The sequence below is a fragment of the Streptomyces sp. NPDC001970 genome (assembly GCF_053594115.1).
Window position 1 is genome coordinate 1 of the sequence record NZ_JBSFDW010000040.1, and the last position, 48641, is coordinate 48641.

Genomic DNA, 48641 nt, shown 5'->3' on the forward strand with positions numbered 1-48641 from the left:
TACTCACCCTCTCGGGCTTTCCTCCGGGCGCTTCCCTTCGGTGTTTCCAGCTTAGCAGATCCGATTTCCGTTTCCGCCACCCGCTGGAGCGGGCTCCGAATTGAGTTTTCGCTTTCGCGTTTCCCCTTCGGCCTTTCCGACCCTACCAGCCTTTTTCCGAGCTCCTGACCACCCGCCCTGCGGGCATGCAGAGGTGTAGACCAGTTAGGATGTTGGCTTGAGTAGGTGCTGCCGACCCCACGACTCAGAGTCGCGTCGTGGCCAGGCAGATGTACGAGAGTACATGTCACCGGCAGACGAGGCAAATCGTTTCCGGTGCGCTCCAGGTCCGCCAACTAGCAGCTCTCACGCGGAACCTGGACTTCCTATGACATACGCTTCTGAACAGTGCGTCGTCGGGGACAAGCACTGACGGCGACACATGAATCTCCACCCCTGGGAGGCCCCCATGACATCCGTGACGTCGCCGCTGGCCGGCCGTGCGATCGGACTCGCCGCTGTGCCTGATCCGGTGTTCTCCGGTGCGATGGTCGGTCCGGGTACCGCGATCGACCCGGTACGTGAGCCATCGGAGGCCGTCTCTCCCGTGGATGGCGTCGTTGTCTCCTTGCACCCGCATGCCTTCGTCGTCGTGGACGCCGAAGGGCACGGTGTGCTCATCCATCTCGGCATCGACACGGTGCAGCTCAATGGTGAGGGCTTCGAGCTCCTCATCAACAAGGGCGACACCGTGACGCGCGGCCAGGCGATCGTGCGCTGGAACCCCGTGGCCGTCGAAGCGGCCGGCAAGTCCGCGATCTGCCCCGTCGTGGCGCTGGAGGCCTCGGCCGACTCGCTCGCAGGCGTCCGTGAGGACGGCGACGTGAAGGCGGGCGACGAGCTGTTCACCTGGCGGTGACGTCGTCGCCGTCGTCGTGACGGTCCAGTTGTAGATCCATCGCGGTGGCTGGGACCGCCGCACAATCGGAGACGGGTGAAATGGAGACAACGCTGCGAGGCGTCGGCGTGAGCCACGGTGTGGCGATCGGCGAGGTTCGGCACATGGGGACGGCGGTGCTCGAGCCGCCGGCCAAGCAGATTCCGGCGGAGGATGCGGAGCGCGAACAGGGGCGTGCTCGCCAGGCCGTCGATGCTGTGGCTGCCGACCTGATCGCGCGAGGCAATCTGGCGGGCGGCGAGGCGCAGCACGTGCTCGAGGCGCAGGCCATGATGGCGCAGGACCCGGAGCTCATGGCCGATGTCGAGCGACGGATCGCAGTGGGCAGCACGGCCGAGCGGGCTGTGTACGACGCGTTCGCCGCGTACCGGGCGCTGCTGGCGGGTGCCGGGGAGTATCTGGCCGGGCGTGTGGCCGACCTCGACGACGTGCGGAACCGGATCGTGGCGCGGCTGCTGGGTGTGCCGATGCCGGGTGTGCCGGACAGCGACGAGCCGTATGTGCTGATCGCCCGGGATCTTGCTCCCGCTGACACAGCGCTGCTCGACCCGGCGCTGGTGCTCGGTTTTGTGACCGAGGAGGGCGGACCGACGAGTCACAGCGCGATTCTGGCGCGGGCCCTCGGGGTCCCTGCGGTGGTGGCGCTGCCGGGCGCGTGTGAGCTGGCCGAGGGTGCGGTCGTCGCTGTCGACGGCAGCACCGGCGAGGTGTTCGTGGAGCCGAGCGTGGAGAAGCAGGCGCAGTTGGCCGAGGCGGCCGCGGCGCGGAAGGCCGCGCTTGCCGCGTCGTCCGGGCCAGGTGCCACGTCGGACGGGCACAAGGTGCCGCTTCTGGCCAATGTGGGCGGTCCTGCGGATGTGCCGGCGGCTGTCGCGGCCGGGGCCGAGGGCGTCGGTCTGTTCCGTACGGAGTTCCTGTTCCTGGACGACAGCAAGCAGGCGCCGTCGGAGGCCAAGCAGGTCGAGGCGTACCGGAAGGTGCTGGAGGCGTTTCCCGAGGGCCGTGTGGTCGTGCGGGTGCTGGACGCGGGTGCGGACAAGCCTCTGGACTTCCTCACTCCGGGCGATGAGCCGAACCCGGCGCTGGGCGTGCGGGGTCTGCGTACCCTGCTGGACCATCCGGACGTGCTGCGGACGCAGCTGACCGCGCTGGCGAAGGCGGCCGAGGGTCTTCCCGTGTACCTGGAGGTCATGGCTCCGATGGTGGCGGACCGTACGGACGCGAAGGCGTTCGCGGACGCGTGCCGTGCGGCGGGGCTGAAGGCGAAGTTCGGCGCGATGGTCGAGATTCCGTCCGCTGCTCTGCGGGCGCGTTCGGTGCTGCAGGAGGTGGAGTTCCTGTCGCTGGGCACGAACGACCTGGCGCAGTACACCTTCGCGGCCGACCGGCAGGTGGGTGCGGTGTCCCGGCTGCAGGATCCGTGGCAGCCCGCGCTGCTCGATCTGGTGGCACTGGCTGCGGACGCGGCCAAGGCCGAGGGCAAGAGCTGTGGTGTGTGTGGTGAGGCCGCGTCGGATCCGCTGCTCGCCTGTGTGCTGACGGGTCTGGGTGTCACCTCTCTCTCGATGGGTGCGGCGTCGATTCCTTATGTGCGGGCGACGTTGGCGAAGTACACGCTGGCGCAGTGCGAGCGCGCGGCTGCTGCGGCGCGTGCTGCGGACACCGCCGAGGAGGCGCGGGTGGCCGCGCAGGCGGTGCTGTCCGGCGAGTGACCGGGCGGTCCGCCGGGTGAGTCGGTGTGAGGGGGCTTCCCGCCTGTGGCGGGAAGCCCCTTCTGCGTCTGTTGTGTCTGCTTCGGTCAGTGGTGTGGGGTTGCGCCGGGTGGATCGCCGAGGTCGAAGCCTGCGCGGTATTCCACGCCCGGCTCCGGGGAGAGGGGCTCCCCCGTGTCGGCGTCCGTGCAGTACGCGCTGAAGACCTCGCCCTCGGTGAGCGGGACGAGCCGTCCGCTGTGGAGGCGCCAGCCGCGGAGTTGGTCGGGGGCGTCGTCCGTGGTGGTGCGCAGTACCACTCCCCCGGGTCCTTCGAGCGCGATGCCGACGGCGAGGACGGTTGCGAACTCCGCGCCTTCGCCGGAGTCGAGCACGACGGGTGTGTCGGTGCGGCAGACGGCGTGCAGGACCGCGAGGAGCTGTTCGTCGTCGGCGGGGACGCTGCAGACGAGGTGGTGCGTGCCGGGGCCGGCGGTTTCGAGGAGGGTCAGGAGCAGTTGCGAGGCGCGGTCGAAGGCCGCGCTGCCGATGTCCTCGCCGCAGTCCGCGCACGCGCCGAGGTCGCCGAGCAGCCAGGTCGCGTACTCCCAGGTGGCCTGGCGGACCGATCTGTTGATGAGCAGGGGCACGAGGTGGTCGATGGGCTGGCCCGTGTACGCGACGGTGGGGCCTGCGGCCGCGACCTCCGCGGTGTACCGGCTGCGGCTGGTGGAGCTGTCGGGGTCGAGTCCGGTCTCCGTGCAGTAGCGGGCGAAGTCCTCCGGGTCGAAGAGGGCGACGGTGGTGTGGCCGCCCTGTGCGGAGAGTGCTCTGAGGAGGCCTTCGACCTGGTGGAGGTACGCGGGGTGGTCGGTGAAGGTGAAGGTGCGGTACCGGCGCATTTCCGCGAAGTCCTGCTCGTCGACGAGCAGGCCGACGGTGGCCGGGACGTCGCGGCGCAGGGCGCGCCGCATGGAGTGCTGCTGGTTCTTGGTGTGCGCCATGAATCCCCCTGGTTCCCCCTGGGCGCTGTTGATCAGTGCTCACTCACCGTAACCGTGAGCACTGACAACGCGTCCTGGCGGCTGAGGGTCAGGCGCGCTTGCGCGCGAGCTCCTCGTAGAAGCGCAGCAGGTCGAGGTTGTCGACCGAGCCCGGGTTGACCGCCTTGGCGAGGGCTGTGCCCTGGAGGAGTCGCTTGACCGGGACCTCGATGCGCTTGCCGGTGAGGGTGTGGGGGACGCCCGGGACTTCGATGATGTCGTCGGGGACGTGGCGCGGGGAGAGCTGTTCGCGGATGGTGCGCTTGATCCGCTCGCGCAGGTCGTCGTCGAGTGCGGCGCCGGGGGCGAGGTGGACGAAGAGGGGCATCCAGTAGCCGCCGTCGGGTTCTTCGAGGCCGATGACGAGGGATTCGCGGATTTCCGGGAGGCGTTCGACGGCTTCGTAGATGTCGGCCGAGCCCATGCGTACGCCCTGGCGGTTGAGCGTGGAGTCGGAGCGGCCGTGGATGACGACCGAGCCGTGGTCGGTGATGGTGATCCAGTCGCCGTGGCGCCAGACGCCGGGGAACATCTCGAAGTAGCTGTCGCGGTAGCGGCTGCCGTCGGGGTCGTTCCAGAAGTGGATGGGCATGGAGGGCATGGGGTTGGTGACGACGAGTTCGCCGACCTCGCCGATGAGGGGTTTGCCCTGCGGGTCCCAGGCCTGGAGGTCGGTGCCCAGGCAGGGTGCCTGGAGTTCGCCGATGTGGACGGGGAGGGTGGGGACGGCGCCGGCGAAGCAGCTGCAGACGTCCGTGCCGCCGCTGACGGATGCGATCCACAGGTCGTCGCGGACCTCGTCGTGGAGCCAGCGGAAGCCGTCGGGCGGGAGCGGGGAGCCGGTGGTGGCGACGCACTGGACGCGTGAGAGGTCGTAGTCGCGTCCGGGGTGCACGTCGGCCTTGCGGCAGGCCATGACGTATGCGGCGGAGGTGCCGAAGAGGGTGGCTCCGGTGCGTTCGGCGATGGCCCACTGGGCGCCGGTTTGGGGGTGGCCGGGGCTGCCGTCGTAGAGGATGACGGTGGTGCCGGTGAGGAGGCCGGAGACGAGGAAGTTCCACATCATCCAGCCGGTGGAGGTGTACCAGAAGAAGCGGTCTCCGGGGCCGAGGTCGCAGTGCAGGCCGAGCTGCTTGAAGTGTTCGAGGAGGATGCCGCCCTGGGACTGGACGATCGCCTTGGGGAGGCCGGTGGTGCCGGAGGAGTAGAGGACCCACAGCGGGTGGTCGAAGGGGACCTGTTCGAAGACGGGCTCGGTGTCCGCCGAGGTCAGTTCGGACCAGGTCACGGCGCCTTCGGGGGCAGGGGTGCCGAGCAGCGGGATGTGGACGACGGCGCGCAGGGTGGGCAGCTCGCGGCGGAGTTCGGCGACGGTGTCGCGGCGGTCGTGTTCCTTGCCGCCGTAGCGGTAGCCGTCGACGGTGAAGAGGACGACGGGTTCGACCTGCTGGAAGCGGTCGAGGACGCTGCGGGCGCCGAAGTCGGGGGCGCAGGAGGTCCAGACGGCACCGACCGCGGCGGTGGCGAGGAGGGCGGTGACGGCCTGCGGGATGTTGGGCAGGTATCCGCTGACGCGGTCGCCGGGGCGTACGCCGAGGGCGCGGAGTTCGGCTGCGAGGGATCCGACCTGGCGGCGGAGGTCGGACCAGCTGATGGGTGCCGCTTCGTGTGTCTCGTCCACATGAATGAGTGCAGGTTCATGGGCGCGTGCGGGGTCTTCGGCGGTGCGCAGGGCGTGCTCGGCGTAGTTGAGGGTGGCGCCGGTGAACCATTGGGCTCCGGGCATGGTGGGGTCGCCCAGTACCTGCTCGTACGGTGTGGAGAACCGTACGTCGAACCAGTCGGCGACGGCCCGCCAGAAGGTGTCCAGCTCGTCGACGGACCAGCGGTGCAGCGCCTGATAGCCGCCGTCGGCCGGGGCGCCGTAGCGTTCCGCCGCCCAGGCCTGGAAGCGGGTGATGCGGGCGGCGGCGATGCGGGCGGCGTCCGGCTGCCAGAGGGGGGCAGGGTTCACGCTTGAGGTCATGGGGCGGCTCCCGGGCGGCTGTGTGCTGTACGCGTGGTCGGCGTGTCCCGCGCACGGGCGTGGGTGTGCGCGTGACGCGGCTGGCGCTGACAGGGACGATGCCATGTGATCGTCTTATGCACCAGGGTTCCCCGCCCATGGTCGGGTGGCTGTTTGTGTGCTCGCACCACGGGTGAACGGGAGTTGAACGGACCCCGCCAAACCCCTGGTGGATGGCAGGGTGAGCGGCATGAACGGTCGTGGGCTGGTGCGCTCGGTGAAGGTGTTCGGCACGGTGCAGGGGCTGCGTGCGGTGCGTGCGGCATGGCGTCGGAGACGTACGGATGCATGGGGTCTGCCGCCGCGGGGGCCGGAGCGCGCGCGGGTGCCGGGGGCCGTCGTGGGTGCCGAGCCGTTGCCGGGTGGTGGAGTCGTGCGTTTCGCCCGTTCGGAGCTCCAGGTGCGGGTGGCGGTGGGCGGGAGTGTTTTCTGGGGCTGGGACGGTGCCGGGCCCGAGCCGTCGTATGCGCTGGCGGGTTCCCCGCCCGCGGCCGATCCCCGCGCTGTGCTGGAGCCGGACAAGGACGGCGGCTGGCGGGTCGTGTCGGAGCGGGTGACGGTGGTGGTGTCGCGGCACGGCGCGGTCGAGATACGGACTCCGGGCGGGGTCGTGTTGCGGCGGGATCTGCCGCCTCGCTGGTGGGAGCCGGTGGGCGGGGGGCAGGCGCGCTGGCTGCAGCGCTCCGAAGTCCCGGCCGACGCGCGGTTCTTCGGGCTGGGTGGGCGGCCGTCGGGGCCTCGGCTGCGGGACGGTTCGTACCGGCTGTGGAACACCGATCCGCGGGGCGGCTTCGGTCCGGGCGAGGATCCGCTGTACATCACGATGCCGGTGCAGCTCGTGGTGTCGGACGCGGGGACGCATCTGGTGTTCCTGGACAATTCATGGGATGGCCGCGTCACGCTGCGGGAGGGCGAGGAGGGCGCGGGCTCGGGGCACGACAGGCCGGGCACGAGTGAGGTGCGGACGGCCGGCGGTCCGTTGCGCTGCTGGGTGATCGTGGGCACCCCGGCGCGCGTGCTGCGCGGCTGGACGGCGCTCACGGGTGCGCCCGCGCTCCCCCCGTCGTGGGCGCTCGGGCCGCAGCACGCGCGTTGGGGCTTCGGCAGCGAGCGTGAGGTCAGGCGGGTGGTGGCCGGCTACCGGGAGCGGGGGCTTCCGCTGTCGGCGCTGCATCTCGACATCGACCACTATGACCGCCATCAGGTGTTCACGGTCGACCGCACGCGCTTTCCCGATCTGCCGGGGCTGGCGAAGGAGCTGCGCGCGGACGGGGTGCGGCTGGTGTCGATCGTCGATCCGGCGGTGAAGGCGGAGCCGGGCAGTGCCGTGTACGACAGCGGCTCGGCGGCAGGGGCTTTTGTGCGGGACGCGCGCGGGCGGGAGGTGCGCGGTGTGGTGTGGCCGGGTGAGTGCGTGTATCCCGACTTCACCGATCCGCGGGTGCGCGAGTGGTGGGGCGGGCTGTACGAGGAGCGTCTCGCGCAGGGTTTCGCCGGGGTGTGGCACGACATGAACGAGCCGGTGGCGTTCACCCCGTTCGGCGACATGACGCTGCCGCGCTCGGCCCGGCATGTGCTGGAGGGGCGCGGGGGCGATCATCGCGAGGCCCACAATGTGTACGCGCTGGGGATGGCGCGGGCCGGGTACGAGGGACTGCGGCGGCTGCGGCCGCGGGAGCGGCCGTTTCTGTTCTCGCGCTCCGGCTGGGCGGGGATGCAGCGGTACGGCGGGACCTGGTCCGGTGATGTGTCGACGGGCTGGCCGGGGCTGCGGGCGTCGCTCTCGCTCGTGCTGGGGCTGGGGCTGTGCGGGGTGCCCTACTCGGGCCCGGACGTGGGTGGTTTCGACGGCAGTCCGTCACCGGAGCTGTATCTGCGCTGGTTCCAGCTCGGCGCGTATCTGCCGCTGTTCCGTACGCATGCGGCGATCGACGCGGGGCGCAGGGAGCCGTGGGAGTTCGGTCCTCAGGTTCTCGGTCATGCGAAGGCGGCGATGCTCGAACGGGAGCGGCTGCGCCCGTACTTCGTCACGCTCGCGCACCTCGCCCGTCTCACCGGGGCGCCCTATGTGCGGCCGGTGTGGTGGGGTGCGCCGGACGACCGGGCGCTGCGCAGCTGCGAGGACGCGTTTCTGCTGGGCGATGCGCTGCTGGTCGTGCCGGTGCTGGAGCGGGGCACGGACCGGCGTGCGGTGCGGCTGCCGCGCGGGCGCTGGTACGACACGGTGACCGGTGCGGCCTACGACGGGCCGGGGCAGGTGCTCCTGGACGCACCGCTGTCGCGGATTCCGGTGCTGGCGCGGGCGGGTGCGGTGATTCCGGTGCGGGGCGAGGACGGCGGGACGGAGCTGGAGGTGTGGGCGCCTGCGGCGGGGCGCACCGGCGGCGGGCTGGTGGTCGAGGACCCCGGGAACGGCGCGGAGGGTGATGTGTCGGCGCAGCCCGAGCTGGAGCGGTATGCGTCCAGGCTGGTGGACGGTCGGGTCGTCGTGGAGCGGGTGACGGAGGACGGTGCCGCGAAGGTGTCGCGGCCGGTACGGGTGCGGGGTCTGGCGTAGCGGGCGTTACGCGTAGGCGCCGGCGAACCAGCGTCGTACGACCGTTGTGTGCAGCGCGAACGCCAGCTCGGCCGGCTCGTGGAGGAGATGCCAGCCCTCGGTCTCATCGGTCGGGGCGGTGAGCGGGAGGGCTGCCGCCGGGCGCTCGGGGAGCAGGCCGAAGAGGAGCAGGTGGCCGCCGGGTGAGCTGAGCGCGTCGGCCAGTCGGACGTCCCGGTGGGCGGCGTCGATGCCGGTCTCCTCGCGGAGTTCCCGGACGACCGCGTGCTGCCAGTCCTCGGAGTGGTCGATGAATCCGCCGGGCAGCGCGATGCCGCCGCGCTGCGGCTCGGTGGTCCGGGTGATGACGACCAGTCCGGTGCCGCGCGGCGTGGTGGCCGGGAGGAGGGCGACGGCGACGGGGAGGGGATTGCGGTAGGCCGTCTCGCGGCAGACGGCGCAGGTGCGGGGCCAGCCGGTGGAGCTGTCCGGGTAGCGGGCCCCGCAGCTGGAGCAGTGGGAGTCCTTGACGGGGGCGGCGCCACGGGCGTTGGGCTCGGTCACACGCGGACTCTACGCCATGGCCCGGACCTGTCCGGTCGGGATGCCGCGGCCCGCCCCCGTCAGGACGTCACGGGCGGATCAGTGATCTCCAGGCGACCGGGAAGTCGAAGTAGGTGGCGGGGAACAGCTCCGGCTTGTGCGTGAAGTGCCACCATTCCTCGGGCAGATTGACGAATCCGACCTCGGCAAGGGTGTTCTTGAGGAGCTGGCGGTTGGCGCGCTGCGGGCCCTGGATGCGTGGGTCGTCCGTGTGCGACAGGGTGTCGAAGCAGTCGAATCCGGTGCCCATGTCGAGGGAGCTGTCCGGGAATCGCTCGCTCTGCGGGGCATAGCAGGGGATCAGTGTCTCGCCGGGAACGTACGGGTGGGTCTTCCTGGCGGGGAGCTTGACGAGGGTGAGGTCGACGGTGCTGCCGCGGCTGTGGCCGGACTTCTCCGCGATGTAGCCGTCCTCGAAGAGCCTCGACTTGTCGACTTGGGGATAGAACTCCTCCTTCATGCGCTCGTCGCCGAGATCCTTGGCCCAGCGCACGAAGTGGTCGACGGCGCGTTGCGGGCGGTAGCAGTCGTAGACCTTGAGCGAGTAGCCCTGGCGCAGCAGTTGGCGCTGGGCCCGGTGGAGGGCCCGGGCCGCGGGACGGGTGAGGATGCAGACGGGCTGCCGGTAGCCGTCGATGGGTTCGCCGATGAAGTTGTGCGCGGTGGTGTAGCGCATCTCCTGGATGATCGTCGGGTCGACGGTGCGCAGCGCCACGAACGCGTCCGGGGCCTTGGGCTCGGGAGTCGCCCGGGCGGCCGGGGATGTGGCGGCGACGGTGAGCAGTGCGGCGGCGGTGAGCGTCAGGGCGCGGAATGCGGAAGCAAGTCCTTTCATGCGCACGGTTGTCTATCAGGATCGGGTGACCGGGACCACCCCTGTCCACGCGCTTCCGCCCATGGCACACTTCTGACGTTCCGTCAGATGGGAGGGACTCCTCGTGGTGCGCACGCGTACACCCGTCGTGGCCGGATGGTTCACCGACGGCGACGAAGAACGGGAGTTCCGGCTGCTCGGCACCCGCTGTTCCGCGTGCTCGGCGGTGTTCTTCCCGCGCGAGGACGCGTACTGCCGCAATCCCGGCTGCCCCGGCACCGGCGAGCCGACGGAGGTGGCGCTGTCGAAGCGCGGCCGCGTCTGGTCGTACACGGACGGGAGGTACCGCCCGCCGGCGCCCTACGTGTCCGACCCGGACGCGGAGTGGGAGCCGTACACGCTGGTCGCGGTCGAGCTCGAGGAGGAGCGCATGGTGGTCCTCGGGCAGGCGGCTCCGGGGGTCACCGTCGCGGATCTCGCGGTCGGCATGGAGGTCGAGGTGGTGCCGGGGGTCCTCTACGAGGACGCGGGAACCGTCTGGACGACCTGGCACTGGCGTCCGGTGCGTCCGGTGGATTCCGTGGAGGTGACCCGATGAGCGATGTCGCCGTCCTCGGTGCAGGGATGCACCCATGGGGCAAGTGGGGGCGGAGTTTCGTCGAGTACGGGAGGGCAGCGGCCGGCGCCGCGCTGGCCGACGCCGGTATCGGCTGGCAGGACGTCCGGTCGGTCGTCGGGGCGGACACGGTGCGCGGCGGCTATCCGGGGTACGTGGCCGGGGCGACGTTCGCGCGGGCGCTGGGCTGGCAGGGCGCCCGGGTCGCGAGCGTGTACGCCGCGTGCGCCTCCGGGGCGCAGGCCGTCGCAACCGCGCGGGCCCAGATCCTGGCGGGCCTGGCGGACGTCGTGCTGGTGGTGGGCGCCGATGCCGCGCCGAAGGGGTTCTTCGCGCCCGCGGGCGGCGACCGGCCCGACGATCCGGACTGGCTGCGCTTCCGGGTGCTGGGGGCCACGAATCCCGCGTACTTCGCGCTGTACGCGCGCCGCCGGATGGCTGTGCACGGCGACACTCCCGACGACTTCGCACAGGTCAAGGTGAAGAACGCGGCGGCCGGTGCGCTCAATCCGTATGCCCGCTACCGCAAGGCCGTCACGGCCGAACAGGTCGCCGCGTCCGCCGTCGTCGCCGATCCCCTGCGGCTTCTCGACATCTGTGCCACATCGGACGGCGGCGCGGCGCTGGTGCTGTCGAGCATGGAGTACGCGCGCCGGCACGGAGTGGCCGATCCTGTCCGTATCCGCGCCGTCTCCACGGTCACCCCGACCTACCCCAGGACGGTTCTCGATCTCCCCGACATCGCGACGGACTCGGCGGCCGCGGTCGAGCCGTCCGCGGTCGGCTTCCGTGCGTCGATCGCGCGTGCCGCGTACGAGGAGGCCGGGCTCGGGCCCGAGGATCTGTCGCTCGCCGAGGTGTACGACCTGTCCACGGCGCTGGAGCTGGAGTGGTACGAGGACCTCGGGCTGTGCGCGGCCGGGGAGGGCGCGAAGCTGCTCCGGGAGGGCGCGACGGCCCTCGGCGGGCGCGTACCGGTCAATGCGAGCGGAGGGCTTGCGTCGTTCGGCGAGGCGGTGCCGGCGCAGGCGATCGCCCAGGTGTGCGAGCTGACCTGGCAGCTGCGCGGTACGGCGGGCGAGCGGCAGGTCGCCGGTGCCCGGGCCGGGATCACCGCGAACCAGGGGCTGTTCGGCCATGGATCGGCGGTCGTGGCGGTGCGCTGAGCGAGCCGGGCGGGCGGTGTTCCGGGGTGACGTGTCGAACACCCCCCGTGAACTGGGGTTGCTGTCCGCAACCTTGACGGTGCGGTAGCCGCGGAGAAAACTGCCTCTTCGTCGGGGCGGCCGTCGGCATCGCCGCAGTGCGACACGCATGCACACGCACCTACACGCACGCTCGCCACGCTCGTCACGGACGCCGTGCGGGGCATGGGACACCCCTGCGCCACGACGCGCTGCTGCCCTCGGCTCCGTAGCCATGGGAACCACCCTGCCCAGGAGCCGCCATGAGCCACGCACCGAAGCACGTCGCCGCGATCGACCAGGGCACCACGTCGAGCCGGTGCATCATCTTCGACGAGGACGGCGCGATCGTCGCCGTCGACCAGCGGGAGCACCGTCAGATCTTCCCCAAGCCCGGCTGGGTGGAGCACGACGCCACCGAGATCTGGTCCAAGGTCCAGGCCGTCGTCGCAGGAGCGCTGGCCAAGGCGGGGCTGCGCGCCGATCAGCTCAGCGCGCTCGGGATCACCAACCAGCGCGAGACGACGGTGCTGTGGGACCGCTCGACGGGCAAGCCCGTGCACAACGCGATCGTCTGGCAGGACACCCGGACCGCGGCTCTGTGCGCCGAACTCGGGGGCGCGGACGGGCAGGACCGCTTCCGGGACGCGACCGGCCTGCCGCTCGCCAGCTACTTCTCCGGCCCCAAGGCGGCCTGGCTGCTGGACAACGTGCCCGGACTGCGCGCCAGGGCCGAGCGAGGTGAGATCGCGTTCGGCACGATCGACTCGTGGCTGATCTGGAATCTGACCGGCGGCACCGACGGCGGCATCCATGTCACGGACGTCACCAACGCCTCGCGCACCATGCTGATGAACCTGGAGACCCTCCGGTGGGACTCCTCGATCCTCGCGGCGATGAACGTGCCGGAGGCGGTGCTCCCGGAGATCAGGTCGTCGGCGGAGGTGTACGGGACGGCCGTGGGCCAGCTCGCAGGGGTGCCGGTCGCATCCGCGCTCGGCGACCAGCAGGCAGCGATTTTCGGCCAGGCCTGCTATGACACGGGCACGGCGAAGAACACCTACGGGACGGGGAGTTTCCTCCTCCTCAACACGGGAGACCGGCCTGTGCCGTCCAAGAGCGGGCTGATCACCACCCTCGGCTACCGGATCGGCGACTCCGCGCCCGTCTACTGCCTGGAGGGGTCGATCGCGATCACCGGCGCGCTCGTGCAGTGGTTCCGGGACCAGCTCGGGATCATTCGCAGCGCCGATGAGATCGAGACACTCGCGGCGAGCGTGGACGACAACGGAGGGGCGTACATCGTGCCCGCGTTCTCCGGCCTGTACGCACCGTACTGGCGGGCCGACGCGCGCGGGGTCATCACCGGGCTGACCAGGTACGTCACCAAGGCGCATCTGGCACGGGCGGTGCTGGAGGCGACGAGCTGGCAGACACGTGAGGTCGTCGACGCGATGTACCAGGACTCGGGCGTGCCGATCACGACGCTCAAGGTCGACGGCGGGATGACCGCCAACCAGCTGCTGATGCAGCATCAGGCGGACGTGCTGGGCGTGCCCGTGATCCGTCCGAAGGTGTCCGAGACGACGTGTCTGGGCGCCGCGTACGCGGCCGGACTCGCCACCGGCGTCTGGGGCGGGCTGGACGAGCTGAAGGCGCACTGGCAGCGCGATGTGGAGTGGTCACCGCGGATGGCCGGGGACGTGCGGGAGCGGGAGTACGACAACTGGCGCAAAGCGGTGGAGCGGAGCTTCGGCTGGGAGCGCACCGCCTAGGGCCCGCCCGACCCGGAGGACACGTTCCGGAGCCTCACGAGCCACGGCCCGTACCCCTGTCGGTGGGGGTACGGGCCGTGTTGTGCACGGCGGGTCAGGTGGTCGCGGGCTCGCGCTGCTGGGTCGAGCGGACCAGGGCGTGCTCGACCACCGACACGAGCACCGCCTTCACCGACTCGCGGTCGCGCGCGTCGCACATCATCAGCGGCACTTCCGGGTCCAGGTCGAGCGCGGCGCGTACCGTCTCGTCCGGGAAACGGTCGGCGCCCTCGAAACAGTTCACGCCGATGGTGAACGGGATCCCGCGGCGTTCGAAGTAGTCGATGGCCGCGAACGAGTCCTCCAGGCGACGTGTGTCGGCGAGGACGACCGCGCCGAGCGCCCCCTGGGCGAGCTCGTCCCAGAGGAACCAGAAGCGGTCCTGGCCGGGCGTGCCGAAGAGGTAGAGCACCAGATCGTCGCGGAGGGTGATCCGGCCGAAGTCCATGGCGACGGTGGTGGTGCTTTTCGACTCGACGCCCTCGAGGTCGTCGACGGGCCGGCCGGCCTCGGTCAGGGTCTCCTCGGTGCGCAGCGGTCTGATCTCGCTGACCGCGCCGACGAGAGTCGTCTTGCCGACCCCGAAGCCGCCCGCCACCAGGATCTTCAGCGTCACCGGTTCGACCGGCGGCGGCGAGCCCGTGCGGCTAGAGCGCCCGAAGACCATTGATCACCTCGCGGAGAATGCTCACGTCCGGCAGTTCGGCCGGCGGAACGGGACGGGTTACGTGGACCAGTTCGTCCTCGACGAGATCGCCCACCAGGACCCGGACCACCCCGACGGGGAGGTCGAGTCCGGCGGCGAGCTCGGCGATCGACTGGGGGATGGTGCTGCAGCGTTCGACGATCTCGACGTGTTCGGGCGAGAGCGTCTGGTCCCTGCCCGGGTCGTCGGCCGCCGGTTCGGGGACGACGAGCGCGATCAGGTCGAGCCGGTGCCGGCTCGCACTGCTGGTACGGCCGCGGGTCATCGCGTACGGGCGCACCACCGGTCCCGCTTCGTCGTCGAACCAGTGGTGCGCCTGCTCGGCCTGCTGGGCTTCCTCGGCCCGTTGAGCGTGCTGTCCGGGGTCGTTCATGCCATTCCACTCACCCTCCGGCGGTCAGCCCGGTCCGTGGTGCCGTGGCGAGGTGGGCGCCCACCCGCTTGACCATCAGCGTCATCTCGTACGCGACCTGGCCGACGTCGGAGTCGGCGTCGGACAGTACGGCAAGGCAGCTGCCGTCGCCCGCCGCGGTGACGAACAGGAAGGCGTCGTCGAGCTCGACCACGGTCTGCCGCACTCGCCCCACGTCGAAGTGGCGGCCCACGCCCTTGGCGAGGCTGTGGAACCCGGAGGCGACGGCGGCGAGATGCTCGCCGTCCTCCCGGGTGAGGTCCTTGGACGAGCCGGTCGCGAGGCCGTCGCTGGAGAGCACAAGTGCCTTGCGGATGGAGCCGACCCGCTCGACCAGCTCGTCGAGAAGCCAGTTGAGCTCGCCGCTCGTGGTGGCGTCGTCTGCTGCGGCGTTCGGTGCGGTCATCGACCGTTCTCCTCCGGTGTCGATCCTGTTGCCGTTTCGCCGGGGCCGGCGTCCTCGGCGTTCTCCAGGCGTCCGCGCTGCCAGCCGCGTTGCAGCGAGGCCATGCGGTCGCGTACTTCTTCCGCGTCACGTTCGATGTCCGGCTCGTCGGCCGGTGCCCCGGGGGTGCCGGCGGCGCGGGCGCCGGGCGCGTTCCCGCGAAGCTGTGGGGCGAGGCTGGCCTGGCGCACGCGGCGGGGCAGGCCGCCGGGCGCGGGCGGGGCGGAGCTTGCGGCGTCCGGGGCCGTGCTCGGGGCCGAAGCCGCTCCCGTGCTCGGGTCCGTGCCGGTGCCCGGGGCCGGGCCCAGTGCGCGGTCCGTGGGCGGTGCCGGGCGCAGGCCCGGACGGTCCGTGGACCGCGCCCCGGCGGATGCCGTGTCCGTTTTCGCCTCCGTGGTCCGTCCCGACGAGGGGTGGGAGCGGCCACCCGGCTCCTCCACCCGGCGGCCGCGGTCGCTGACCAGTGTCGGCGGCTTGCGCCGCGGCAGCGGGATGGGCCCCACGGGGCGCCGGGTGTCGCGGGGGTGCTCCGGCGCCTGGTCCGACGCCTGCTGGTGCTGTTCGTCGGCGGGCGCGCGCAGGAAGTCTCGGGCGCGGAACACACCGCCGCGCTCGCTCTCGGTGTCCTCGATGTCGGCGGTGGTGTCGATCAGGCCGAGGGACTCGATCGTGTCGATGGCGCCGATGGCCGGACGGTCGTCGAAGCCCGGTGTGCCGACCGGGGGCTCCAGTTCGACAGGTCCGTCGAGCACTGTGGGACCGCCGTGTCCCGCGGGCACCTGGGACACCGCGGCGAGCCTGCCGCCGTCGGAGCGGCGCCGGCCGCGATCCCTGTCGCCTCGGCCGCTCTTCCGGTCGAGCCGGAAGCCGGCGCCCTCCGTCTCGGGGGCATCGGTGAGCAGCGTGGCCGGGATGAAGACGACCGCGGTGGTCCCTCCGTACGGAGACGGCTGCAGCGAGACCCGGACGTTCTGCCGCTGGGCGAGCCGGCTGACGACGAACAGGCCGAGCCGGTCGGTGTCGGAGAGCTCGAACTCGGGGGTCTCGGCGAGCCGGAGGTTCGCGTCGAGGAGTGCCTCGGGCGCCATGCCGAGGCCCCGGTCGTGGATCTCCAGGGTGAAGCCGTTGGCCACCCGCTCGCCGTGGACCTGGACGGCGGTGTGCGGGGGCGAGAAGACGGTGGCGTTCTCCAGCAGCTCCGCGATGAGGTGGGTGAGGTCGGCGACGGCGGGTCCGCCCACGCCGATGCGGGGCAGCCGGCGGACCTCGACGCGCTCGTAGTCCTCGACCTCGGCGACCGCAGCCCGTACGACGTCCATCAGCTGGATCGGCTTGCGCCACTGGCGGGACGGGGCGGCGCCGGAGAGGATCACCAGGCCCTCGGCGTGCCGCCGCATGCGAGTCGTCAGGTGGTCGAGCCGGAACAGGTCCGCGAGCTCATCGGTGTCCTCCGTGCGCCGCTCCATCGTGTCGAGGAGCGTGAGCTGGCGGTGGAGCAGCACCTGATTGCGGCGCGCGAGGTTGACGAAGACCTCGGAGACCCCGCGGCGTACGTCGGCCTGTCTCACGGCGGCCTCGACCGCGGCGCGCTGGAGGGTGTTGAGGGCCTGGCCGACCTGGCCGATCTCGTCCTTCTCGTACTCGAGGTGCGGTGCCTCGGTCTCGACGTCGACGGTCTCGCCGGCCGCGAGTCTGCGCATGACGCTGGGCAGGCGTACGCCCGAGACCTCGTGGGCCTCCTTGCGCAGCCGGGACAGCGAGCGGGCCACGTCACGGCCGATACGCACGGAGACCACGAGCGAGCCCAGCAGGGCGAGGAAGCCGAGGACGCCGGCGACTCCGGCCCTGACGAGGACGTCGTACGCGGCGGGCTCGACGCGGTCCTGGTAGCGGTTGCCTGCCTCGGTGCCCTGGCGGGCGAGGTCGTCCAGGACCGGTGTGGCCAGTTCCTCCCAGCGCGCGGCGTCGACCGCTCGCGGGTTCTTCCCGGGGCCCGCGGTGATCAGTTCCTCCTCGGCCTCGCGCAGAGGCTGGGTGTCCGGGCTGCGCCAGTACCTCTCCAGGCTGTCGCGCTCGAAGGAGGGCAGGGCCTCGAGGCTGGTCTCGTACAGGAGCTTGCGGTTGGCGGCGAGGTCGGAGACCGCGCGGATCTCCTCGGCGGTGATCCTGCGCGTGATCAGCGTGGACGTCACGAGCGCGTCCTCGCGGGAGAGCAGTTCCCGGGCTCGTGCGACACCGACGAGGGAGCGGCCCTGCTTCTCGAGCTCCACGTCCTCCAGGGCGTGGAGGGAGGTGAGGAAGCCGTAGCAGGGGTCGACGAGCCGGTTGTAGAACTCGAGGGCCTGGGCGCGGGTGATGGCGCTCTGCTCGACGTTGCGGCGCAGCGAGCCGAGTCCGTCGAGGGCGTCGAGGAGCGAGTCGAGCCGCTGGGAGACGTCCGGGCGTATGGAGTCGCGTACACCGGAGTCCTCGGCGTTACTGCGGATTTCGGCCACGGCGGCGTCGGTGGCCGCGCGGTGGCGGCGCAGTGTCGTGAGGGCGTCGGACGCGCGCGGGTCGGCGAGATAGACCATGGTCTGGCGGCGTTCCTTCTGGACGACACGGACCGTGTCCTCCAGGGGGTGGGCGACGCGGTCGATGATGTATCCGACGTCCAGGAGCTGCTTGGCCTCCTGGCCGGTGATCGCGGTCGCGAAACCCCACAGCGCGGTGAGGGACACCAGCGGCACGAGCAGCAACGCCACGATCTTCCTGCGGATGGACTTCCCGCGAAAGCGCATGGCCTCCCCCTGATCAGTACCCGCGGTCGGCAGGCGGTGATTCCGCTTGTGTTCTCCGTCAACAAACGGCGCGAGCCTACTACTGACACGGCGACAACTCGAAGGCGTGTCCGGATGCTTTTCGGCCGCGCGAAGTTGTGTTGATCATGAGTTGTCCTGGTATTCGGGGAGTTGGACCACCGGGGTGTGGCCCAGGACACCTGGCAGAGGACAGCGTTCCGTTGCTGAACGGATGGCTGGAATTCTTCCTTCCGCGGGAATCTTCGGTGGGTGTCGTTCGTCTTCCCGTGCGGGGAAGGGGAGTTGGGGAGCAGGAGCTGCCGGGGGTTGCGGGTTTCCGGGGGCCTTCGGGGGCCTTCAAGGTCCTTCGAGGGACCCAGTACGCGGCACGTTCGGCGTGGGCGTCGGCGTAAACGGGCCGAATCCGGGCAGTCACCCAACAGTCGGACAGCGGTGGGGAGTGCGGACCATGGGTACGGCGGATGAGACGGGTGTGCCGGGGCGGCTCTGGGTGGAGGAGCCGGCGATTCGGCGGCCGATGCCCGATCCGGTGCGCACGGCGGCCGTGCGCGCGGTGATCGTGACGGCGGTGACGCTCATTCAGGCGATGACGGCGTTCCTGTTCAGCCTCACGGGCTCGTGGCTGGCGTTCCCGATGGTGCTGAGCAGCGTCGGCAGCACGGTCGTGGCGACGTGGGCGGTGCTGGACGTCTGGGTGACCCGGCAGGTGTGGAACCAGCGGCACGGCGTCGTCTCGGTGCCGAGCAGTACGGCGAGGCAGCTGCGGCGCGAGCGGCGGCGGGCCCGGCGCACGGCCCGGGCGGCGGCGCGGGAAGCCGCGCGCGTACGGAGGCGGGGCACGGGCGGCAGGCTGTCGGAGGCCTGAAGTCCCGTGCCCTACGGGCCTATGGAGTCGCCGCCGACGGGTCGGGGGCGTGCTCCGGTGGCGTCGGCCGGTCCGAGGCGTGCTCCGGTGGCGTCGGCCGGTCCGAGGCGTGCTCCGGTGGCGTCGGCCGGTCCGAGGCGTGCTCCGGTGGCGTCGGCCGGTCGGGGCCCCGCCTGAACATGCGCGTTGCCGTGATCTCTCCGTGCACGGTCTCGCCGTCGGTGCGCTGCTGCGGCAGCCCGGGGCGCAGATGCTCCTCGACGCTGATGTACTTGAGGCCCGCCCGCAGGTCTGCGTCGTTGCGCAGCCTGATGACCAGCGGGAACTCGGCAAGGGCGGTCGTGTCGAACAGCCCCGTGGTGTAGAGCAGCTGGACGCCGAGCGCGTCCGAGACGGCGCGCTGCAGCTCCAGCAGATACGTGGCGTTGGCCCGCCCGATGGGGTTGTCCAGGAATAGCGTGCCGGCGTGGCGGTGTTTGTCGCGGCCGCGGTCGTTGCTGCGCAGGGCCGCCATGGTGCAGTAGAGGGCGATCGCGGCGGTGAGGAGCTGGCCGCCGGAGAAGACGTCGCCCATCTGCCCGACCGGGACGCGCTCGGCGCGCAGCACCGCGTCCGGCTTGAGGATCTCGACGGCGACGCCCTTGGGCTGGAGTGCCGCCTGGACGCCGCGCAGCAGCAGGGACATACCGTCCCTGCGCAGATCGGAGTTCTTCCTGACGGCGGCGCGGGTGGCCTCGTCGATGACCTCGCCGAGCCGCTCGGCGAGGCTCGCCTGGTCCGGTTCCTCGAAGCGGATGCGCAGGAACTCCTGGCCCGACCACTCCCCCAGGCCCTCGGGCAGCCGGGAGAGCCGCTGCGCCGAGCGGAGCGTGGTGAGCGCCGACTCCACCAGTCCGCGGAGCCGGTCCACGATGGAGTCGCGATTGCGCTCCAGCTGGGCGAGTTCGTCGGTGAGGACGCGCAGCCTGGGTGCGAACGCCTCGGCCCACTTGGCGGCGTGCTCGGGCAGGGCGGCCGCGGGAAGTTCGCGGATCTGCTGACGGGCGGGAGTGCGGACCGCCTCGTAGCGGGTGGAGTTGGCGTGACGTACGAGCACGTCGCTCGCCTCGCGGACGGCGGCTTCGGCGGTGGACAGGTCGGACGCGCAGCCTCGCAGTGAGCGGCGGGCCTCGGCCGCCGAGTGCCGGGCCTCCTCCAGGCTGCCCGGAAACGGCTCCGGGACCTCCAGCTCCTCCTCCGCATGGTCCCTGAGCAGATCGCGCAGCAGCGCAGCGGTCTCGTCGAAGCCGCCTGCCGCGTCCTCGGCGGCACGGTGGGCACGGAGCAGCTCGGCGTGGGTGGCGCGGGCGGTGTCCAACGCCTCGGTGCGGGCGGCCAGTTCGGTCATGGCCGTCCGCAGCAGGGTCTGGGCGTGCTCGGCGTCGGTGGGGACCAGCTCCTCGGGAAGCTCGGTGTGGGCGTCGCCGTCGACGGGCGCGAGCCGCTCGGCCTCGCCGCGGAGCCGGCCGAGCTTCTCGCTCGCCTCGGAGGCGCGGGACTCCAGCAGCTGCACCAGTGACTCGGCGCGGGCGGCGGCGGCCTGGCGGGACGGGCCGTCGGCGCCGTCGGTGCCCTCCAGGAGCTGGGCCGCCCGGGTGCGGACCTTGTTGGTGAGCCGGTCCAGCTCGCCGAGCGCGGCGCTCTCGTCGCTCTCGGCGCGGGCCTGTTCGGCGCGCAGGTCGGCGCCGACGCCGACCTTCTCGTACAGCTGGGACGCGGCCCGGTAGGCCTCGCGCAGGGCCGGAAGCGAGGCGCGAGGCGCGTCGGGTGCCTCGCGATCGGGCTCCGGCAGCTGCTCCGGGGCCCCGGCGATGTCGGCCCGCTCGGCACGGAGCGCGCGGGCGGTGCGGCGGGCGTCGTCGGCGGCGCGCTGCGCGGCCCGGCGGTCCTCGTCCGCGGCCCGCGCCCGCTCCAGGCAGGTCGCCGCCCGGGCCTCGGACTCGGCCGCGTCGTCGGCGAGTTCACGCAGTTTCGCCTGCCAGCCGGCCCGCTCCCGAAGGCGGAACGCGAGCCCCGCGAGCGCGTCGGCAGCGCGGCGGGCGCGCTGCGCTGCATCCTGCCGCTCGTCGCGCACGCGGGCGGTGTCGGCGGCGGCCTCGTCCGCCTCGGCCCGTACGGCACGGGCCTCGGCGAGCGCCACCTCGGCCGCCTCGGCCGCCTCCTTGGCGGCGCGCGCGGCCTGAGCGAGCTCGGCGAGCATGCCCTGCGGGCAGTCGGCGCGCCAGGAGACGATGCGGGCGGCGAGGGCGCGGTCGCCCGCCAGCCGGGCCGCGAGGACCCTGATCTCCTCGTCGCGGGCTGCCGCTCGGGCCCGCAGCGTCTGCCGCTCCTCGTCCGCGGCGTGTTCGTCGTGCATCGCCGGGTTCGGTGGCACGAGGAACACGTCCTCGGCGCCCCCGGTGCCCGGCCCCGGCACGGGCGCGAGCAGCGCGGCGGCCGTGCCGACGGCGACCGTGGAACGCGGCAGCAGCGCTGCCCCCGCCAGCACCTCGCGGGCACGGGCGTAGGAGACGGGGTCGGTGATGACGACGCCGTCCACCAGCTCCGGCCGCGCGGCGAGGACGGCCGCGTGATCGGCGGGATCGACGGCCTGGGCGAGATAGCGCCAGCCGGGAAGTGCGGGGATGCCGTGCTCACCCAGGTACTCGACGGTCGCGAGCACATCGGGCCCCGGCGGCAGCAGCCCGCCGTCACCGAGCGCGCCGAGGATGCGGGCGTCGTCGGCAGCGGCCGTCCTGAGCTCGAAGAGCTGCCGCTCGGCGGCGGCAACGCCCTGTTCGAGCAGCTCGCGCAACTCGTCGGCGTACCCGTCGATTTCCTCGGCGGTGAGGGGGCCGTCGACGGCGCGGGCAGGCTGGGCGCCGGGGGTGGGGATCGCGTGCCCGGGGGTCGCATGCCCGGCGGGCATGGTGTCTCCGGCTGGGGTCTGCGGGGCTGCAGCGACGCCGTCGGGGGCGCCGTCCGCAGCCGAAGCGGGGACGCCCGCCGCGCCGGGGCCGGACGCTCCCGTACCGGCAGGAGAACCGTCGGGCCCGGCAGAGCCGGCGGCATCCGTGGTCACCGCGTCCCCAGCGCCGGCAGGGGCACCCGGGGACACGCCGACAGAATCGGCAGCGGCAGCATCCGCGGCCGAAGCGGGGACGCCCGCAGCCGCCGGGTCCGGCGCTTCGGCGGAACCACCCGCCGCGCCGGGGCCGGACGCTCCCGTACCGGCAGGAGAACCGTCGGGCCCGGCAGAGCCGGCGGCATCCGTGGTCACCGCGTCCGCAGCGCCGGCAGGGGCACCCGGGGACACGCCGACAGAGTCGGCAGCGGCAGCATCCGCGGCCGAAGCGGCACCGCCCGCACCCACCGCACCCGAACCTCCCGCGGAACCACCCGCCACGCCTGGGCGGGAGGGCCCCGTACCAGCCGGCGAGTCCTCGGACCCGGCGGAGCCGCGAACGTCGTTCGGGGCCGCGTCGCCGGCTGTTGCGGGGCCCGGTACCGAGACGTGGACGGCACCGCGCTGCGCGGAGGTCGCCGGGGACGCGGTGCCGCGGCGCGGGCCCGGGACGGTCGGCGCGCCGGCAGCCGGAACCGAGGGAAGGCTCAGCAGTTCCGCGAGCCGTTCCGACTCGGCGATGGAGGCCGCCGCACGGCGCTCCGCCTCGTAGGCCTGGTCCGCGGCCCGGGCGGCGTCCGCGGCGCGGGCCGCGGCCAGTTCGGCACGGGTCTCCGCGGCAGCCGACTCGCGGGCGCGGTCCGCGGCCGTGCGGGCGGCGTCGCGGGCTGTGTCCCAGGCGGCGACCGCGGTCTTCTCCGCGTCGCTCGCCGCAAGCGCGGCGCGCGCCGGGTCGGCGTCGGGCGCGGTGTCGTCGAGCCAGCCCGCACGGACGGCCTCCGCGGTCTCCTGTTCGACCTCCTCGAGGCGCTGACGCAGATGCCCGGCCTCGCTCCGCGCGCGCTGGGCCTCGGTCGCGGCGGCGGTGGCCTCGCGGTGGGCGGATTCGCCGGCCTCCTGGAGCGCGGCGGAGCGCTCCTCCTCCTCGTTGGCGACGCGCTCGCCGCCCTCGGCGGCGGAGTGCAGCGCCCGCACCAGGTCGGCCGCTGCCTTCGCGCGGGCCGCGAGCGCGGGCGCGGCGTCCCGCTCGGCCTCCCGGATGGCGGCGGCGACGCGCGCCGCACGGTCGGCGGCCGCGCGATGCCGGAGCACCGCCTCGGCGGCCTGCCATGCGGCGTGCAGGGTGCGCGCGTCGCTCAGCTCGCGACGCTGCGCGGCCGCGCCCTTCTCGGCGACGGTGAGCGCCAGCGATGCGTGCCGGTAGGCGAGTTCGGCGGCGATGCGCGAGCTGCGGCTGCGGACCTGTTCGGCCTCGGTCACGGTGTGGGCCGCGGCGGTCACCTGTTGCGCGAGGTCCGCGGTGCGGCGGCGTTCCTCGCCCGCGCGGGCGGAGAGCCTGCGGGCGAGCGTGCGCGTGCGGCGCTCGGCGCCCGCGTGGATGTCGCGCGCCCGCGCCCGTGCCTCGGCCGTTTCCACGATGCGTCCGAGCAGGTCCACGGAGCCCGCGGTGAAGTCCCGCTCCGCGGTGAGCTCGGCGCGGCGGCCCAGCTTGTTGCCGAAGCCGCCGACGAGGTCGGCGAGACCGTCCGTGTCCCGGGTGTCGGTGACGGCGCGCAGGAGCAGATCGGTGAAGTCGGAGTCCTTCTTGACGGCGAAGAGGCCCGCGGCCTCGCCCTCGTCGGCGTTCATCTCGCGCTGGTAGCGGAAGAGTTCGGGATCGAGTCCCAGGTCGCCGAGGTGCTCGTTCCAGCGGTCGTGGATCTCCTCCCAGTACACCTCGAGATGCGGGTAGGCCTTGCCCGCCTCGGTGATCGCGTCCCGGAAGCCCTTCATGGTGCGGCGGCGGCCCTGCGCACCCGACGCGCCCTCGACGGGCGGGCGTACGGCGGTGGACTCGGCGACCGGCAGCGAGTCGAGGCTCAGGCCCGGCCCCGGCCGGAAGGAGTACCAGGCCTCGGCGAACTTCCGGGGGTCGTTGGAGACCTGCCGGCCACGCCACTCGCTGACCTTTCCGACGACGACGAGCTCACCGGTGAGGGTGTGCTGCCACTCCAGCGCGACGTGGCCGCAGTCGTCGGCAAGGAGGAACTTGCGCAGGACGCCGGAGCTGGCGCCGCCCAGCGTGTTGCGGTGACCGGGCAGCATCACCGAGAAGATCAGCTTGAGCAGGACGGACTTGCCGCCGCCGTTCTCCAGGAAGAGCACGCCCGCGGGAGCGGGCCGGCGCGGCGGGCCGACCGGCTCCTCCTCGAAGAACTCGGCCTGCATGGGGGCCGGGTGGGGCACGGGCTCGCCGACTCCGCGCAGGTCCAGCACGGTGTCGGCGTAGCGCGCACCGGCAGGCCCGATGGAGTAGAGGCGGACCCGGGACAGCTCGTACATGGCGGCGGACTCTCGTCGTTCTCGGCGGGATTCAGCAGGTCAGGCGTGGAAGGGGAGGCCGGCGTCGGCGGCCAGCTCCAGGTCGTCGGCGTCGGGCGCGGGCACGAGCGTGGCGGTGCCGTCGGTGACGGGGACGACGCCGAGCTCCAGGAGCTCGGCCATGGCAGCACTGCCCGCCATGTCGCGGACCTGCAGCTGGTAGCGGGCGGTCGTGCGGTACGCGCCTCCCGCGTCGTCGCCTGTGCGCTGCAGGAACCCGGAGTCGGTGAGGAAGGCGACGGCCTTGCCGACGATGCCGGTGGTGGAGCCGGCGAGCCTTCGGGCGTCCTTCGTCGCGCCCGTGGCGCTGCGGCGCGCATAGATCCGCCAGGCGGCCTCGAGTCCGGGGGCGTCCGAGGCGGGGTCGGTGTTCTCCCCCTGTTCCTCGGCGCGCTCCTCCAGGCGGCGGCAGGCCTGGCGTACGAAGACGTCGACTCCGTTGACCGTGATCCGGCCGATGTAGCCGTCGTCGGCGAGGTCCTCGGGGCGCGGGAACGCCATGGCGGCGACGGCGAGATGAGCGAGGCCGTGCAGGAACCGGTCGGCGGAGTCGGCGGAGGCGCGACGGGCGTAGTCGCCCATGCGTACGGCGAAGACCGAGTCCTCGCCGGCGGTCACGGCCATGCCCGCGCGCGGGGAGACTTCGAGGACGACGAGTCCGAGTCCGGTGGCCACGGCGTCGGCGAGCCGCGCGAAGGCGGGCTCCTCCCGGTACCGCCGAAGCATGTCGGCGTACTCGGCGTCCCGCGCGGGGAGCAGCTTGGGCTGCAGCCCGAAGGAGACGAGCCGTGCGGCGTCGGCGGCGTCCGCTGGCGTGACACCGGCGGACGCGGACATCGGCCCGGCCGGCGGCCCCTGCGGCGCGCCCGGCTCGCTCCACGCCTCGGCGTGCTCTGCGTGCTGGTCGCTCACGGCTGCGGCTCCTTGCGGTGGTTCTCTGCGGATACGAGTGCGGGTGCGGATACGAGTGCGGGTGCGTCGGCGGGCACCGTGACGCGGCCGGGTTGCGTGCCTCCGGTCGCCGGCGCGGGGACGGACGGCTGTGCCGGCAGGGCGCCGTAGGCCGGCTTCGGTCGTCGGCCGGAGGCGCTCCGGGGGACCGTCCCTCGGTCAGCCGACCAGGCTCTCGGCCGCCCGTTGGCCACGGGGGAGAGTGGGAACCGCCCTGTGTGTCGGAGCGCCGGCACGATGCGGTCGCCGGTGGCGCCGGGGACCGGGCGCGCGCTCACGCCGCCTCCGTCCGGCCCGCCGCCATGCCCGCAGCGTCCAGCAGGGCCGTGCCGACGATCAGGTCCGCGCCGCCGAATTCGGGGTCGTCCAGCTCGGTGCCGTCGTCGACGGCGAAGAGCAGGCGCTGCTCACCCTGACGGTAGGCCGTGCCGACCGGGGGGCTCGCCGCGTGGACGGCGAGGAGGGCGACCAGGTAGGGGAGGTCCGGGTCGCGGCGGCGGGCCTCGGCCAGCAGGCCGGAGAGACGGCGGGGCGCGTCGTGCTCGAGGTCGAGCAGCTCCATCGCGCTCGCGAGCTGCTCCTCGCTGAAGCGGCTGTCGTCGGGGGTGGCGATCAGGTCGGGCTCGGGCATTTCGGCGCCCAGGTGCTCGCGCTCGACCGGCGGGGTCAGCAGCATGTCGACGAGGTCGCCGACGCGCACGGCCGCGGGGGTGCGCAGTCCGGTGCCGCGGGCGAAGAAGGCGTCCGTGACCCGGATGGCCTGTCCGACGGGGAGCGGCAGCAGGGGGGCGACGAGGTGCCCGTACAGATCGATCCCTGAGCGGGGGGCGGGCGCGGCGAAGGCCTGCCGGTCCTGCTCGGCGCGGAAGAGGGGGCCCGCTTCGAGGAGGCGGGACTGGAGCTGCGTGTGGCGGCGGATGCAGTCCTTGACTATGTCGACGAGCTCGGCGGCGCGCCGTTTGTGCTCGGGGTCCTCGGCCTCGTCGCGCGCCTTGCGGATGTTCGTCAGGATCGCGTTCTCGTGGCGGTAGCGGTCGGCGACGTGGTCGAGCGCCTCGGCGATCATGTCGGGCACGGCGTCGAGCCAGTCGACGGCGCGGACGTTGCGCCGGGTGGCTTCGAGAGTCCTGCGGAGTGTCTCCGCGTACTGCACGGTCCGATAGCGGGCCTGCTCGGCGGCGAGCTGGGCGTCGGCGAGCCGGCCGCGGCTGATCAGGACCTCCAGCTTCACCTCGGCCGCGATCTGTGCGCTGGTGACGTCCGTGTCGAGGGCGCCGACGAGGACGTTGACCGCTTCGTCCGTCGTACGGAGATAGACACTGCCGGCGTGACCCGGCACTTCCTCGATGAGCTTGAAGTCGTAGTCCCGCCGGACATACACCCCGTCGGGTCCGAAAGTGCCGTAAACCGCACGGAACCCGCGGTCGACGCTGCCCACATTGATCAGGTTCTCGAGCACCCAGCGCGCGACGCGCTCATGCTCCGCGACCGGTCGTCGCGGGGCCTGCGCCGCGATGCGCGGGAGCAGCCTCGCCACTATCTGCTCGTGGTCGGCACCGGTGTCGAAGTCCATGTTGAGCGTGACGAGATCGATGGCGGCGAGGGCGACTTCGGCCATCGCGTAGATCGAGTACTCCCCGGCCAGATTCGCCTTGCGGGTGTCCAGATCGTGCAGCGGCGCGGTGCACGCGAGCGCACGGAGCCGCCGCGCCAGCCCTTCGTCGGCGGCCGGGCCCTGAGCGGGGCGCGGCCCCGCGCTGAGCTGGGGCGGAACGGATTCCGTCGAGGCAGGCGAAGTCACGGTGCACAGACTAGGTCCTCGCACTGACAACGGTCGAAACGGCGCAGAAACCCCTCGTCCCGCCGCGGCACCGACCGCACTCCGCGGCTGCGCCCCACCTCAGCGCTCCGCCGCGTCCCCGTCCTGCACGAGCACCGCGTACACCTGCACGAGCCCGTTGCGCGAGTCGTCCAGGTACTCGGCGAGCAGCCCCGCCGCCCTGTCCCGCTCTCCTGCCTTGAGCGCTTCCAGAATCTCCCGGTTTCGCACGAGATAGGGTTCGTGGAGTCCGCGGGGATCGTCCACGACGTGGAAGGCGAGACGGAGTTCGGCGAGGACGCCGCGCATCAGCTCGTCGGTGCGGACGCTGTGCGCGAGCGCGACGAGTTCCCGGTGGAAATGGATGTTGGCGGTGGAGACACCCTTCCAGTTCCCCTCGCGCGCCGCCTGCTCTCCGCCGATGACGGCGTCGCGGAGTCCCTCGAGCGCGAACGGCGGCTTGCCGAGGCCGCTGACGACAGCACATTCGACCAGCCGGCGGGTGCGGTAGATGTCCTCGACGTCCTCGACGGCCAGGACCCGGACGAACACGCCGCGGTTGAGCTGATGGACCAGCAGCCGCTCGTGGGTCAGCAGGCGGAACGCCTCGCGCAGCGTGTTGCGCGAGACCCCCAGCGCATTGCCGATGCTGTCCTCCGAGAGCCGGGCGCCCGGCAGGAAGAAACCCTCGGCGATCCGGGTCCGCAGGATGTCCGCGACCCGTTCGGCCGTGCTCGTGCGGCCCAGCAGCAGGCGGTCGTCCGCCAGTTGGCCCGGCTCGGACCCCGTCGTCCCCACAGCGCCCTCTCTTCGGCCTCCATGGCCGCCGTCCCACCGGCGGCGTCCGGATTCAATCGTAGAAGCAGGAACGAGACCATATGACTCTTGTCGGATCGTTCAACAATCCTCTACTCTCGGTGTGGTCGGCGTCACAGCACGGCACGCATGCCGCGCGACCGGCGCACGACTGACGCACGCCCTCCCCACGACCTTCCGCATGACCGCGGCATGTCTTCCGCCTGTCTCAGCAGCACCCTCCCCTCCTGCGAGGTGCAGATGAGTACGACCCAGTCACAGCCGAAGAGGGCGAACTGTCCGAGGACACCGGCGCGTTCGCCTTTCTTCGGGCCCTCGGCCCGCGCGGCCGCCGCGCCTTCACCGGCGCGTTCGGTGGCTACGCCCTGGACTCCTACGACTTCTTCACGCTGCCGCTCAGCATGGTGGCGATCGCCGCGTTCTTCAGTCTCGACAGCGGTCAGACCGGACTCCTGACGACAGTCACCCTGGTCGTCTCGGCCGTCGGCGGCGCGCTCGCCGGAATACTCGCGGACCGCATCGGCCGCGTCCGGGCGCTGCTGATCACGGTGATCACGTACGCGCTGTTCACCGTCCTGTGCGGCTTCGCGCCCAACTACGAGACCTTGCTGGTCTTCCGCGCTCTCCAGGGCCTCGGCTTCGGCGGGGAGTGGGCGGTCGGCGCGATTCTGGTCGCCGAGTACGCAACGGCCAGGCACCGCGGCCGCACGCTCGGCGCGATCCAGAGCGCGTGGGCCGCGGGCTGGGCACTCGCTGTCGTCGTCTACACGCTGGTGTTCCAGTTGCTCGACGCGGACACCGCGTGGCGGGTCATGTTCTGGACCGGCGCGTTGCCCGCCCTGCTCGTCATCTATGTCCGGCGGAATGTGAAGGACGCGCCGGAGGCGGCCGAGCGGCGCCGCGCGAGCAGGGCGCTGCTCGGGCTGCCGGAGACGCGTGGCCGCGAGCTCGTGTGACCCGGTCACCCCTGTGAAAGGACCAACCACCATGACCTGGGCTTCGATCGACCTGAACGCCGATCTCGGCGAGGGCTTCGGCCGCTGGCGGCTGACCGACGACGAGCAACTGCTGTCCGTCGTCACCAGCGCCAATGTGGCCTGTGGCTTCCACGCCGGGGACGCTGCGACCATGCGGCGGGTCTGCGACATGGCGGCCGAGCGCAAGGTGCGGATCGGAGCCCAGGTCTCGTACCGCGATCTGGCCGGCTTCGGCCGTCGCTCCATGGACGTCCCGGCCGACGAGCTGGCCGCCGAGGTCGCCTACCAGATAGGTGCGCTGGAGGTGTTCGCCCGGGCAGCGGGTACGCGCGTCTCGTACGTCAAGCCGCACGGGGCGCTGTACAACCGCGTCGTCCGGGACGAGGAGCAGGCGGAGGCCGTCGTCGAGGGCGTCATGCTCACCGGCGAGCGGCTGCCGGTGCTGGGGCTGCCCGGTTCCCGGCTGCACACGATGGCGGAGAAGGCCGGACTCCCGGTCGTCACCGAGGCGTTCGCGGACCGGGCCTACACGGCGGACGGCACCCTCGTGCCACGGGGGCAGGGGGGCGCCGTCGTCACGGACCCCGGGACAGTGGTGGAACGGTCGGTGTCGATGGCCAGGTTCGGGGTCGTCACCTCACTGTGCGGCCAGGTGGTCGGCGTCCGTGCCCGCTCGCTCTGTCTGCACGGCGACACCCCGGGCGCGGTCGGTCTGGCGCGCAGGGTCCGCGCGCAGTTGGAGGCGTCCGGGGTCCGTGTGGAGGCTTTCGTATGAGGCTTCTGCCCGTCGGTGAGCGGGCGCTCCTCGTGGAGCTGGACAGCGGCGAGCAGGTGGAGTCGCTCCACGCCGAGCTGCTGCGGCGCCGCGCCGCGGGTTCGCTGACCCAGGTCCGGGAGATCGTGCCCGCCGCCCGCACGGTCCTCCTCGACGGGGTGGAGGAGCCGGGGCGGCTGGCCGCCGAGCTGCCCGGCTGGGACATACCGCCACGCGCGGCGGACACGGGAAGGGCGATCGAGATACCCGTGCGGTACGACGGTCCCGATCTGGCGGAGGTCGCGGCGCTCTGGGCAGTCGGGATGGACGAGATCGCGGGGATCCACTCGGCGGCCGAATTCCGCGTCGCCTTCTGCGGGTTCGCCCCCGGTTTCGGGTATCTGACGGGGCTCGGTGAGCAGTTCGCGGTCCCACGCAGGGCCACGCCCCGGACGTCCGTGCCGGCGGGCTCGGTCGGGCTGGCGGGGCCGTACACGGGCGTGTACCCCCGCTCCTCCCCCGGCGGCTGGCAGCTCATCGGCACGACGGACGTGATCCTCTGGGATCCGGCGCGCGAGCCCGCCGCCCTGCTGTCCCCGGGTGCCCGGGTGCGCTTCGTGCCCGTTGCGTTCGTGCCCGATGCCGCCACGCCCGGTGCGGGAGAGCGTGGATGACCGACCGGGCCCTCGCGGTCGTACGGGCCGGCGCGCTGACCACCGTCCAGGACCTGGGACGGCCAAGGCACGCGCACCTCGGGGTACCGCGATCCGGAGCACTGGACCCGGGTGCGTTGCGGCTGGTCAACCGGCTCGTCGGCAATCCGGAACGGGCGGCGGTGCTGGAGACCACACTCACCGGGTGCGCGGTGCGGCCGCGCTGTGCGGTGACCGTGGCCGTCGGTGGGGCGCCGTGTGCGGTGCGCGTCGACGGGCGCCCGGCGGCCTGGGGGGCACCGGTGCGGGTCACGGCGGGGGCGGTGCTGGAGGTGGGCGCGGCGGTGCGCGGTGTCCGGAGCTATGTGGCGTTCGCGGGGGGTGTGGCGTCCGAGCCGGTGCTGGGCAGCCGCTCGACGGATCTGCTCTCCGGGCTGGGGCCTGCGCCGCTGGTCGACGGCGCGGTGGTGCCGCTCGGCGTGCCCGCCGGGCCGCCCGGGCGAGTGGACAGTCCGCCACCATGGCCGGGCCCGCCGTCGGAGCTGGTGCTGCGGGTGCGGTTCGGACCGCGCGAGGACTGGTTCACGGAGTCGGCGCTGCGGACGTTCGTCAGCGGTGACCACCGGGTGTCGGCGGCGAGCAACCGCATCGGTCTGCGCACCGACGGCACCCCCCTGGAGCGGGCCGTCCTGGCCGAGCTGCCCAGCGAGGGGATGGTCCTGGGCGCGGTGCAGGTCCCGCCGGACGGACTGCCCGTGGTGTTCCTCGCCGATCACCCGACGACGGGCGGATATCCGGTGGTCGCGGTCGTCCGGGAGGCGGATCTCGCGGCGGCGGCGCAGGCGGTGCCGGGTACGCCGGTGCGGTTCGTGCCGGTGGGCGGGCCCGGTGCGACGCGCGCCCGGCGCGGCTGAGCGGCACGCCGCCCAGGTCACGGCGCCTGGTGCGTCCGTCCGCGAACGCCGGACGGGCCGGACCTGGGCGCTGCTCCGTCCGGGGCAGGCCTCCGGGTCCCCCGGACGGACTGGAACTGCGCACTGTCCCCGGGCCGGGGTCAGGCCTCCGGGTCCCCCGGACGGACTGGAACTGCGCACTGTCCCCGGGCCGGGGTCAGGCCCCCGGCTCCCCGTACCCGCCGCCGCCCGGGGTCCGTACGACCAGGACGTCACCGGACCGGACCTCCACCGAGTCCACGCCCCGGAGGTCCTCGACGGTGCCGTCCGCCCGCTCCACCGCGTTCGCGCCCAACGCGCCCGGCTCGCCGCCGGCCATCCCGTACGGGCGCACGCGACGGTGGCCGGTGAGCAGGGCCACGGTCATCGGCTCCAGGAAGCGGATCCGCCGCACCACGCCGTTCCCGCCCCGCCAGGTGCCCGCGCCCCCGCTGCCGTCGCGTACCGAAAAGGCGTCCACCCGCACCGGGTAGCGCCACTCCAGCACCTCGGGGTCGGTCAGCCGCGAGTTGGTCATATGGGTCTGTACGGCATCGGCCCCGTCGAAGCCGTCGCCCGCGCCTGAGCCGCTCGCCACGGTCTCGTAGTACTGCACACGGTCGTTGCCGAAGGTGACGTTGTTCATCGTGCCGGAGCCCTCGGCCTGGACGCCGAGCGCCGCATAGAGCGCGCCGGTGACGGCCTGCGAGGTCTCCACATTGCCGGCCACGGTCGCGGCCGGGTACGTCGGCGCGAGCATCGACCCCTCGGGTACGCGCACCTCCAGCGGTTCCAGGCAGCCGCTGTTCAGGGGGATGTCGTCGGCGACGAGCGTCCGGAAGACGTACAGGACGGCTGCCATCACCACCGACTTGGGGGCGTTGAAGTTGCCGGGCTGCTGTGGGGACGTACCGGTGAAGTCGAGGACCGCGCTCCTGGCCTCCCTGTCCACGCTGAGCGCGACCTCGATGCTCGCGCCACCGTCGGTCTCGTAGCGGTACGAGCCGTCGCTCAGGTCGGCGAGGATGCGGCGTACGGACTCCTCTGCGTTGTTCCGTACGTGGCGCATATAGGCCCGGACGACGTCGAGACCGAACTCGTCCACCATGCGGGCGAGTTCGCTGATGCCCTTCTCATTGGCGGCGATCTGTGCGCGCAGGTCGGCGAGATTGGTGTCGGGATCCCGGGACGGGTGGGGAGCGCCCGTGAGGAGCTCCCTCGTCTCGGCCTCGCGCAGCCGGCCGTCCCGGACGAGCAGCCAGTTGTCGAAGAGGACGCCTTCCTCGTGGATCGTCCGGCTGAAGGCCGGCATCGAGCCGGGGGTGATACCGCCGATCTCGGCATGATGGCCGCGCGAGGCCACCAGGAACCGCAGTTCGGCCCCGTCCTCGTCGAAGACGGGCGTCACGACGGTCACATCGGGCAGATGCGTACCGCCGTGGTACGGGTCGTTGATGGCGTACACATCGCCCGGCCGCAGATCGCCTGCGTTGCGGCGCAGCACCTCCTTGATGGACTCCCCCATCGAGCCCAGATGCACGGGGATGTGCGGTGCGTTGGCGATGAGATTGCCCTCGGCGTCGAAGAGGGCACAGGAGAAGTCCAGCCGCTCCTTGATGTTGACGGAGTGGGCGGTGTTCTCCAGGCGTACGCCCATCTGCTCGGCGATGGCCATGAAGAGGTTGTTGAAGACCTCGAGCAGGACGGGGTCGACGTCCGTACCGGCGGCGGCACGCCCGGGCCGTGGCCGTACGCGTGTGAGCAGCAGATGCCCGCCCTCCCCCACGGCCGCCCGCCAGCCCGGGTCGACGACGGTCGTCGCGTCGGCCTCGGCGATGATCGCCGGGCCTTCGACGGTGTCGCCCGGGGACAGGTCCTCCCGCCGGTAGAGCGGTGTGTCCGTCCGGCCGCCGTCCACGAACATCGGCACGGTCGCCCGCACCCGGGGCCCGACGCCCTCAGCCGCCTCCTCGACGACGACCGCCCCGTGCGGTCCCGCCGCCCCCACCGCCTCGACCGACACCGCCTCCACGACCAGCGGCTTGTCCATCGTGAACGCGTACCGCGCCCGGTGCACGGACTCGAATTCCTCCCGCATCCCGTCGAGCGTGCCCAGGGGCACGGGCAGTGCCGTGTCCGTTCCGGCGTAGCGGATGAGCACGCGCGCCCGGGTGGTGATCGCGTCGTCGGGGACGGCGTCGGCGCGGAGCTCGGCGCGGGTGCGTTCGGCCAGTTCACCGCACAGGTCCTGAACGCGGTGCAGGGTGCTGTCGCTCAGCTCTGCCTCGACCGACTGCTCGCGCATGGCGGTCGCGTCGGCGAGCCCGATGCCGTAGGCGGAGAGGACCCCGGCGAGCGGCGGCGCGATGACGGTGTCGATGCCAAGGGCGTCGGCCACGGCGCAGGCGTGCTGGCCGCCCGCGCCGCCGAAGCTGGTCAGGGCGTAGCGGGTGACGTCGTGGCCGCGCTGGACGGAGATCTTCTTGACGGCGTTGGCCATGTTGAGGACGGCGATCTCCAGGAAGCCGGCGGCGACTTCCTCGGGGCCGCGTACGGTGCCGGTGGCCTTCCGGATCTCCTCGGCGAGCTCCGTGAAGCGTTCCCTCACGACATCGGCGTCGAGCGGCTGGTCGCCGTCGGGCCCGAAGACGGCGGGAAAGTGGGTGGGCTGGACGCGGCCGAGCATCACATTGGCGTCGGTGACGGTGAGCGGGCCACCGCGCCGGTAGCAGGCGGGGCCGGGCACGGCGCCGGCCGAGTCGGGTCCTACGCGGTAGCGCTGGCCGTCGAAGTGGAGGATCGAGCCGCCGCCGGCCGCGACGGTGTGGATGTTCATCATCGGCGCACGCATCCGTACACCGGCGACCTGTGTGCCGAGCTCGCGCTCGAACTCGCCCGCGTAATGCGACACATCGGTGGACGTGCCGCCCATGTCGAAGCCGATGACGCGATCGAACCCCGCCTGTTCGGAGGTGCGGGCCATGCCGACGACACCGCCGGCCGGGCCGGACAGGACGGCGTCCTTGCCCCGGAAGTGGGCGGCTTCCCGCAGACCGCCGTTGGACTGCATGAACATCAGACGGATGGAGCGGAGTTCCTCGGCCACCTCGTCGACGTAGCGCCGCAGGATCGGCGAGAGGTACGCGTCCACGACGGTGGTGTCCCCGCGCGGTACGAGCTTGATGAGCGGGCTGACCTCGTGGGAGCAACTGACCTGGGTGAAGCCGAGGTCGCGGGCCGCGTCGGCGACGGCCGACTCGTGGGCGGGGTGGCGGTAGCCGTGCAACAGGACGACGGCGACGCTGGAGAAGCCGTCGCGGCGGGCGGCTTCGAGCTGCCGGGCGACCGTGTCCAGCGCGAGGGGCTGAACGATCTCGCCGTGGGCGTCGACGCGCTCGGGGACTTCGACGACCCGGTCGTACACGGCCTCGGGGAGGACGATGCGGCGGTCGAAGAGGCGGGGGCGGTTCTGGTACGCGATGCGCAGCGCGTCCCGGAAGCCCTGGGTGATGACGAGGACGGTCGGCTCGCCGTGCCGCTCCAGGAGCGCGTTGGTGGCGACGGTCGTGCCCATTTTGACGACGGCGATGCGGTCCGCAGGCACGGTGTCCTCGGGCCCGAGCCCGAGGAGCAGCCTGATGCCGGCCACGGCCGCGTCGCGGTAGTGCTCGGGGTTGTGGGAGAGCAGTTTGCGGGTGACGAGATGTCCGTCGGGGCGTCGCCCGACAATGTCGGTGAACGTCCCGCCACGGTCGATCCAGAATTCCCAGCGCCCGCTCATTCCCCCATTCTGGCAAGGGGAGCGTCGAGGGACAGTGAGGCGAGCGCGGCGGAGAGGGCGTTTTCGGCGACGTGGTCGAGGCGGGCGCTGGTGCCGCGCGACCAGTGGCGCACCTCGGCGGCCGCGAGACCCACCAGCTGGGGCAGGAGATCGGTACACCTGCGAGCCACCCAGGCGGTGCCGGCGGTGGCCAGCCACAGCGCCTTGGCGACACGGCTCGGCGCGGGCTGCTCGGGTTCGGTGCCGGGTGCCGTTCCGAGGGCGAGGCCCTCAGCGGCGAGCAGTTCGTGGAAGCGACGGGCGATCGTGCGGTGTCCGCGCTCGCCGGGGTGGAGCCGGTCCGCGCTCCACATGGTGCGGTCCTCGACCCAGGTCGCGTCGGCGATGTGGAGGTGGATGGCCCCGTAGCGCTCGGAGAGCGCGTGGACGACGGCGTTGACGGCCCGCTGCCGGCGGGCGAGGGGGCGGGCGAGCGGTGCGGGCAGCGCGAGCATCGCACCCGGGTCGGGCAGACAGGCGGTGAGGATCCTGGTGCCCTGTTCGCTGAGCGCGGCGCAGACCCGGTCGAGCCGGAAGGCGAGGTCGTGGATGTCGAAGGTGTGCCGCAGTGTGTCGTTCACGCCGACGACGACGGAGGCGACGTCGGGTGCGTACGCGAGGACTTCGGGCGCCTGGGTCTCGTGCACGTCGCGCGTGAGCGCCCCGCTCACGGCGAAGTTCCGGAACTCCGCGGGCCTCTCGGGCTCGCCCAGGCCCTGCGCGAGCAGCGAGGCCCAGCCGCGCCACATTCCGTCGACCCGGTCACCGACACCCTCGGTGAGGGAGTCACCGAGCGCGGCGAAGCGCGGGGGGCGTGGGGGGCGTGGGGGTGCGGTGGCGGGCGCGGGTCCGGTCCCGGGCGCGGGCCCGGTCCCGGGCGCGGGCCCGGTCCCGTTCCCGGCGAGGCCGGCCCCCGTGCCCCCGTGCCCTCCGGGACCCGCGCCCTCGGCTCTCCGCGAGGGCATGGCCGTGCGCGGCACCGGGCCGGGCGTCGGCACCGCGGGGGCGGTGGCCGGGACTTCGGTCACGGTTGCGAGCCCGGTGAGGCCGGCCGCAGTCGGCGCACCCGCCGTACCGGACGCGGCGCCGGCGCACGACGGGCCGGTGGAGCCCGCCGGGCCGACCGGCACGGCCCCCCGGCCACCGGACGCGGTCCGCACCAGGTCGTCCAGCGCCGTGGACGGCAAGGCGGCCCCGGACGCGGGGCCGACCAGTTCGGCCACCGCCCCGGGCACGACCCCCGCCCCAGGTAGGGGGACCGCCCCAGGCACAGGGACCGGCGGGCTCAGGTCCGTGGTCATGCTGCGACCTCCGGGTGGCCGGGTACGCGGGTGGGGGCGTCGTGGGCGGAGAGGAAGGCGGAGACCGCGCGGTCCCAGCCGAAGAGTTCCGCGCGGGCGCGGGCGGCCTCGCGGCGGGCCTGTTCGGGGCGCGAAAGGAGTTCCCGTACCGCGTCCGCGAAGGCCTCCGGGGTGTCGCGGGCCGCGATGCCCGCGTCGCCGATGACCTCGGGAAGGGCGGACGATGCGCTGGCGACGACGGGGGTGCCGCTCGCCAGGGCCTCCAGCGCGGACAGCCCGAAGGTCTCGGCCGGTCCTGGCGCCAGGCAGATGTCCGCCGCCGCCTGCAGATCCGCGAGGGCCTCGCGGTCGGCGACGTGCCCCAGGAAGTGGACGGGCAGCCGCGCGTCCTGCGCACGCCGGGCCAGCCCGCTCCGCAGCGGGCCCTCACCGGCGACGACCAGCGCCGCGCGCACGCCGCGCGCACGCAGCGTGGCGAGCGCGTCGAGCGCCATGCCGGGCCGCTTCTCCACCGAGAGCCGGGAGCACATCAGCAGCAGCACCTCGGCGCCCTCGGCATAGCGGGCCCGCAGCACCTTGCTGCGCCGTCCCGGACGGCACCGCTCCAGCTCCACGCCCAGCGGCGCGCGGACCACGTTGCCGGCGCCTATCCGGATGAACTCCCGCTCGGCCCACTCCGTGGTGCACACGATCCGCGAGTACGACCAGGCGCTGCGCCGGTTGAGCCGGTCCGCGGTGCGCTCGGCGAACGCCCCCGGGACGCCCCACGTACGCAGCACTCCGTCCGCCGTCTCGTGGGACACCATCACCGAGGGGATCCGGCGACGCCGCGCCCATTCCCCCGTCCACCGCAGCGTGGTCCGGTCGGAGACCTCCAGCCGGTCGGGCTCGAGCTCGTCCAGGAGCCGGCTGAGCCGCGACCGGCCGGCGAGTACGCGGTAGCCGCCGGTGCCGGGAAGCACCGGGCCGGGGAGCGTGATGACCCGCCCCTGCGGGGTCATCGTGTCGCTCTCCGCGTCGCCGGGCACGACCAGAACCGGTTCGTGCCCTGCCGCGAGATAGCCGCGGCCCAGCTCGCGCAGCGCGGTCCGCAGCCCGCCCGACGCGGGTGTCACGAAGTTCGCGAGCCGCACGATCCGCAGTCCGTTCGTGGTGCTCATGCCGCTACCGCCGTCCGCTCCCGCAGCACCTCGGCATAGTGCCCGAGAAGCTGGTCGCCGACCGCCGCCCAGGTGCGGCCCTCGACCGTGTCGCGCCCGGCGCGCCCGTACGCCTCCCGGCGTGCGGGATCCGCGACCAGCGCCGTCACCGCCTGCGTGACGGCCGCGGTGTCGCGGGGCGGGACGAGGAGTCCCGTACGGCCGTGGTCGACGAGGTCCAGCGGCCCGCCGGCCGCCGGGGCGATCACCGGCACGCCGCTGGCCATGGCCTCCTGCACGGTCTGGCAGAAGGTCTCGTACGGACCCGTGTGCGCGAACACGTCGAACGAGGCGAAGATCCGCGCGAGGTCGTCGCCGGTGCGACGGCCCAGGAACACGGCACCGGGCAGCGCGTCGCGCAGGGACGCTTCGCTCGGCCCGTCGCCGACGACCACGACCTTGACTCCCGGCAGCCCGCAGGCACCGGCGAGCAGTTCGACGCACTTCTCGGGGGCGAGGCGGCCGACGTAGCCGACGATCGTCTCGCCGTTCGGGGCGAGTTCGCGCCGCAGCGCCTCGTCCCGCAGCTCGGGCCGGAACCGCACGGTGTCCACGCCGCGCGGCCAGAGCCGCACCCGGGGCACGCCGTGCTCCTCGAGGTCGCGCAGGGCGGCGCTGGACGGCGCGAGGGTCCGGTCGGCCGCGGTGTGCACGGTACGGAGGCGCCGCCACGCCGTGGATTCGCCGGCGCCCATGTACGTACGGGCGTAGCCGGCGAGGTCGGTCTGGTAGACGGCGACGGCGGGCAGCCCGAGCCTCGCCGCCACCCCCATCCCGCGCACTCCGAGCACGAAGGGGCTGGCGAGGTGGACGACATCGGCCCGGTGCGCGGTGAGTGCCGCGGCGAGCCGTCGGCTGGGCAGGGCCACACGGACCTGCGGATAGCCGGGCAGCGGCAGGGACGGCACGCGCACGACGGGGCACGGTGCTTCGATGTCGCTCCCGTGCCCGGCCACGGCCGGGGCGATGACGAGCGGATCATGACCGCGGTCGGCGAGATGCCGGGCGGTCTGCAGGGCGCAGTGCGCCACACCATTGACGTCTGGTGGGAAGGATTCGGTGACGATGACGACACGCATAGGGGTGTTGTCGTCGCGCCGGGGGTGGTGCGCCCAACGTGGATCTTTCCGTGCGGGGAACGTCCTATGAGCGTTTGGCCCACGCCCTCGCTTGAACGGCTGTTCAGGCCCGGACCTGCCCCGCGATGTCCCACCCTGCCCGTTTCGGCCACTGGCCGGCAGCGTTTCCGGCCACGGCGCCCGCGCCCTCCGCCCGCGCCCCGCCGTCGCAGTCGCCGTCGCCCCGTCCCATCCGCGGAGGGCTCGTGCAGAGCCCGTCCGGCGATCGAGGAAGGACACCCGGGTCCACCGAGCGGTTACGGGCACATGTCCCGGTGGCGATGAAGGGAACAGAGCCCCGCCGGGCGGCGCCGCCCGGGCCCCAGCGCCCACGCCTCAGGACGGAGGCGGCCCGGCGCCACGGCGGCCCGGCACGGAGGCGGCCCGGCGCCACGGCGGCCCGGCACGGAGGCGGCCCGGCGCCACGGCGGCTCAGTGCGGAGGCGTGTCCACGACGGCTCAGTGCGGAGGCGTGTCCATGCCGATGCGGCTGCGGACCGCTGTCTGGACCTCGGCCTCCTCGGCTGGGTCGGCGGCCAGGCGGCGCAGGCGCTCCGCGACGCGCGCGTCACCGGTTTCGGCGTGGAGGGCGGCGACTTCTCTCGTGGTCTCCTCGCAGTCCCACAGGCATTCGACGGCGAAGCCGGTGGCGAAGGAGGGGTCGGTCGCCGCGAGGGCACGTGCCGTGCGGCCGCGTAGCTGCGAGGACGCGGTCTCGCGGTAGATGTGGCGCAGCACGGGTGCCGCGCATTCGATGCCGAGCCGGCCCGCGCCGTCGACGAGGGTCCACAGGAGAGGGGCGTCGGGCCCCTCCGCACGGACGGTCTCGCGGAGGGCTCCGAGGACGAGATCGGTGTCCTGGGTGCCGCCTCGGCAGGCAAGGACTCCTGCCGCGGAGCCGCCGAGAGCGTCGGGCCGGTGGACCCAGCCGCGGGCCCTGTCGACGGCGGCCTCCCCGCACATCCGCTCGAACGCGGACACGGCGGCATCGGCGACCGTGCGGGACACGTCGAGGGCGGCGGTCTCGATGAGGTCCAGCACAGCGGGGTCCTGTGACTGGGCCAGGTAGTGCAGCGCGGCGCATCTGGCGCCGTCGGGCCCGCTGCGCGCCGCCTCGATGATCGTGGTGCGGTCGTCGGGTCCCGCGACGGCGGTGAGACAGCGGGCGGCCGGCACATGCAGCACTCTGCCGCGCTCGTGCCCCTGCTGGGCCCACTCGAAGACGGCCTGCACGCTCCAGCCGGGCCGTGGCCCGCTGGGCTGCATCTGTCGCTGCCATCGGTCGAAGGAGCCTCGTTCCCGGGCGGCCCGCAGCCGCGCGCCCACCGCTTCCCGCGGATCCTCGGCCCACAGTCGCCACGGCCGGGGCTCGAAGGCGTCCCGCACGGCCGTGGCCAGTTCCGCCTCGCCCTCAGGGGTGGCCGCGAATCGGGCCAGCACCGGTCCGGCGAGCGTGCGCAGGCCGTTGTCGTCGTCGCGCAGGGCGAGCTCGTCGAGTGCCCAGGCCCAGTTGGACCCTGCCGCGGCGTAGCGCCGCAGCAGGAAGAGCGCGTCGTCGCGTCCGTACGAGGCGAGGTGGCCGAGCACGGCGAGCGCGAGCCCGGTCCTCGTCTCGTCCGCGTCGATGTGGTCGTCGGCCCCGAAGAGGTGGGCCTCGATCTCGTCGAGCCCGCCATGGAGGTCCAGGTAGAGGCGTGCGTAGTAGAGAGAGCGGTTCTCCACCTGCCAGTCGTGGCGGGGGTCGCTCAGCACGCAGTGGTTGAGGGCCGCGAGGGCTTCGGAGCGGGGCGCGGCGAGCGCGTGGAGCGTGCCGTCGCCGCGGCCCCTCTGCAGCAGGCCGAGCAAGGTGCCGCTCGGCGCTATGACTGGTTCGAACATGGAAAGTGCCTCACATCAAGCTGTCGACGCAACCGGGGGTGTGTTCGCCTAGGCCGCGCAGCAACATGATCGGCTGCCCGTCGTCTTCCGCTTGGTGTAGACCATCTTCCTCTGCCTCTCGTCGGTGGCCCGTTGCGGGCCCGACGTCATGATGACCCAGCCGTTTCGCCGCCGCGACCACATTTACGGCGACGCTCCCACCTGGCGTTCAACTCCCGTTCACCGCTTGGTGAACAGCTCCAGGAGGTCTGTCTTCCCAAACATCCGCGCGGTATCCACCGCGGACGGAGTTCCGGCCTCCGGATCGGCTCCGCCGTCGAGGAGCACGCGGATCACCGCGTCCTCGCCCTTGAAGACGGCACCGGCGAGCGGGGTCTGGCCGCGGTCGTTGGCGCGGTCCGCGTCGGCCCCGCGGTCGAGGAGTGCCCGCACCGCGGCGGCGTGGCCGTGGTAGGCGGCGAGCATGACGAGCGAGTCGCCCTTGTCGTTGGTGAGGTTCGCAGGGACTCCGGCGTCGACGTAGGCGGCGAGTGCGTCGGCGTCGCCCTGGCGCGCCAGGTCGAAGATCCTGGACGCGAGCTCGATGACCTCGGGGTCCGGGGTTTCACTCATGGGACGGACTGCCTTCCGCTGCGTTGACCTGGTGCTGAGGGTGCTGGGCACGAGCGCCGAGGGCGGTCGAGCGGCACATACGAGTGAATCGACAGGGTACTGCCCGTGGCGCGCCATGACCGCGCCCGCTCACGGCAAAGATCAATGCGCCCAGGGCAACCATCCGGCGTAAGCCCATCGAGTGAAAAGTCTCGATATTCACCCGTTTGCACCTTTTATCACATAGACACTTCCTGTGAGGCTGGAAGTACTCATGGTGACTGTCCCCTCAACCAGGAGAACAACTCATGATCCTGTCCATGTCAGGCGTCGTGCTGCTGGGAATCATCGTCTTCCTGTTCTTCAAGAAGGACGGGCTGAAGGCATCGCACGCCCTGGTCAGCGCCCTGTTCGGCTTCTACCTCGCGGGCACGGCCATCGCCCCGAGCATCACAGCAGGAGGCGCAAGCCTCGCCAGCCTGCTGGGCGGGATCAAGTTCTGACGCCCCCGCATCACCTCTTCCACAACTCAAGGAGCAGGAGAACCACGTGGCCCGGCGACCACTCCCTCGCATTCTGAGCAACGGCACCGACCGGATCGCTCGCAGCCGAGAGCTCGCGCGGACAGCCGCCGACAACGCCACCGACGTCCTCCAGCCGCTCATCACGATCAGCCGCGGCATGCGGCTGCTGGCCGCCGCAGGACGGCGCAAATGGACCGTCACGCCGAAGGAACGACGTGGCCCCACGCTCTTCCTGGCGGCGGCCTGCGTGCTGGTGGTCGCTCTCGTCCCGTACGGGCCACTGCTCGGTCTGATCACGGCGATGGGGGTGGCGGGGTGGATGGGACGGGAGCGTACGCCGGTGCGGACCGGGCCCGACGAGGCGGAGACGGCACGGCTGCAGGCACTGTACGAAGCGCTCGTGCCGTATTTCTCCGTACAGGAGGACCCGAGTCCGCTGTTCTCCCACGGCGGGGAGTGGGCGAAGACGTTCAGCGACCACGAGTTCGACGGCGCCGGCCGGCTGAAACGGCTGCGGGTGCGTTACCCGGCGTACTTCACCGACGGCGAGGCCGAGGCGCGCGCCCGGATCGAGCAGCTGCTGCACACGAAGTCGGGGCGTGGCCGCGAGTACCTCTTCGACTGGGACGAGGAGAGCAACCACCTCGTGATGACCGTGCTGCCCGCGCTCCCGACCGCGATCGCCGCCCAGCACTTCGTCACGGCTCCCGGGGAGACGGTGCTGGGCTTCACCGACCCGGCCGCCGTGAACCGGACCGTACCCGTCGTCGTCGGCGGCCAGACCAAGGACGCGGCGCCCGTGGTGTGGCGCACCGGGCCCCGGTCGACGGAGCCGCATCTGCTGGCCGTCGGCCAGCCCGGCAGCGGTACGACCACGCTGCTGCGCTCGATCGCCCTGCAGGCGCTGCCCCACGGCGATGTGCTGATCGTGGAGGGCAGCGGGACCGGCGAGTACGCGTGTCTGACGGGGCGGACGGGCGTCCTGGCCGTCGAGTGCGGGCTCGCCGGGGCCCTGGCGAGCCTGGAGTGGGCGGCGCACGAGACGGAGCGGCGGCTCATCTCGGCGAACCGGGCCCGGCAGGCCGGGCACCCCGCGCCCGAGGACACGCGCCGCCCGCTGTGGATTCTCGTCGACCGGCCCAGCGTCTTCAGCCACCTCGCGGCGGCGGACGGGCGCACCGACCCGCAGCAGCTGCTGCAGGTGCCGTTGCGGCACGGACGGGCTGCGTCCGTGACGGTGGTGGTGGCCGACCAGTTCGACAGCCTGGAGTTCCTGTCCGAGACCGTACGGTCCCACACACGCGGCCGGGTGATCCTCGGCCCCTGCACACGCGACCAGGTCGAGGCGGTGCTGGGCGTGCCGCCGCACACGACCCCGACCTCCGACGTACCGCCGGGCCGCGGGTACGTCCGCCTCGGCACCGCCGCGGTGCTGCGGCTCCAGATCCCGGCGACCCCGGACCCGTACGACGAGACCACGAGCGAGCCGCACCGCCAGGCGGTCCTCGCGCTCCTCCCGGAACGCACGGCCCCGTCCGCCGAGGAGATCCCCGAGCCGGCTCCGGCCCCCACCCCCCACGCGACAGGGACCCCCGTTCCGGCGGAGGGCTGATCGGCCGCGGGCCCGTGGGTCTGCGCCCACGCCACCCGCGCGACGAGGAGATCAGGTCCTGGCCTCCCACGGTGGGTTGCCCGCCATCGGCGGCCACGGACCGGTCGTGGCTGTGCCTGGCCTCCGGCATGCAGACGGCGACCCGCCGCGCGTACCCCGTGGCGGGTCGCCCCCCATCGGCGACCGACCACCGGCAGAGGGTGACACGCAGCCGGAATCCGGCCGGCACCACCCACCCCGGAGCCAGGAGGGCCGTGCAAGGTCGGCCCCGCAGGGGGTGACGGCGCATGCGAGGCAGCCAAGGCCGGGCATCGGGGCAACCCAGGCCGGGCAACCAACCGTGCGACCTGCAGGCCGCCGATCCCGAGGAGTCGAGCCCGAAGGGGGCCCCGGGACCCGCACCCACGACACCGGCCAGGCCGCAGAACCCGGGCGCGGCGCACACAGCGGTCCCGCCCGCCAGGGCAGCCCGCATCGCGGGGGTGGCCGTCAGGCCACGAACGTCCTCGGCGCCTCCGTGCCCGTCGTCGCCCCCGTCTCCACCAGCCGCGCCGCCGCCGCAAGCCGCATCGCCGCCTCGTCGGCGACGGGGCCGCCGACGGTGAAGGGGAGCCGGACGTAGCCCTCGAAGGCGCCGTCGACTCCGAAGCGCGGACCCGAAGGAACCCGGACGCCCACGCGTTCGCCCACCTCGGCGAGGCGGGAGCCCGACAGGCCGCCGGCGCGGACCCAGAGGGTCAGGCCGCCGCGCGGGACGTCGAACTCCCAGTCGGGCAGCTCCCTGCGAACCGCCGCGACCAGCGCGTCGCGGTTCTCGCGGGCCTGGGCCCGGCGGATCGCGACCGCCTCCTCCCAGCCGCCCGTGCTCATCAGCCAGTTGACCGCCAGCTGCTCGAGCACCGGGGTGCCGAGGTCGGCGTAGGCACGGGCCGCGACCAGGGAGCGGATGACGTCCGGGGCGGCCCGCACCCAGCCGATGCGCATGCCCGCCCAGAAGGCCTTGCTCGCGGAGCCGACCGTGATGACCGTCGAACCCGCCGCGTCGAAGGAGCAGACGGGCCGCGGCATCTCCAGGTCCGGATCGAGGCAGAGCTCGGACATCGTCTCGTCGACGACGAGCACGGTCCCCGCCGACCGCGCGGCGTCCACGAGTGACCGCCGCTGGTCCTCGTCGGCCAGCGCGCCGGTGGGGTTGTGGAAGTCGGCGACGACGTACGCGAGGCGGGGCGCCGCGTCGCGCAGGACCTGGCGCCAACGCGGCATGTCCCAGCCCGCCAGCCCCTCGGCCATGGCCACGGGCACGAGCCGGGCCCCGGCCTCCCGCATGAGCTGCAGGATGTTCGCGTACGACGGGGACTCGACCGCGATGCGCTCACCGCGCCCGGCGAAGAGGTGGCAGATCGCGTCCATGGCGCCCATCGCGCCCGTGGTGACCATGATCTGCTCGGGCATCGTCGGGATGCCGCGCTCGGTGTAGCGGTCCGCGAGCGTCTGCCGCAGGGCGGGCAGGCCCGCCGGGTAGTCGCCGTGGGTGTGGGCGTACGGCGGCAGCTCCTCCAGCGCGCCCTGGACACCGCGGGTCAGCCACGGCTCGGGGGCCGGCAGGGCCGCGCAGCCGAGGTCGATCATCGAGCCGAGCGATTCCGGCGGGAGGGGCTCGAGACCGCGCGCGGGCACGGGGTTCCCGGCGGGGACGGCGGTCCAGCTGCCCGCACCCCTGCGGGACTCGAGGAACCCTTCCGCGCGGAGGGCTTCGTACGCCGCCGCCACCGTCGTACGGCTCACGGCGAGGGACAGCGCGAGCTCGCGCTCGGCGGGCAGCCGTGCGGCGACCGGCACCCGGCCTTCGAGGACGAGGAGCCGGACGCCGTCGGCGAGCGCGCGGTAGGCGGGCGGCTTGCGCGTGCCGGGGCCTGCCGGGCGGGGCTGCTGCGCGTTGAGCTGGCGAGCGAGCTGCGCTGCTCCCACCGCTGAAGTCCACTGCGCCATGAAAGTCAGTCCACCTTCCTCGGATTGGCCATGGTTGACACTTCTTTCCCAGCCACAGAGTGGCACGCATCAGTCCACTCTCACCACTGGGGGGCAGAATCTTGTCCACGCTGTTCCGTCGGCTCCTGCAGCTCTATCTCGGCCTCGCGCTGTACGGCGTGAGCTCCGCCCTCCTCGTGCGGGGCGGGCTCGGCCTCGAACCGTGGGGTGTGCTGCACCAGGGCCTCGCCGAGCGGACGGGACTGACCATCGGCGTCGTCTCGATCATCGTGGGCGCCGTCGTTCTGCTCCTGTGGATCCCGATCCGCCAGAAGCCGGGCCTCGGCACGATCTCCAATGTCTTCGTCATCGGCGTCGCGATGGACGGGACACTCGCGCTCGTGCCGGATCCGCACGGCCTCGCCGTGCAGATCCCGGTGATGGTCGCCGGGATCGTTCTCAACGGTGCGGCGACAGGCCTCTACATCTCCGCCCGCTTCGGTCCCGGCCCGCGTGACGGCCTGATGACGGGCCTCCACCGGCTGACGGGCCGCTCGATCCGGCTGGTCCGCACCGCGATCGAGGTCGCGGTCGTGGCCACCGGATTCGTCCTCGGCGGATCGGTCGGCGTCGGCACCGTGGCGTACGCCCTGTCCATCGGCCCGCTCGCACAGCTCTTCCTGCGCGTTTTCGCCATCCCGTCTGCGGACGAAGGAAGCCGGGTGGTCGCCGGGGCGTCACCGGAGCGAGCGATACTGCCAAGGTGACTCGCGTATCGCAGCCCCGGCATCCGTATCTCGACCACCCCACCCCCATACCGTTCGCGCACCGCGGCGGCACGGCCGACGGGCTGGAGAACACGGCCGCCGCTTTCCGCCGCGCGGCGGCGACCGGCTACCGCTACTTCGAGACGGACGTGCACACCACCGCCGACGGGAAGCTGGTCGCCTTCCACGACTCGACGCTGGACCGGGTCACGGACGCCCGCGGCCGGATCGCGGACCTGCCGTGGAACGAGGTGAGCCGGGCCCGGGTCGCGGGCAAGGAGCCGCTTCCGCTCTTCGAGGAGCTTCTGGAGGAGTTCCCCGAGGCACGATGGAACGTGGACATCAAGGCCGAGGGCGCGCTCGAACCGCTCGTCGACCTCGTGCGGCGGACGGCGGCCTGGGACCGGGTCTGTGTCGGCTCGTTCTCGGAGAGCCGGGTGTCGCGGGCGCACCGGCTCGCGGGCCCGCGGCTGGCGACCTCGTTCGGTGTGCGCGGGGTGCTGGGGCTGCGGCTGCGCTCCCTCGGCCTTCCGGCGGCGGTGCGCGCGGGCGCGGTCTGCGCGCAGGTGCCCGAGTCGCAGAGCGGCATCACGGTCGTGGACCGGCGGTTCGTGGCGGAGGCCCACGCCCGAGGGCTCCAGGTGCACGTGTGGACCGTGAACGACGCGGATCGGATGGCGCGCCTCCTGGACCTCGGAGTCGATGGCATCATGACCGATCATCTGGAGACGCTGCGCACGGTGCTGACCCACCGGGGAGTCTGGGTCTGAGCGGTCCGTACGGTCCGGTCGCCGCGCGTCTTCTCCACTTCTCCACGGGAACGATCGAGGGGGCGCCGCATGACCGCTGAGGCCGCGGACCGGACCGCAAACACGGACGGCGGCGATCGCCGGCGCCAGCAACGCGGGTGGTACTTCTACGACTTCGCCTGCTCCGTCTACTCGACGAGCGTGCTCACGGTCTTCCTGGGCCCCTATCTGACGTCCGTCGCCAAGGCCGCGGCGGACGCGGAGGGCTTCGTGCATCCGCTCGGCGTCCCGGTGCGGGCCGGCTCGCTCTTCGCCTACGCGGTCTCCGCATCGGTGGTGCTGGCGGTGCTCGTGATGCCGCTCGTGGGTGCCGTCGCGGACCGTACGGGCCGGAAGAAGCCGATGCTCGCCGTCTGCGCGTACCTGGGGGCCGCCGCCACGGCGGGCATGTTCTTCCTCGACGGCGACCGCTATCTGCTGGGCGCTCTGCTGCTGATCGTCGCGAACGCGTCGCTGTCCGTGTCCATGGTCCTCTACAACGCGTACCTTCCACAGATCGCCGAGCCCGACGAGCGGGACGCGGTGTCGTCGCGCGGCTGGGCCTTCGGCTACACGTCGGGCGCGTTCGTGCTCGTGCTCAATCTGGTGCTGTACACGGGACACGAGTCCTTCGGGCTGTCCGAGTCGGAGGCGGTACGCATCTGCCTCGCGTCGGCCGGAGTGTGGTGGGGCGCCTTCACCCTCGTGCCGCTGCGGCGGCTGCGCGACCGGCGCATCGCGGAGGGCAAGGAGCTCCCGCCGGGCCAGGGCGCGGTCGGCGCGGGCTGGCGCCAGCTCGTGGCCACGGTGCGGGACATGCGGCGCTATCCGCTGACGCTGTCGTTCCTGCTCGCGTACCTCGTCTACAACGACGGTGTGCAGACGGTGATTTCGCAGGCCTCGATCTACGGGTCCGAGGAGCTGGACCTCGATCAGACCACGCTGATCACCGCGGTGCTGCTGGTGCAGGTGCTGGCGGTGGCGGGCGCGCTGGGCATGGGCCGGCTGGCGCGGTCGTACGGCACGAAGCGGACGATCCTCGGCTCGCTCGCGGTGTGGTCGCTGATCCTGGGGGCCGGGTATTTCCTGCCGGCGCGGACGCCGGTGTGGTTCTACGCGCTCGCCGCCGCGATCGGGCTGGTGCTCGGCGGCAGCCAGGCGCTGTCGCGGTCACTGTTCTCGCACCTGGTGCCGCGCGGCAAGGAGGCCGAGTACTTCTCCGCGTACGAGATGAGCGACCGCGGGCTGAGCTGGCTCGGGCCGCTGGTGTTCGGTCTGGCCTTCCAGATCACGGGGAGCTACCGGGATGCCATCATCTCGTTGGTGATCTTCTTCGTACTGGGATTCGTGCTGCTCGCACGGGTTCCGGTGCGGCGTGCGGTGGCGGCTGCGGGCAACCCCGTTCCGAGACGGATTTAGACGTTGAAGTGAAAGGCCGCTAGTGTACGCCTTTGGCCTGCCAGGCGGACCGTTACTGCGTGCTGAAAACGTCAAAACGTTGGGTGACACTTTCTGCCAGATGTGACAAACCGGGCGCTGGTGGGTACAACAAGGGGCGGCACGACGGGCGACGACGCGTGACCCGAACGGGAATGCGACGGGAATCTTTACCGCCGACCGGACGTTGACCGGATGACGACGACAGCGACACCTGTCCTGTGGGCGACAAGCCCGGGAGGCACGATTCATGAGTGAGCGAGCTCTTCGCGGCACGCGCCTCGTGGTGACCAGCTACGAGACCGACCGCGGCATCGATCTGGCCCCGCGCCAGGCGGTGGAGTACGCATGCCAGAACGGACATCGATTCGAGATGCCGTTCTCGGTAGAGGCGGAGATTCCGCCGGAGTGGGAGTGCAAGGCGTGCGGCGCCCAGGCACTCCTGGTGGACGGGGACGGCCCCGAGGAGAAGAAGGGCAAGCCTGCGCGTACGCACTGGGACATGCTCATGGAGCGGCGTACCCGCGAGGAGCTCGAGGAGGTGCTGGCCGAGCGGCTGGCGGTCCTGCGCTCCGGGGCCATGAACATCGCGGTGCACCCGCGCGACAGCCGGAAGTCCGCGTAAAGAGGCACCACCGACATCCACAGCAGAAGAGCCGCGGGGGGCGGCGCCCCCCGGGGGGGCGGCCGCCCCCCGCACG

The 48641-nt window shown here is 72.6% G+C and carries 34 protein-coding genes and 2 pseudogenes; 17 read left to right on the plus strand and 19 right to left on the minus strand.

The genetic code is table 11. The features are described from left to right. The first annotated feature begins 448 nt into the window (after positions 1 to 448). A complete protein-coding gene (locus ACWCP0_RS34350) occupies positions 449 to 898 on the plus strand; it encodes a PTS sugar transporter subunit IIA (protein WP_451082671.1) in 450 nt (149 codons plus the stop codon). 80 nt (positions 899 to 978) lie between these two features. Continuing rightward, a complete protein-coding gene (gene ptsP, locus ACWCP0_RS34355) occupies positions 979 to 2649 on the plus strand; it encodes a phosphoenolpyruvate--protein phosphotransferase (protein WP_451082672.1) in 1671 nt (556 codons plus the stop codon). 86 nt (positions 2650 to 2735) lie between these two features. On the opposite strand, the gene ACWCP0_RS34360 is transcribed toward ptsP, so the two are convergent. Together ACWCP0_RS34360 and ACWCP0_RS34365 are read right to left on the minus strand one after the other, a co-directional pair. Next, entirely contained in the window at positions 2736 to 3632 is an 897-nt protein-coding gene (locus ACWCP0_RS34360) for a hypothetical protein (RefSeq protein ID WP_451082673.1), read from the minus strand. A gap of 88 nt (positions 3633 to 3720) precedes the next feature. Next, a complete protein-coding gene (locus ACWCP0_RS34365; protein ID WP_451082674.1) occupies positions 3721 to 5697 on the minus strand; it encodes an acetoacetate--CoA ligase in 1977 nt (658 codons plus the stop codon). A 229-nt stretch (positions 5698 to 5926) separates the two neighbouring features. On the opposite strand from ACWCP0_RS34365, the gene ACWCP0_RS34370 reads away from it, so the two are divergent. After that, complete coding sequence (locus ACWCP0_RS34370) at positions 5927 to 8293, plus strand: glycoside hydrolase family 31 protein (RefSeq protein WP_451082675.1); 2367 nt, start codon at positions 5927 to 5929, stop codon at positions 8291 to 8293. Positions 8294 to 8299: 6 nt separating this feature from the next. On the opposite strand, the gene ACWCP0_RS34375 is transcribed toward ACWCP0_RS34370, so the two are convergent. Together ACWCP0_RS34375 and ACWCP0_RS34380 are read right to left on the minus strand one after the other, a co-directional pair. Beyond that, positions 8300 to 8836: an NUDIX domain-containing protein gene (locus ACWCP0_RS34375; RefSeq protein WP_451082676.1), complete on the minus strand. Its 537-nt coding sequence runs from the start codon at positions 8834 to 8836 to the stop codon at positions 8300 to 8302. Positions 8837 to 8903: 67 nt separating this feature from the next. Next, positions 8904 to 9710: a M15 family metallopeptidase gene (locus ACWCP0_RS34380; RefSeq protein ID WP_451082677.1), complete on the minus strand. Its 807-nt coding sequence runs from the start codon at positions 9708 to 9710 to the stop codon at positions 8904 to 8906. Positions 9711 to 9813: 103 nt separating this feature from the next. Here ACWCP0_RS34380 and ACWCP0_RS34385 point away from each other — a divergent pair, with 103 nt between their 5' ends. The 3 genes from ACWCP0_RS34385 to glpK all read left to right on the plus strand — a co-directional run bounded on the left by ACWCP0_RS34385 (position 9814) and on the right by glpK (position 13264). Beyond that, on the plus strand, positions 9814 to 10287 hold the full coding sequence (locus ACWCP0_RS34385; protein WP_451082678.1) for a Zn-ribbon domain-containing OB-fold protein: 474 nt from the start codon (positions 9814 to 9816) through the stop codon (positions 10285 to 10287). Then, positions 10284 to 11471 (plus strand): lipid-transfer protein, encoded by a 1188-nt coding sequence (locus ACWCP0_RS34390; protein ID WP_451082679.1) that lies wholly within the window; start codon positions 10284 to 10286, stop codon positions 11469 to 11471. Before ACWCP0_RS34385 ends, ACWCP0_RS34390 begins: the two co-directional genes overlap by 4 nt. Positions 11472 to 11752: 281 nt before the next feature. Beyond that, the gene (glpK, locus tag ACWCP0_RS34395) at positions 11753 to 13264 is read left to right on the plus strand and encodes a glycerol kinase GlpK (protein ID WP_451082680.1); all 1512 of its coding nucleotides are present in this window, start codon (positions 11753 to 11755) and stop codon (positions 13262 to 13264) included. A gap of 94 nt (positions 13265 to 13358) precedes the next feature. On the opposite strand, the gene ACWCP0_RS34400 is transcribed toward glpK, so the two are convergent. The 4 genes from ACWCP0_RS34400 to ACWCP0_RS34415 are packed head-to-tail and all read right to left on the minus strand — an operon-like array spanning position 13359 to position 17646. Continuing rightward, entirely contained in the window at positions 13359 to 13970 is a 612-nt protein-coding gene (locus tag ACWCP0_RS34400; RefSeq protein ID WP_351237382.1) for a GTP-binding protein, read from the minus strand. Continuing rightward, positions 13951 to 14382 (minus strand): DUF742 domain-containing protein, encoded by a 432-nt coding sequence (locus ACWCP0_RS34405; RefSeq protein ID WP_351237384.1) that lies wholly within the window; start codon positions 14380 to 14382, stop codon positions 13951 to 13953. The genes ACWCP0_RS34400 and ACWCP0_RS34405 overlap by 20 nt, the downstream gene beginning before the upstream one ends. Positions 14383 to 14392: 10 nt before the next feature. Then, positions 14393 to 14827, minus strand: coding sequence for a roadblock/LC7 domain-containing protein (locus ACWCP0_RS34410; RefSeq protein WP_451082681.1), 435 nt, complete (start codon positions 14825 to 14827; stop codon positions 14393 to 14395). Next, positions 14824 to 17646 (minus strand): nitrate- and nitrite sensing domain-containing protein, encoded by a 2823-nt coding sequence (locus ACWCP0_RS34415; protein WP_451082682.1) that lies wholly within the window; start codon positions 17644 to 17646, stop codon positions 14824 to 14826. The genes ACWCP0_RS34410 and ACWCP0_RS34415 overlap by 4 nt, the downstream gene beginning before the upstream one ends. Before the next feature lie 469 nt (positions 17647 to 18115). Between ACWCP0_RS34415 and ACWCP0_RS34420 the strand changes: the two genes are divergently transcribed. Then, a complete protein-coding gene (locus ACWCP0_RS34420; protein WP_451082683.1) occupies positions 18116 to 18532 on the plus strand; it encodes a hypothetical protein in 417 nt (138 codons plus the stop codon). A 19-nt stretch (positions 18533 to 18551) separates the two neighbouring features. Here the strand turns inward: ACWCP0_RS34420 and ACWCP0_RS34425 are convergent, their stop codons facing one another. The 4 genes from ACWCP0_RS34425 to ACWCP0_RS34440 all read right to left on the minus strand — a co-directional run bounded on the left by ACWCP0_RS34425 (position 18552) and on the right by ACWCP0_RS34440 (position 27603). Next, positions 18552 to 23996, minus strand: a complete 5445-nt coding sequence (locus ACWCP0_RS34425; protein ID WP_451082684.1) for a hypothetical protein — start codon at positions 23994 to 23996, stop codon at positions 18552 to 18554. Positions 23997 to 24035: 39 nt separating this feature from the next. Continuing rightward, the gene (locus ACWCP0_RS34430; protein WP_451082685.1) at positions 24036 to 24947 is read right to left on the minus strand and encodes a hypothetical protein; all 912 of its coding nucleotides are present in this window, start codon (positions 24945 to 24947) and stop codon (positions 24036 to 24038) included. Positions 24948 to 25260: 313 nt separating this feature from the next. After that, positions 25261 to 26787 carry a hypothetical protein gene (locus tag ACWCP0_RS34435; protein ID WP_451082686.1) on the minus strand — a complete coding sequence of 509 codons (1527 nt, stop codon included), beginning with the start codon at positions 26785 to 26787 and terminating at the stop codon, positions 25261 to 25263. Between the two features lie 99 nt (positions 26788 to 26886). Continuing rightward, positions 26887 to 27603 carry a GntR family transcriptional regulator gene (locus tag ACWCP0_RS34440; RefSeq protein ID WP_451082687.1) on the minus strand — a complete coding sequence of 239 codons (717 nt, stop codon included), beginning with the start codon at positions 27601 to 27603 and terminating at the stop codon, positions 26887 to 26889. A 258-nt stretch (positions 27604 to 27861) separates the two neighbouring features. Between ACWCP0_RS34440 and ACWCP0_RS34445 the strand changes: the two are divergent. The 4 genes and pseudogenes from ACWCP0_RS34445 to ACWCP0_RS34460 form a co-directional block, all read left to right on the plus strand. Beyond that, positions 27862 to 28529: pseudogene (locus ACWCP0_RS34445) on the plus strand (MFS transporter); the annotation flags it as partial. 79 nt (positions 28530 to 28608) lie between these two features. Further along, positions 28609 to 29373, plus strand: coding sequence for a LamB/YcsF family protein (locus ACWCP0_RS34450; RefSeq protein ID WP_451082688.1), 765 nt, complete (start codon positions 28609 to 28611; stop codon positions 29371 to 29373). Next, positions 29370 to 30026 carry a 5-oxoprolinase subunit PxpB gene (gene pxpB / locus ACWCP0_RS34455; RefSeq protein WP_451082689.1) on the plus strand — a complete coding sequence of 219 codons (657 nt, stop codon included), beginning with the start codon at positions 29370 to 29372 and terminating at the stop codon, positions 30024 to 30026. The genes ACWCP0_RS34450 and pxpB overlap by 4 nt, the downstream gene beginning before the upstream one ends. Continuing rightward, positions 30023 to 30919 (plus strand): 5-oxoprolinase subunit C family protein, encoded by an 897-nt coding sequence (locus ACWCP0_RS34460; protein WP_451082690.1) that lies wholly within the window; start codon positions 30023 to 30025, stop codon positions 30917 to 30919. The genes pxpB and ACWCP0_RS34460 overlap by 4 nt, the downstream gene beginning before the upstream one ends. A 196-nt stretch (positions 30920 to 31115) precedes the next feature. Here ACWCP0_RS34460 and ACWCP0_RS34465 read toward each other — a convergent pair whose 3' ends face one another. The 6 genes and pseudogenes from ACWCP0_RS34465 to ACWCP0_RS34490 all read right to left on the minus strand — a co-directional run bounded on the left by ACWCP0_RS34465 (position 31116) and on the right by ACWCP0_RS34490 (position 40865). After that, a complete protein-coding gene (locus tag ACWCP0_RS34465) occupies positions 31116 to 34718 on the minus strand; it encodes a hydantoinase B/oxoprolinase family protein (protein WP_451082691.1) in 3603 nt (1200 codons plus the stop codon). Then, positions 34715 to 35572 (minus strand): annotated as a pseudogene (locus tag ACWCP0_RS34470) (SGNH/GDSL hydrolase family protein); the annotation flags it as partial. The pseudogene ACWCP0_RS34470 and the gene ACWCP0_RS34465, both read right to left, overlap by 4 nt. A 482-nt stretch (positions 35573 to 36054) precedes the next feature. Then, entirely contained in the window at positions 36055 to 37218 is a 1164-nt protein-coding gene (locus ACWCP0_RS34475) for a glycosyltransferase (RefSeq protein WP_451082692.1), read from the minus strand. Beyond that, positions 37215 to 38336 (minus strand): glycosyltransferase family 4 protein, encoded by a 1122-nt coding sequence (locus tag ACWCP0_RS34480; protein WP_451082693.1) that lies wholly within the window; start codon positions 38334 to 38336, stop codon positions 37215 to 37217. The genes ACWCP0_RS34475 and ACWCP0_RS34480 overlap by 4 nt, the downstream gene beginning before the upstream one ends. A 498-nt stretch (positions 38337 to 38834) precedes the next feature. Beyond that, a complete protein-coding gene (locus ACWCP0_RS34485; protein ID WP_451082694.1) occupies positions 38835 to 40253 on the minus strand; it encodes a HEAT repeat domain-containing protein in 1419 nt (472 codons plus the stop codon). Positions 40254 to 40472: 219 nt separating this feature from the next. Then, positions 40473 to 40865, minus strand: a complete 393-nt coding sequence (locus ACWCP0_RS34490; protein WP_451082695.1) for an ankyrin repeat domain-containing protein — start codon at positions 40863 to 40865, stop codon at positions 40473 to 40475. Positions 40866 to 41152: 287 nt separating this feature from the next. Here ACWCP0_RS34490 and ACWCP0_RS34495 point away from each other — a divergent pair, with 287 nt between their 5' ends. Further along, positions 41153 to 41347 carry a hypothetical protein gene (locus ACWCP0_RS34495; RefSeq protein WP_351224353.1) on the plus strand — a complete coding sequence of 65 codons (195 nt, stop codon included), beginning with the start codon at positions 41153 to 41155 and terminating at the stop codon, positions 41345 to 41347. A gap of 46 nt (positions 41348 to 41393) precedes the next feature. Continuing rightward, complete coding sequence (locus ACWCP0_RS34500) at positions 41394 to 42980, plus strand: hypothetical protein (protein ID WP_451082696.1); 1587 nt, start codon at positions 41394 to 41396, stop codon at positions 42978 to 42980. A 489-nt stretch (positions 42981 to 43469) separates the two neighbouring features. Here the strand turns inward: ACWCP0_RS34500 and ACWCP0_RS34505 are convergent, their stop codons facing one another. Beyond that, positions 43470 to 44969, minus strand: coding sequence for an SCO1417 family MocR-like transcription factor (locus ACWCP0_RS34505; RefSeq protein ID WP_451082697.1), 1500 nt, complete (start codon positions 44967 to 44969; stop codon positions 43470 to 43472). A 68-nt stretch (positions 44970 to 45037) separates the two neighbouring features. Here ACWCP0_RS34505 and yczE point away from each other — a divergent pair, with 68 nt between their 5' ends. The 4 genes from yczE to ACWCP0_RS34525 all read left to right on the plus strand — a co-directional run bounded on the left by yczE (position 45038) and on the right by ACWCP0_RS34525 (position 48565). Continuing rightward, positions 45038 to 45715 (plus strand): membrane protein YczE, encoded by a 678-nt coding sequence (yczE, locus tag ACWCP0_RS34510; RefSeq protein WP_451082724.1) that lies wholly within the window; start codon positions 45038 to 45040, stop codon positions 45713 to 45715. After that, positions 45712 to 46485: a glycerophosphodiester phosphodiesterase family protein gene (locus ACWCP0_RS34515; RefSeq protein ID WP_451082698.1), complete on the plus strand. Its 774-nt coding sequence runs from the start codon at positions 45712 to 45714 to the stop codon at positions 46483 to 46485. The genes yczE and ACWCP0_RS34515 overlap by 4 nt, the downstream gene beginning before the upstream one ends. Before the next feature lie 69 nt (positions 46486 to 46554). Beyond that, positions 46555 to 47922 carry an MFS transporter gene (locus ACWCP0_RS34520; protein ID WP_451082699.1) on the plus strand — a complete coding sequence of 456 codons (1368 nt, stop codon included), beginning with the start codon at positions 46555 to 46557 and terminating at the stop codon, positions 47920 to 47922. Positions 47923 to 48190: 268 nt separating this feature from the next. Next, positions 48191 to 48565, plus strand: coding sequence for an RNA polymerase-binding protein RbpA (locus tag ACWCP0_RS34525; RefSeq protein WP_003959706.1), 375 nt, complete (start codon positions 48191 to 48193; stop codon positions 48563 to 48565). The last annotated feature ends 76 nt before the right edge of the window (positions 48566 to 48641 follow it).

Excerpts from the sequence above, each read along its gene's own strand:
- ACWCP0_RS34450 (WP_451082688.1), top strand. The coding sequence starts at position 28,609 with ATGACCTGGGCTTCGATCGACCTGAACGCCGATCTCGGCGAGGGCTTC.
- ACWCP0_RS34480 (WP_451082693.1), bottom strand. The coding sequence starts at position 38,336 with ATGCGTGTCGTCATCGTCACCGAATCCTTCCCACCAGACGTCAATGGT.
- ACWCP0_RS34460 (WP_451082690.1), top strand. The coding sequence starts at position 30,023 with ATGACCGACCGGGCCCTCGCGGTCGTACGGGCCGGCGCGCTGACCACC.
- ACWCP0_RS34505 (WP_451082697.1), bottom strand. The coding sequence starts at position 44,969 with ATGGCGCAGTGGACTTCAGCGGTGGGAGCAGCGCAGCTCGCTCGCCAG.
- ACWCP0_RS34365 (WP_451082674.1), bottom strand. The coding sequence starts at position 5,697 with ATGACCTCAAGCGTGAACCCTGCCCCCCTCTGGCAGCCGGACGCCGCC.
- ACWCP0_RS34390 (WP_451082679.1), top strand. The coding sequence starts at position 10,284 with ATGAGCGATGTCGCCGTCCTCGGTGCAGGGATGCACCCATGGGGCAAG.
- ACWCP0_RS34360 (WP_451082673.1), bottom strand. The coding sequence starts at position 3,632 with ATGGCGCACACCAAGAACCAGCAGCACTCCATGCGGCGCGCCCTGCGC.
- ACWCP0_RS34490 (WP_451082695.1), bottom strand. The coding sequence starts at position 40,865 with ATGAGTGAAACCCCGGACCCCGAGGTCATCGAGCTCGCGTCCAGGATC.
- ptsP (WP_451082672.1), top strand. The coding sequence starts at position 979 with ATGGAGACAACGCTGCGAGGCGTCGGCGTGAGCCACGGTGTGGCGATC.
- ACWCP0_RS34425 (WP_451082684.1), bottom strand. The coding sequence starts at position 23,996 with ATGTACGAGCTGTCCCGGGTCCGCCTCTACTCCATCGGGCCTGCCGGT.
- ACWCP0_RS34495 (WP_351224353.1), top strand. The coding sequence starts at position 41,153 with ATGATCCTGTCCATGTCAGGCGTCGTGCTGCTGGGAATCATCGTCTTC.
- ACWCP0_RS34405 (WP_351237384.1), bottom strand. The coding sequence starts at position 14,382 with ATGAACGACCCCGGACAGCACGCTCAACGGGCCGAGGAAGCCCAGCAG.
- glpK (WP_451082680.1), top strand. The coding sequence starts at position 11,753 with ATGAGCCACGCACCGAAGCACGTCGCCGCGATCGACCAGGGCACCACG.
- ACWCP0_RS34465 (WP_451082691.1), bottom strand. The coding sequence starts at position 34,718 with ATGAGCGGGCGCTGGGAATTCTGGATCGACCGTGGCGGGACGTTCACC.
- ACWCP0_RS34520 (WP_451082699.1), top strand. The coding sequence starts at position 46,555 with ATGACCGCTGAGGCCGCGGACCGGACCGCAAACACGGACGGCGGCGAT.
- ACWCP0_RS34380 (WP_451082677.1), bottom strand. The coding sequence starts at position 9,710 with ATGAAAGGACTTGCTTCCGCATTCCGCGCCCTGACGCTCACCGCCGCC.
- ACWCP0_RS34350 (WP_451082671.1), top strand. The coding sequence starts at position 449 with ATGACATCCGTGACGTCGCCGCTGGCCGGCCGTGCGATCGGACTCGCC.
- ACWCP0_RS34475 (WP_451082692.1), bottom strand. The coding sequence starts at position 37,218 with ATGAGCACCACGAACGGACTGCGGATCGTGCGGCTCGCGAACTTCGTG.
- ACWCP0_RS34420 (WP_451082683.1), top strand. The coding sequence starts at position 18,116 with ATGGGTACGGCGGATGAGACGGGTGTGCCGGGGCGGCTCTGGGTGGAG.
- ACWCP0_RS34415 (WP_451082682.1), bottom strand. The coding sequence starts at position 17,646 with ATGCGCTTTCGCGGGAAGTCCATCCGCAGGAAGATCGTGGCGTTGCTG.
- ACWCP0_RS34410 (WP_451082681.1), bottom strand. The coding sequence starts at position 14,827 with ATGACCGCACCGAACGCCGCAGCAGACGACGCCACCACGAGCGGCGAG.
- ACWCP0_RS34400 (WP_351237382.1), bottom strand. The coding sequence starts at position 13,970 with ATGGTCTTCGGGCGCTCTAGCCGCACGGGCTCGCCGCCGCCGGTCGAA.
- ACWCP0_RS34525 (WP_003959706.1), top strand. The coding sequence starts at position 48,191 with ATGAGTGAGCGAGCTCTTCGCGGCACGCGCCTCGTGGTGACCAGCTAC.
- ACWCP0_RS34485 (WP_451082694.1), bottom strand. The coding sequence starts at position 40,253 with ATGTTCGAACCAGTCATAGCGCCGAGCGGCACCTTGCTCGGCCTGCTG.
- ACWCP0_RS34370 (WP_451082675.1), top strand. The coding sequence starts at position 5,927 with ATGAACGGTCGTGGGCTGGTGCGCTCGGTGAAGGTGTTCGGCACGGTG.
- pxpB (WP_451082689.1), top strand. The coding sequence starts at position 29,370 with ATGAGGCTTCTGCCCGTCGGTGAGCGGGCGCTCCTCGTGGAGCTGGAC.